Origin of the sequence: Kitasatospora sp. NPDC048286 (assembly GCF_043201735.1) — a bacterium.
In the GTDB taxonomy this organism is placed as follows: Bacteria; Actinomycetota; Actinomycetes; order Streptomycetales; family Streptomycetaceae; genus Kitasatospora.
In genome coordinates, this window is the sequence record NZ_JBICZE010000010.1 from 113,268 (window position 1) to 168,330 (window position 55,063).

The 55,063-nt window shown below is 72.8% G+C and carries 56 protein-coding genes (1 of these 56 running past the window's edge); 32 read left to right on the forward strand and 24 right to left on the reverse strand.

Features of this window, described 5'->3' with window-relative positions:
* Positions 1-317 precede the first annotated feature (317 nt).
* The 11 genes from ACGF13_RS24250 (at position 318) to ACGF13_RS24300 (ending at position 9,263) form a co-directional block, all read left to right on the forward strand.
* Positions 318-1,487 carry an ABC transporter substrate-binding protein gene (locus tag ACGF13_RS24250; RefSeq protein ID WP_392878404.1) on the forward strand — a complete coding sequence of 390 codons (1,170 nt, stop codon included), beginning with the start codon at positions 318-320 and terminating at the stop codon, positions 1,485-1,487.
* A gap of 43 nt (positions 1,488-1,530) precedes the next feature.
* The gene (locus ACGF13_RS24255; protein ID WP_392878406.1) at positions 1,531-2,511 is read left to right on the forward strand and encodes an ABC transporter permease; all 981 of its coding nucleotides are present in this window, start codon (positions 1,531-1,533) and stop codon (positions 2,509-2,511) included.
* Positions 2,499-3,344, forward strand: a complete 846-nt coding sequence (locus ACGF13_RS24260) for an ABC transporter permease (RefSeq protein ID WP_392878408.1) — start codon at positions 2,499-2,501, stop codon at positions 3,342-3,344. The genes ACGF13_RS24255 and ACGF13_RS24260 overlap by 13 nt, the downstream gene beginning before the upstream one ends.
* Positions 3,345-3,367: 23 nt before the next feature.
* Positions 3,368-4,453, forward strand: a complete 1,086-nt coding sequence (locus ACGF13_RS24265; RefSeq protein WP_392878410.1) for an ABC transporter ATP-binding protein — start codon at positions 3,368-3,370, stop codon at positions 4,451-4,453.
* Positions 4,454-4,525: 72 nt separating this feature from the next.
* Positions 4,526-5,242, forward strand: coding sequence for an HAD family hydrolase (locus ACGF13_RS24270; protein WP_392878412.1), 717 nt, complete (start codon positions 4,526-4,528; stop codon positions 5,240-5,242).
* Position 5,243: 1 nt separating this feature from the next.
* Entirely contained in the window at positions 5,244-5,567 is a 324-nt protein-coding gene (locus tag ACGF13_RS24275; RefSeq protein WP_392878414.1) for a DMT family transporter, read from the forward strand.
* 128 nt (positions 5,568-5,695) lie between these two features.
* Positions 5,696-6,187: a hypothetical protein gene (locus ACGF13_RS24280; protein WP_392878416.1), complete on the forward strand. Its 492-nt coding sequence runs from the start codon at positions 5,696-5,698 to the stop codon at positions 6,185-6,187.
* Positions 6,188-6,357: 170 nt separating this feature from the next.
* Complete coding sequence (locus ACGF13_RS24285; RefSeq protein ID WP_392878418.1) at positions 6,358-6,654, forward strand: hypothetical protein; 297 nt, start codon at positions 6,358-6,360, stop codon at positions 6,652-6,654.
* A complete protein-coding gene (locus tag ACGF13_RS24290) occupies positions 6,651-7,973 on the forward strand; it encodes a putative T7SS-secreted protein (RefSeq protein WP_392878420.1) in 1,323 nt (440 codons plus the stop codon). The genes ACGF13_RS24285 and ACGF13_RS24290 overlap by 4 nt, the downstream gene beginning before the upstream one ends.
* Entirely contained in the window at positions 7,966-8,637 is a 672-nt protein-coding gene (locus tag ACGF13_RS24295) for a hypothetical protein (protein WP_392878422.1), read from the forward strand. Before ACGF13_RS24290 ends, ACGF13_RS24295 begins: the two co-directional genes overlap by 8 nt.
* The gene (locus tag ACGF13_RS24300) at positions 8,634-9,263 is read left to right on the forward strand and encodes a hypothetical protein (protein WP_392878424.1); all 630 of its coding nucleotides are present in this window, start codon (positions 8,634-8,636) and stop codon (positions 9,261-9,263) included. The genes ACGF13_RS24295 and ACGF13_RS24300 overlap by 4 nt, the downstream gene beginning before the upstream one ends.
* Positions 9,264-9,362: 99 nt before the next feature.
* On the opposite strand, the gene ACGF13_RS24305 is transcribed toward ACGF13_RS24300, so the two are convergent.
* The 4 genes from ACGF13_RS24305 to ACGF13_RS24320 form a co-directional block, all read right to left on the reverse strand.
* The gene (locus ACGF13_RS24305) at positions 9,363-10,037 is read right to left on the reverse strand and encodes a phosphonatase-like hydrolase (RefSeq protein ID WP_392878426.1); all 675 of its coding nucleotides are present in this window, start codon (positions 10,035-10,037) and stop codon (positions 9,363-9,365) included.
* A gap of 11 nt (positions 10,038-10,048) precedes the next feature.
* Complete coding sequence (locus tag ACGF13_RS24310; protein WP_392878428.1) at positions 10,049-11,170, reverse strand: TIGR03364 family FAD-dependent oxidoreductase; 1,122 nt, start codon at positions 11,168-11,170, stop codon at positions 10,049-10,051.
* A gap of 275 nt (positions 11,171-11,445) precedes the next feature.
* Positions 11,446-12,114, reverse strand: a complete 669-nt coding sequence (locus ACGF13_RS24315) for a phosphatase PAP2 family protein (RefSeq protein WP_392878843.1) — start codon at positions 12,112-12,114, stop codon at positions 11,446-11,448.
* Entirely contained in the window at positions 12,114-12,782 is a 669-nt protein-coding gene (locus ACGF13_RS24320; RefSeq protein WP_392878430.1) for a DedA family protein, read from the reverse strand. Before ACGF13_RS24320 ends, ACGF13_RS24315 begins: the two co-directional genes overlap by 1 nt.
* Positions 12,783-12,897: 115 nt before the next feature.
* Here ACGF13_RS24320 and ACGF13_RS24325 point away from each other — a divergent pair, with 115 nt between their 5' ends.
* The 3 genes from ACGF13_RS24325 to ACGF13_RS24335 all read left to right on the forward strand — a co-directional run bounded on the left by ACGF13_RS24325 (position 12,898) and on the right by ACGF13_RS24335 (position 16,223).
* The gene (locus ACGF13_RS24325) at positions 12,898-13,326 is read left to right on the forward strand and encodes a BlaI/MecI/CopY family transcriptional regulator (protein ID WP_392878431.1); all 429 of its coding nucleotides are present in this window, start codon (positions 12,898-12,900) and stop codon (positions 13,324-13,326) included.
* Positions 13,323-14,594, forward strand: coding sequence for a M48 family metalloprotease (locus ACGF13_RS24330; protein WP_392878433.1), 1,272 nt, complete (start codon positions 13,323-13,325; stop codon positions 14,592-14,594). The genes ACGF13_RS24325 and ACGF13_RS24330 overlap by 4 nt, the downstream gene beginning before the upstream one ends.
* A 192-nt stretch (positions 14,595-14,786) precedes the next feature.
* Positions 14,787-16,223, forward strand: a complete 1,437-nt coding sequence (locus tag ACGF13_RS24335; protein ID WP_392878435.1) for a GAF domain-containing protein — start codon at positions 14,787-14,789, stop codon at positions 16,221-16,223.
* Between the two features lie 26 nt (positions 16,224-16,249).
* Here the strand turns inward: ACGF13_RS24335 and ACGF13_RS24340 are convergent, their stop codons facing one another.
* Positions 16,250-16,753: an SsgA family sporulation/cell division regulator gene (locus ACGF13_RS24340; protein WP_392878437.1), complete on the reverse strand. Its 504-nt coding sequence runs from the start codon at positions 16,751-16,753 to the stop codon at positions 16,250-16,252.
* A gap of 327 nt (positions 16,754-17,080) precedes the next feature.
* On the opposite strand from ACGF13_RS24340, the gene ACGF13_RS24345 reads away from it, so the two are divergent.
* From ACGF13_RS24345 to ACGF13_RS24360, 4 genes are all read left to right on the forward strand, one after another.
* Positions 17,081-18,370 carry a hypothetical protein gene (locus ACGF13_RS24345; RefSeq protein ID WP_392878439.1) on the forward strand — a complete coding sequence of 430 codons (1,290 nt, stop codon included), beginning with the start codon at positions 17,081-17,083 and terminating at the stop codon, positions 18,368-18,370.
* 172 nt (positions 18,371-18,542) lie between these two features.
* A complete protein-coding gene (locus tag ACGF13_RS24350; protein ID WP_392878845.1) occupies positions 18,543-19,856 on the forward strand; it encodes a TerD family protein in 1,314 nt (437 codons plus the stop codon).
* Positions 19,857-19,980: 124 nt separating this feature from the next.
* Positions 19,981-20,946 (forward strand): SGNH/GDSL hydrolase family protein, encoded by a 966-nt coding sequence (locus tag ACGF13_RS24355; protein ID WP_392878441.1) that lies wholly within the window; start codon positions 19,981-19,983, stop codon positions 20,944-20,946.
* A 58-nt stretch (positions 20,947-21,004) separates the two neighbouring features.
* Positions 21,005-21,493 carry a GNAT family N-acetyltransferase gene (locus ACGF13_RS24360; RefSeq protein ID WP_392878847.1) on the forward strand — a complete coding sequence of 163 codons (489 nt, stop codon included), beginning with the start codon at positions 21,005-21,007 and terminating at the stop codon, positions 21,491-21,493.
* Between the two features lie 6 nt (positions 21,494-21,499).
* Here the strand turns inward: ACGF13_RS24360 and ACGF13_RS24365 are convergent, their stop codons facing one another.
* The gene (locus ACGF13_RS24365; RefSeq protein ID WP_392878443.1) at positions 21,500-22,192 is read right to left on the reverse strand and encodes an RraA family protein; all 693 of its coding nucleotides are present in this window, start codon (positions 22,190-22,192) and stop codon (positions 21,500-21,502) included.
* 149 nt (positions 22,193-22,341) lie between these two features.
* On the opposite strand from ACGF13_RS24365, the gene ACGF13_RS24370 reads away from it, so the two are divergent.
* A complete protein-coding gene (locus tag ACGF13_RS24370; protein ID WP_392878445.1) occupies positions 22,342-22,935 on the forward strand; it encodes a Uma2 family endonuclease in 594 nt (197 codons plus the stop codon).
* A gap of 57 nt (positions 22,936-22,992) precedes the next feature.
* Here the strand turns inward: ACGF13_RS24370 and ACGF13_RS24375 are convergent, their stop codons facing one another.
* Both ACGF13_RS24375 and pruA read right to left on the reverse strand, forming a co-directional pair.
* On the reverse strand, positions 22,993-23,922 hold the full coding sequence (locus tag ACGF13_RS24375; protein WP_392878447.1) for a proline dehydrogenase family protein: 930 nt from the start codon (positions 23,920-23,922) through the stop codon (positions 22,993-22,995).
* Between the two features lie 212 nt (positions 23,923-24,134).
* Positions 24,135-25,763: an L-glutamate gamma-semialdehyde dehydrogenase gene (gene pruA / locus ACGF13_RS24380; RefSeq protein ID WP_392878449.1), complete on the reverse strand. Its 1,629-nt coding sequence runs from the start codon at positions 25,761-25,763 to the stop codon at positions 24,135-24,137.
* Between the two features lie 486 nt (positions 25,764-26,249).
* Here pruA and ACGF13_RS24385 point away from each other — a divergent pair, with 486 nt between their 5' ends.
* The gene (locus tag ACGF13_RS24385; RefSeq protein ID WP_392878451.1) at positions 26,250-27,851 is read left to right on the forward strand and encodes a PucR family transcriptional regulator; all 1,602 of its coding nucleotides are present in this window, start codon (positions 26,250-26,252) and stop codon (positions 27,849-27,851) included.
* A gap of 53 nt (positions 27,852-27,904) precedes the next feature.
* On the opposite strand, the gene ACGF13_RS24390 is transcribed toward ACGF13_RS24385, so the two are convergent.
* Both ACGF13_RS24390 and ACGF13_RS24395 read right to left on the reverse strand, forming a co-directional pair.
* Positions 27,905-29,395: an alkaline phosphatase PhoX gene (locus ACGF13_RS24390; RefSeq protein ID WP_392878453.1), complete on the reverse strand. Its 1,491-nt coding sequence runs from the start codon at positions 29,393-29,395 to the stop codon at positions 27,905-27,907.
* A 227-nt stretch (positions 29,396-29,622) separates the two neighbouring features.
* Positions 29,623-30,981: a hypothetical protein gene (locus ACGF13_RS24395; protein ID WP_392878455.1), complete on the reverse strand. Its 1,359-nt coding sequence runs from the start codon at positions 30,979-30,981 to the stop codon at positions 29,623-29,625.
* 136 nt (positions 30,982-31,117) lie between these two features.
* On the opposite strand from ACGF13_RS24395, the gene ACGF13_RS24400 reads away from it, so the two are divergent.
* Positions 31,118-31,591, forward strand: coding sequence for a VOC family protein (locus ACGF13_RS24400; protein ID WP_392878456.1), 474 nt, complete (start codon positions 31,118-31,120; stop codon positions 31,589-31,591).
* Positions 31,592-31,701: 110 nt separating this feature from the next.
* Here ACGF13_RS24400 and ACGF13_RS24405 read toward each other — a convergent pair whose 3' ends face one another.
* Entirely contained in the window at positions 31,702-33,351 is a 1,650-nt protein-coding gene (locus ACGF13_RS24405) for a hypothetical protein (protein WP_392878458.1), read from the reverse strand.
* 359 nt (positions 33,352-33,710) lie between these two features.
* Between ACGF13_RS24405 and ACGF13_RS24410 the strand changes: the two genes are divergently transcribed.
* Positions 33,711-35,045, forward strand: coding sequence for an MFS transporter (locus ACGF13_RS24410; RefSeq protein ID WP_392878460.1), 1,335 nt, complete (start codon positions 33,711-33,713; stop codon positions 35,043-35,045).
* A gap of 299 nt (positions 35,046-35,344) precedes the next feature.
* On the opposite strand, the gene ACGF13_RS24415 is transcribed toward ACGF13_RS24410, so the two are convergent.
* Positions 35,345-35,869: a GNAT family N-acetyltransferase gene (locus ACGF13_RS24415; RefSeq protein ID WP_392878849.1), complete on the reverse strand. Its 525-nt coding sequence runs from the start codon at positions 35,867-35,869 to the stop codon at positions 35,345-35,347.
* 2 nt (positions 35,870-35,871) lie between these two features.
* Positions 35,872-37,137, reverse strand: a complete 1,266-nt coding sequence (locus ACGF13_RS24420) for a helix-turn-helix domain-containing protein (RefSeq protein WP_392878462.1) — start codon at positions 37,135-37,137, stop codon at positions 35,872-35,874.
* Positions 37,138-37,366: 229 nt separating this feature from the next.
* Between ACGF13_RS24420 and amcB the strand changes: the two genes are divergently transcribed.
* The 6 genes from amcB to ACGF13_RS24450 all read left to right on the forward strand — a co-directional run bounded on the left by amcB (position 37,367) and on the right by ACGF13_RS24450 (position 41,689).
* A complete protein-coding gene (gene amcB / locus ACGF13_RS24425; RefSeq protein WP_392878464.1) occupies positions 37,367-38,509 on the forward strand; it encodes a cyclophane-forming radical SAM peptide maturase AmcB in 1,143 nt (380 codons plus the stop codon).
* Complete coding sequence (gene amcA, locus ACGF13_RS24430) at positions 38,506-38,685, forward strand: multiple cyclophane-containing RiPP AmcA (protein WP_392878466.1); 180 nt, start codon at positions 38,506-38,508, stop codon at positions 38,683-38,685. Before amcB ends, amcA begins: the two co-directional genes overlap by 4 nt.
* A gap of 74 nt (positions 38,686-38,759) precedes the next feature.
* A complete protein-coding gene (locus ACGF13_RS24435; RefSeq protein ID WP_392878468.1) occupies positions 38,760-39,446 on the forward strand; it encodes a pentapeptide repeat-containing protein in 687 nt (228 codons plus the stop codon).
* Positions 39,447-39,468: 22 nt separating this feature from the next.
* The gene (locus ACGF13_RS24440) at positions 39,469-40,185 is read left to right on the forward strand and encodes a hypothetical protein (RefSeq protein WP_392878470.1); all 717 of its coding nucleotides are present in this window, start codon (positions 39,469-39,471) and stop codon (positions 40,183-40,185) included.
* A 77-nt stretch (positions 40,186-40,262) separates the two neighbouring features.
* On the forward strand, positions 40,263-40,616 hold the full coding sequence (locus tag ACGF13_RS24445; protein WP_392878472.1) for a hypothetical protein: 354 nt from the start codon (positions 40,263-40,265) through the stop codon (positions 40,614-40,616).
* 218 nt (positions 40,617-40,834) lie between these two features.
* Positions 40,835-41,689, forward strand: a complete 855-nt coding sequence (locus ACGF13_RS24450) for a hypothetical protein (protein WP_392878473.1) — start codon at positions 40,835-40,837, stop codon at positions 41,687-41,689.
* A 201-nt stretch (positions 41,690-41,890) separates the two neighbouring features.
* Here the strand turns inward: ACGF13_RS24450 and ACGF13_RS24455 are convergent, their stop codons facing one another.
* Entirely contained in the window at positions 41,891-42,541 is a 651-nt protein-coding gene (locus tag ACGF13_RS24455) for a Uma2 family endonuclease (protein WP_392878476.1), read from the reverse strand.
* Positions 42,542-42,869: 328 nt separating this feature from the next.
* On the opposite strand from ACGF13_RS24455, the gene ACGF13_RS24460 reads away from it, so the two are divergent.
* Positions 42,870-43,331, forward strand: coding sequence for an NUDIX domain-containing protein (locus tag ACGF13_RS24460; protein ID WP_392878478.1), 462 nt, complete (start codon positions 42,870-42,872; stop codon positions 43,329-43,331).
* Positions 43,332-43,557: 226 nt separating this feature from the next.
* On the opposite strand, the gene ACGF13_RS24465 is transcribed toward ACGF13_RS24460, so the two are convergent.
* From ACGF13_RS24465 to ACGF13_RS24500, 8 genes are read right to left on the reverse strand one after another with little or no spacing between them, the layout of a single operon-like run.
* Entirely contained in the window at positions 43,558-43,956 is a 399-nt protein-coding gene (locus tag ACGF13_RS24465; protein WP_392878480.1) for a metal-sulfur cluster assembly factor, read from the reverse strand.
* A 22-nt stretch (positions 43,957-43,978) separates the two neighbouring features.
* Positions 43,979-44,431 (reverse strand): Fe-S cluster assembly sulfur transfer protein SufU, encoded by a 453-nt coding sequence (gene sufU, locus ACGF13_RS24470; protein WP_380455912.1) that lies wholly within the window; start codon positions 44,429-44,431, stop codon positions 43,979-43,981.
* Positions 44,432-44,451: 20 nt separating this feature from the next.
* A complete protein-coding gene (locus ACGF13_RS24475) occupies positions 44,452-45,711 on the reverse strand; it encodes a cysteine desulfurase (RefSeq protein WP_392878483.1) in 1,260 nt (419 codons plus the stop codon).
* Positions 45,708-46,472, reverse strand: a complete 765-nt coding sequence (gene sufC, locus ACGF13_RS24480) for a Fe-S cluster assembly ATPase SufC (protein WP_392878485.1) — start codon at positions 46,470-46,472, stop codon at positions 45,708-45,710. Before sufC ends, ACGF13_RS24475 begins: the two co-directional genes overlap by 4 nt.
* A gap of 6 nt (positions 46,473-46,478) precedes the next feature.
* Entirely contained in the window at positions 46,479-46,796 is a 318-nt protein-coding gene (locus ACGF13_RS24485) for a bifunctional 3-phenylpropionate/cinnamic acid dioxygenase ferredoxin subunit (RefSeq protein WP_063349526.1), read from the reverse strand.
* 5 nt (positions 46,797-46,801) lie between these two features.
* Positions 46,802-48,034 carry a Fe-S cluster assembly protein SufD gene (gene sufD / locus ACGF13_RS24490; protein WP_392878488.1) on the reverse strand — a complete coding sequence of 411 codons (1,233 nt, stop codon included), beginning with the start codon at positions 48,032-48,034 and terminating at the stop codon, positions 46,802-46,804.
* A 56-nt stretch (positions 48,035-48,090) separates the two neighbouring features.
* The gene (gene sufB / locus ACGF13_RS24495; protein WP_392878490.1) at positions 48,091-49,506 is read right to left on the reverse strand and encodes a Fe-S cluster assembly protein SufB; all 1,416 of its coding nucleotides are present in this window, start codon (positions 49,504-49,506) and stop codon (positions 48,091-48,093) included.
* A 9-nt stretch (positions 49,507-49,515) separates the two neighbouring features.
* Complete coding sequence (locus ACGF13_RS24500; RefSeq protein WP_392878493.1) at positions 49,516-50,358, reverse strand: helix-turn-helix transcriptional regulator; 843 nt, start codon at positions 50,356-50,358, stop codon at positions 49,516-49,518.
* A gap of 163 nt (positions 50,359-50,521) precedes the next feature.
* Between ACGF13_RS24500 and ACGF13_RS24505 the strand changes: the two genes are divergently transcribed.
* Both ACGF13_RS24505 and ACGF13_RS24510 read left to right on the forward strand, forming a co-directional pair.
* Positions 50,522-51,448 (forward strand): ABC transporter ATP-binding protein, encoded by a 927-nt coding sequence (locus ACGF13_RS24505; RefSeq protein WP_392878496.1) that lies wholly within the window; start codon positions 50,522-50,524, stop codon positions 51,446-51,448.
* A gap of 20 nt (positions 51,449-51,468) precedes the next feature.
* Complete coding sequence (locus ACGF13_RS24510) at positions 51,469-52,245, forward strand: ABC transporter permease (RefSeq protein ID WP_392878851.1); 777 nt, start codon at positions 51,469-51,471, stop codon at positions 52,243-52,245.
* 76 nt (positions 52,246-52,321) lie between these two features.
* Here ACGF13_RS24510 and ACGF13_RS24515 read toward each other — a convergent pair whose 3' ends face one another.
* Both ACGF13_RS24515 and ACGF13_RS24520 read right to left on the reverse strand, forming a co-directional pair.
* Positions 52,322-52,999, reverse strand: coding sequence for an LAETG motif-containing sortase-dependent surface protein (locus ACGF13_RS24515; protein WP_392878498.1), 678 nt, complete (start codon positions 52,997-52,999; stop codon positions 52,322-52,324).
* 321 nt (positions 53,000-53,320) lie between these two features.
* Positions 53,321-54,664 carry a choice-of-anchor A family protein gene (locus tag ACGF13_RS24520; protein WP_392878501.1) on the reverse strand — a complete coding sequence of 448 codons (1,344 nt, stop codon included), beginning with the start codon at positions 54,662-54,664 and terminating at the stop codon, positions 53,321-53,323.
* 253 nt (positions 54,665-54,917) lie between these two features.
* On the opposite strand from ACGF13_RS24520, the gene ACGF13_RS24525 reads away from it, so the two are divergent.
* Positions 54,918-55,063: the 5' portion of a heme A synthase gene (locus tag ACGF13_RS24525; RefSeq protein ID WP_392878504.1), read on the forward strand. It continues 826 nt past the right edge of the window; 146 of the gene's 972 nt are visible here — the first part of the coding sequence; it begins with the start codon at positions 54,918-54,920; the stop codon falls past the right edge of the window.

Genomic DNA, 55,063 nt, shown 5'->3' on the forward strand with positions numbered 1-55,063 from the left:
GGTGTCCTGCGCAGCCGTACCGGCGCGGACAGCCCGACCTTATCCCGCTGCGCCTTCGAAGCATCGCACCGAACGGTTCACGCTCCGATGGCCGGATTCCACCGTTCCCGCAGCCGACCCCGGTTCTGGCCCGTCCGTTCACCTTCCCGTCACCGGGCTCCGGCGTACTTACTGCTGTCAGCGAAGTTGGCTAGTCAACTCGGACGACGTCGATCGATCGCCCACCCGGCCGGTCCGCCGCCCTTCGCGAGACGCAAGCCCGCGGAACCCCCCGCGAACGCCCCTCGCAGTACGCCCCCTTAACAGGAGACTTCCCCGTGACCGTGCACCGCGCCCGCGCCGCCGCCTTCGCGGCCGTACTGACCGCCGCCGCGCTCTCCCTCACCGCCTGCGGCTCCGCCGGTTCGAGCGCCAAGTCCGGCGACGCCGCCAAGGGCGGTGCCAAGGACGCCAAGACGGCCACCTCGGTCGCCGACTTCGGCGGCATGGACGGCCTGGTCGCCGCCGCCAAGAAGGAGGGCAAGCTCCACGTCATCACGCTGCCCCGGGACTGGGCCAACTACGGCAAGATCATCGACAGCTTCAAGGCCAAGTACGGCCTCGAGGTCGAGGAGGAGAACCCGGACGGCTCCAGCCAGGACGAGATCAACGCGATCAACTCCCGCAAGGGCCAGGACCGCGCCCCCGACGTGGTCGACCTGGGCAGCGCCTTCGCCCTCCAGGCGGTCAAGGACGGCATCCTCGCCCCCTACAAGGTGTCCACCTTCGACAAGGTGCCGGACACCATGAAGGACGCGAACGGCGCCGCCGTCAACGACTACGGCGGCTACGTCTCCATCGGCTGCGACGCCAAGAAGATCGCCGTCTGCCCGACGACCTTCGCCGACCTGCTCAAGCCGGAGTACAAGGGCCAGGTCGCCCTCAACGGCAACCCGACCAAGTCCGGCTCCGCCTTCGGCGGCGTCTACGCGGCCGCGCTCGCCAACGGCGGCTCGCTGGACAACATCCAGCCCGGCATCGACTTCTTCGGCAAGCTGAAGCAGTCCGGCAACTTCAACCCGGTCGAGTCGACCCCGGCCACCATCGAGAAGGGCGAGACCCCGATCTCGATCGACTGGTCCTACCTGAACGCCGGCTACACCGACGAGTTCAAGGACAAGGGCGTCGACTGGAAGGTCTCCATCCCGGTCGACGGCTCCTACGCCCAGTTCTACAACCAGGCCGTCAACAAGTGGGCCCCGCACCCGGCGGCCGCCCGCCTGTGGCAGGAGTACCTGTTCAGCGCCGAGGGCCAGAACCTCTTCCTCGGCGGCTACGCCACCCCGTCGACCTTCGAGGCCCTGAAGAAGGACGGCACCCTGGACGCCGCCGCGGCCGCCAAGCTGCCGACGGTCGAGAAGCCGTTCACCACCTTCCCGACCGTCGACCAGATCAACGCGGCCAAGAAGATCGTCACCGAGAACTGGACCAAGGCCATCGCGGGCTGACACCCCGGCCACGTACCGTAATTCGGGCTGAGAAAAGGCACTCATGACCACGGCTCCCACCCCGGTGCCGACCACCCCCGCCGCCACCTCCCCCGGTGGCGGCGCGGGGGCGTCCGCCACCGCCACGACGTCCTCCCCCACCATCACCGCCCCCGCCCCGCGGCGCCGGCCGCTCGCCCGCCTCGGCGGAGCGTCCTGGCTGGCCGCCGTGCCGCTGCTGCTGTTCTTCCTGATCGGCTTCGGACTTCCCACCGTCGCCATCGTGATCGGCGCGTTCACCACCTCCAGCGACGCGGAGACCGGTGCGGGGCAGTTCACCTTCGACAACCTGACGGCCTCCGTCCAGGGCGGCTACCAGACGGCCATGCTGAGCAGCCTCAAGCTCTCCGCGCTGACCGCGCTGCTCGCCACCGCGCTCGGACTGCCGCTCGCCCAGGCCGTCGTCACCTCCCGGCGCGGCTGGCTGCGCCAGGCGGTGCTCACCGCCTCCGGTGTGCTCGCCAACTTCGGCGGCCTGCCGCTCGCCTTCGCCTTCGTCGCCACCCTCGGCAACGCCGGCGAGATCACCAAGCTGCTGCACCTCACCGACCACGGCTGGTCGCTGTACTCCTTCACCGGCCTGACGGTCGTGTACCTGTACTTCCTGATCCCGCTGATGGTGCTCACCATCACCCCGGCCCTGGACGGCCTGCGGACCCAGTGGCGCGAGGCCGCCCAGAACAACCGCGCCACCGGCCTGCAGTACTGGATCCACGTCGCCCTGCCGATCCTGGCCCCCTCCCTGCTCGGCGGCTTCGTGCTGCTCTTCGGCAGCGCCTTCGCCGCCTACGCGACGGCCGCCGCCATGGTCGGCGCGACCGTCCCGCTGGTCAGCCGCTCGATCGCGGACGCGCTCTCCGGCAACGTGCTGGTCGGCCAGGGCAACCTCGCCCTCGCCCTCAGCCTCAACATGATCGTCGTGGCCGTCCTGGTGATGGCCGTGTACCTCCCCCTCCAGCGCCGGAGCGCCCGATGGCTCAGCTGACCACCCCCGCCCGCCCCGGCCGACGCACCGTGCGCTGGTGGCGCGGCGCCGTGCTGGCGCTCGCCGGCGTCTACTTCGTCGTCCCGCTCGCGGCGTCCTTCTGGTTCTCCATCGACGACCCCAAGGGCATCTCCTTCGAGGCCTACACCGGGCTGCTCTCCGCCCCCGGCTTCCTGGACAGCCTCTGGCTGACCCTCGGCCTGGCCGTGGTCACCGTCGTGGTGCTGCTGCTCCTGCTCGTCCCGGCGCTGATCTCCGTGCGGCTCGGCTCGCCGAAGCTGCGCCCGGTCATCGACGTGCTCTGCACCCTGCCGCTGGTCGTCCCGCCGGTCGCGCTGACCGCCGGCCTGATCGGCGTGCTCCGCTGGGGCCCGGACTACCTGATGGACACCCCGTTCTTCCAGACCTTCGTGTTCATCCAGGACCCGGACTTCCCGCTGGTGCTGGTCATCGCGTACGTGCTGATGGCCCTGCCGCTCGCCTACCGCGCCCTGGACGCCGGCCTGCGCTCGATGGACGTGCGCACGCTGGTCGAGGCCGCCCGCAACTGCGGCGCGAGCTGGCCGCGCGCGGTGTTCACGGTCGTCCTGCCCAACCTGCGCGGCGCCCTGCTGAACGCCTCCTTCCTCACCCTGGCCCTGGTCCTCGGCGAGTTCACCACCGCGTCGATCCTCGGCTTCCAGCCCTTCCCTGTCTGGATCTACTCGGTCGGCAACAGCCAGGCCCACATGTCGGTCGCGGTCTCCATCCTGAGCCTGCTGCTCACCTGGCTGCTGCTGCTCCTGCTGGCCACCGCCGGGCGCGAGCGCCACGCCAAGACCGCCACCTCCTGAAACCCCCCCCGGAGTCACCAGTCATGACCACGGCCACCGCCATCGCCAACGGCGTCTCGCTCTCCCCCGGCAGCGCCACCGTCGAATTCCGCTCCCTGCGCCGCGCGTTCGGCACCACCACCGCCCTCGACGGCCTGGACCTGACCGTCCACCCGGGCGAGCTGCTCGCCCTGCTCGGCCCGTCCGGCTGCGGCAAGACCACCGCGCTGCGCATCCTCGCCGGCTTCGAGCAGCACGACTCCGGCGAGGTGCTGGTCGACGGCCGGGACATCACCGCGATCCCCGCGCACAAGCGCGACGCGGGCATGGTGTTCCAGTCCTACAGCCTCTTCCCGCACCTGACCGCGCTGGACAACGTCGCCTTCGGGCTGCGGATGCGCGGCACCGGCAAGGCCGAGCGCCGCAAGCGGGCCCAGGAACTGCTGGAGCTGGTCGGCCTGCCGCACCGCGCCGACCACTACCCGCACCAGATGTCCGGCGGCCAGCAGCAGCGCATCGCGCTCGCCCGCGCGCTCGCCCTCCAGCCGCGCGTCCTGCTGCTGGACGAGCCGCTGTCCGCGCTGGACGCCAAGGTCCGCCTCCAGCTGCGCGAGGAGATCCGCCGCCTCCAGCAGGAGCTGGGCATCACCACCCTGTTCGTCACCCACGACCAGGAGGAGGCCCTGTCGATGGCCGACCGGGTCGCGGTGCTGCGCGCCGGGAAGCTGGAGCAGTGCGCCACCCCGTCCGAGCTGTACGGCCGGCCGGCCACCGCCTTCGTCGCCGAGTTCGTCGGCACCATGAGCCGCATCCCGTGCACCCGCACCTCGGACGGCGTCGAGGTGCTCGGCCGCCGCCACGCGGTGGACGGCGAGATCCCGGCCGACGGGGAGCTCCAGGTGCTGGTCCGCCCGGAGAACGTCACCCTGACCCCGGCCGAGGACGGCCCCGCGCTGGTGGTCACCGCCTCCTTCCTGGGCGCCGTCACCCGGCTCACCGTCCGCCTGGACGACGGCACCGAGGTCAAGGCCGACCTGCCCACCGAGGCCGCCGCCGCGCTGCCGGCCGGTGCGCGGGCCGCGCTCACCCTGCCGGAGCGCCCGGTCCTGGTGGACCGCCGCGCGGCCTGAGAGCCTCGTACCTCCCCGCTCCGCCCGACGGAGCACCGCCGAACCACCGAAGAGCCACCCGAAGGTACCGCCATGCCTGACTCCGCCATGCCCGGATCCCCCGCCCTGGCCGATTCCCCCGCCCTGCCCGCCGCCGTCCTGTTCGACATGGACGGCACCCTGGTCGACACCGAGCAACTGTGGTGGCAGGCCGCCGCCGAGCTCGCCGACGAGCTGCACCGCCCGCTCACCGACCAGGACGCCCCCGAGGTGCTCGGCCAGGCCGTCGAGCACACCGCCGCCCACCTGCACAGGGTCAGCGGCACCGCCCTCGGCGTGGCCGAACTCGCCGCCCGGCTGGACGAGTCCTTCGCCGCCAAGGTCGCCGCCGAGACGGTGCCGCGCCCCGGCGCGCTCGCCCTGCTGGCCGCGCTGCGCGACGCCCGGGTGCCCACCGCGCTGGTCTCCGCCTCCCCCCGCGGGGTGGTGGACCTGGTGCTGTCCGCCATCGGCCGGGACTGGTTCGCCGTCACCCTGGCCGCCGGGGAGACGGCGCGCACCAAGCCCGCGCCCGACCCGTACCTCGCCGCCGCCGAGCGGCTGGGCCTGGACCCGGCCGACTGCCTCGCCGTCGAGGACACCCCGACCGGGGTCGCCTCCGCCACCGCGGCCGGCTGCGCGGTGCTCGCCGTGCCGTCCACCGCGGTGCCGATGCCGCAGGGCGAGCGGATCACCCTGCTCGCCAGCCTGGAGCAGGCCGACCTCGCCCTGCTCGGGAAGCTCGCCGGAGCCGGCGCGGTTCGACCCTGACATGCCCTATCTCCTGCTCGCCCTCGCCATCGCCAGCGAGGTCTGCGCCACCAGCTGCCTCAAGCTCACCGAGGGGTTCACCCGGCTCTGGCCGAGCCTCGGCGTCGGCATCGGCTACGCACTCTCCTTCCTGCTGCTCGGCCGCGCGCTCAAGCACATACCGGTCTCGGTCGCCTACGCGGTCTGGTCCGGGGCCGGCACCGCGGCGGTCGCCGGGATAGGCGTGGTCGCCTTCGGCGAGTCGCTCGGGCGGCTCCAGTGGCTGGGCATCGCGCTGGTGATCGTCGGGGTGGTGGTGCTCAACCTCAAGGGCGGCCACTCCTGACCGTCCCCGAGCACCACTGACGGTTCCTGACGGACCGTCAATTCCACCCAAGCCTTTCAACTCGCCTGTCGGGGCGGGAAGTCGGACGCGCCGACCTCCCGCCCCGAGGGCTTCGCTACGGTGTCCCCATGACGGACCCCCGGCCCCACCACTACCGCTTCGTCCACCGCGAGCTCGCCCGCCAGGTGCTGGAGTTCGGCCCGCGCGTGGCCACCCCGACCCCGGACGGCGGCAGCCTGCTGCCCGTCGTCACCCAGATCTGGGACGACCTCGGCGCGTCCCTGTCGCCCGAGGACCGCCTGCCCGGCCACGGCCTCGACTGCCGCCACCTGTCGGTCGACGGCCACCACATGCTGCTGGTCACCCTGCCCACCCCGGTCGGCGCCACCGAGGCCCACTTCGTCGCCGCCGTCCAGCCCAAGGGCGCCAGGGCCGTACGCTACGTGACCCTCGAGCACGCGCTCAGCCCCCTCGACGGCAGCCCCGGCACCGTCCTCGGCGAGTGGACCGCCGAGAGCCACCTCAACCACGGCTCCGGGCCCTCCCCCGTCGCCGAGTTGTTCGTGGCGGCCGTGGTGCAGCTCGTCGGCCAGAAGAAGCGCGGCTTCTGGCGCCGCTGAGCCCCCGTCGCGGATGTCCGCCCCAGGGCCGGGCCGCCGGCGTCAAGAAGGCGTCGACGGCCCGTAAAAGTCCCGTGATGACGGCCCCCGGTGCCGGTTCCCGCGATCACCGGCGCGTCCCCGAGGACTATGCTCGCCCGGTTCGACAAGCGACGCATCGGGGGGCGACAGTGTCCGACTTCAAGGTCAGTACCGAATTCCTCGCCAAGTTGGCCCAGGACCTCAGAGGCTGCGGCGACGAACTGGAGCAGGGGCTCAAGGCGTTCGAGGCGGCCGGCCACACCGGCACCGGCTACGACTTCCTGGACGACGCCTGCGGCCACTTCAAGGACAAGTGGCAGTTCGGTCTGAAGAAGGTCCGCGAGTGCGTCAAGGTCCTGGACGAGGGCCTCGCGCAGGTGCAGAAGAACTACGACGGCACCGAGCAGAGCATCGTCAAGGTCCTCGCCCCGGCGGGGCAGTCGTGAGCGCCCCCGCGCCGGTGGCGCCCGACTGGTCCGGTCTCGGCTTCGACCCCACCCCCGGCGACTCCGGCGCCGTCACCGCGCTCAGCAACGGCCTGCGCCGGGTGGGCCAGCACCTGAGCGGCGTGCACACCACGCTCGCCCAGCTCTCCGCCGACCAGGGCGAGTGGACGGGCGAGGCCGCCAAGCAGTTCGCCCAGCAGTTCGGCAAGCTGCCCGGCTACCTCCAGGACGCCTCCGAGTCGATCACCGCCGCCTACACGGCGCTCGACGTCTGGTACAAGGCGCTGACCGAACACCAGCCCAGGGCGGCCGAGTTGGCCGCCTCCGCGGTCGCCGCCAAGAAGAAGAAGGACGAGGCGGACCGCACCCACAGCGCCGCGGCCACCGCCCCCGACCTCCAGCTGGCCGGGCGGTACTTCCCCGACGACGCGAGCCTCGCCGCCGCCGAGCAGCGCTACAACACGGCGAAGGGCCACCTGGACTCGGCCGCCGAGCTGCTCACCAGCGCCACCAACGAGCTGGCCGGCCTGCAGAAGCAGGCCCACGAGCTGGCCGGCACCCACGAGGCGGACGCCAGGAAGACCGCCGAGGCCGTCCGCAAGGCCGCCGACAGCAAGGCCCCGCCGGAGCCGGGCTGGCTCAGCAAGGTCGGCGACTGGTTCGGCAAGCACGGCGGGGACCTGTTGACGGTCGCCTCGGGCATCTGCGGCGTCACGGCCATCTTCTGCCCCGCGTTCGCGCTGCCCGCCATCCTGCTGAGCGCCGCCGCGGCGGGCTGGCACGCGCAGCAGTACGGCATCAAGGGACTGCTGCCGACCAGCATGGCGAACCTCGGCAACGACCTCACCCTGGCCGGCGACCTTCTCGGGGCGCTCCCCGGAGGTGCCCTCGTCAAGGGCGGGGTCACCGCGTTCCGGGGTGCCCGCGCCGCCGAGGGCGGGGTCAAGGCCGTGAGCGCCACGGCCAAGGAGGTCCGCACCGCCGCCCGGGCGATCGACCCGGCCAACCCGGTCTTCACCAACCTGGTCGAGAAGCCCGCCGTCAAGCTCGGGCTCTCCAAGGCCGCCGCGATGAACGTCTCCGACGGCGTGCAGGCGACCGGCGGGCTCGCGCTGACGGCCCCCACCGCGATAGGCCTCACCACGGACGACCCGAGCCCGGGACTGGGCGCCGCGATCAACTACACCACGGGCGGCGGCACCGCGCTCAACGGTGCCGGAGGCGTCATCGGCGGCAGCGGCAAGGGCCGCATCCTGCCCGCGCTGCTCGGCGGCGGCAGCGCGATCGTCACCGGAGTCTGGGGAGTGGGACATGACTGACACGACCGCCCCGTCCCTCTGGCTGTCCCTGCCCGAGGGCTTCACCGACATCGACCTCGCCGAGGACCCGGGCGACCGGATGTGCCGGATCGTGGACGGACTCGACGCGCTCACCGACGCCGGTCCGGAGCAGAAGCTCGGCATCGCCGTCTCCGCCGAGCTCGCCCTCCAGGCGCAGCTGCGCGAGGGCGCGGTCCACATCTCCAACTGCCTGGTGCAGACCGAGGAGGGCGCGATCGTCCAGGGCGTGTTCAGCCTGTTCCTGCGCGAGCAGGAGCAGGGCGCCCCGGGCGGCTACCCCCAGCGCGCCGCCCGGGAGCTCGCGGCCGCCTGGCCGGACGCCGACGTCGCCGTCCTCGACTTCCCGCTCGGCCGGGCCGCCGTGACCGTCCGCGACCTGTCCGTCCCCGTGCCCGGGACGGCCTACGGCCTGCCGGAATCGGGCGTCGCCCGGGTCCGCCAGCTGGAGGCCCTGTTCGCGCACCCGTGGAGCCCCCACGTGCTCGCCGTCGTCTTCACCACCCAGCACCCGGACTACTGGGACGGCTGGTCGGTCCTGGTGGGCGCCGCCATCGGCGGGATCTCCTTCCACCCACCACGCGACGACACCCGCGACGCCCTGCCGCCCGAGCGGCAGGACAACATCCGGAAGGCCTTCGGATGACACTCGACCAGTCGGCCGAGGAGGGGCGCAGCGGGCTCCGCCGGTTCGGCGGGGCCCTGGGCCTCGTCGCCGTCACCACCGCCGTGCTCCTCGGCGTCATGGCGTTGAACGTCTACGTCAACGCGTACCTCGCCGCTGTGGTGGGGCTCGTCTACCCGCTGGTCGTGCTGTACGCGTTCGCCGTGCGCCGCGACGCCGACAGCAACCCCCGGTTCCGGAAGAACATGGTCGCCTGGGGACTGGGCATCTCCGCCGTCGGCTTCGTCGCGTACCTGGCGGGCGCCGAGGCCTGGGCGAACCTGATCCTCGGCTCGGGGCGGACGGTGCAGGCCGTGGTGACCGACTCGGAGGTGACCAACGTGCTGCACGACTCCGGTCGGGCGTACAGCCTGGTCGCGTCGGGGTCGGCCGACGCGGTGCCGGGCGGCCCCCTCAAGGAGGACTCCCACCGGTTCAAGCGCGGTGACGTGGTCACCGTCCGGATGGACCCGGCCGGGCGGGTCGCCCCCAAGCTCCCCGGCGAGGCCGACTCCCCCGGCTACCTGCTGCTGTTCCTCGGCTGCAACGTCCTGATCGACGGCACCGTGCTCTGGTCCGTGCGCAGGCCCGGGGCGTCGTTGGCCTGAGCCGACCGCTCACCACCCCTGCCGCCCGTCCCGGCGGACCGCGGCGGGCGGGCGTCGCACGCTTTCGTCACGACACCCGCCCGCCGCGGGAACGCCCGGTCAGCCCAGCAGCGCGGGCAGTTCGGCGATCGAGCCGAGGACGTGGGTCGCGCCGTCGGCCCGCAGGCGGGCCTCGTCGTGGGCGCCGGTGAGGACGCCGGCGACGACCGGGGCGCCGGCCCGGGTGCCGGTCAGCATGTCGTAGCCGGTGTCGCCGGCGACGGCGATCTGGCGGACCGAGTCGGTGCCGGTGCGCAGCAGCGCGGTGAGCACCATGTCGGGGTACGGGCGGCCGCGGCCGGCGTCGGCCGGGCAGAGCGTCAGGTCGGCGACGGACTGCCAGCCGAGGGCGCCCAGGATGCGGTCCTGGGTGGTCCGGGAGAAGCCGGTGGTGAGGACCACCTTGCGGCCCTGGCCGCGCAGTTCGGCGATGGCCTCGGCGGCGCCGGGCAGCGGGGCGCAGTGGCCGGCGTCGACCAGGTCGTCGTAGGCGGCCTCGAAGGCGGTGTTGGCCAGCCGGGCCTTCTCCTCCTCGCCGAACAGGTGGCGGAAGACGGAGATCTTGGACTCGCCCATGGTGGCCCGGACGTGTGCCAGCATCGGGTCGAACTCCGGGCTGCCGGCCTCGACGCCGAGCTTCGCGGCGGCCGCGGTGAAGGCCTGCTCGACCAGGCCGTCGTCGGCCACGGTGGTGCCGGCCATGTCGAGGACGACCAGGCGGATGTCGTTGGTCATGACAGCGTTCCTTACAGGTTGGCGAGTTCGGCGGTGGTCTCGGCGATGGCGGGCGAGCAGGTCATGCCGCGGCCGCCGGGGCCGGTGACCAGCCAGACGCCGTCGCGCACGCGCTCGCGGTGGACCACCCGGCTGGAGTCGACGCACTGGGCGTACACCCCGGCCCAGCGGCGGCGGATCCGCGGCATCGGACGGCCGAGCAGCTCCTCGACGACGCCGACCAGGTGGTCGTACGGGTCCTCGACGACGTCGAAGCCGAACGGCTGGTCGTACTCGTGGGTGTCGCCGATGGTCAGGCCGCCGTCGCGGCGCTGGACCATCAGCAGCTGCATCTTGTGCTCGGCGGCGACCGGCGGCTGCGGCTGGGTCTCGCGCAGCCGGTCCAGGGCGGTGCCGGCGAAGGCGGGGTAGTAGCGGAAACTGTCGCCGTCGGCGACGGAGGTGGTCAGGGTCTCGCCGAGCGGGTCGGTCTGCATCATCTGGAGCCGCACCCGGCGGACCGGCAGGGCGGGGGCGAGTTCGCGGACCAGGCCGCCGAGCCAGGCGCCGGTGCAGAGGATCACCAGGTCGCCGGTGTGGACGTCGCCGTGGTCGTCGCGGACGGCGTTCTCGCCGACCACCTCGCGCACCTCGCGTCCGGGCAGGAAGGTGTACCGGCCGGTGGACTCCAGGTACCCGCGCAGCGCGCGCTGGGCGGTGCGGGGCTCGACGGCGGCGTCGCGCTCGCACCACAGGGCGCCGAGCAGCTTGCCGCGCAGGGCCGGGTTGACGGCGCGGGTCTCGTCCGGGTCGAGCAGCTTGTAGCCGCGGGCGGCGGCGTCCGGCAGGGTCAGGGCCTGCTCGGCGACGGCGAGTTCGGCCTCGGTGCGGATGGCCGTGAGCGAGCCGTTGGCCCGGAAGCCGAGGTCGGGGACGCGGGAGCCGATGGACTCCCACAGTTCGCGGGCCCGCAGCGCGGTGTCCAGCTCCTCGCCCTGTGCCCGGCCGCTGACCCAGACCAGGCCGAAGTTGCGCACCGAGGCACCGCGCGCCTCGGTCTCGCGCTCCAGGTGGATGACCTCGTGGCCGCGCTCGACGGCCTGCCAGGCGTGCATGCTGCCGAGCACGCCTGCTCCTACGACGATGACTCTCATGCGTCCAGGCTGGTGCGCCCAGGTGTCCCAGGGGCGTCGACCCGCCGTCCCGCAGATGAACCACCTGGGAAGTTGTACAGACAACCCGCGCTGGGTCGGTGGGAGCTACGACCGCACCACCCGCGCCCGGACACGAATGAGCCGGGCGGGCCCCCCGGAGGAGGCTCCACGCCCGGCTCACCTGCCCCACCCGTCGTCCGAGGCCGGACAAGGGGCGAGAAAGAACTACGGAACGGCGGCGGCCCGGCGGCCGACCACGGCCCGGATCACCCGGATCAGCGCCCCTGCGCCCGGTACCCGGAGTAGCCGCGGGCGACCACCGGCAGCTCCCCCGCGCCGAGCAGCGGGCGCAGCGCGCCCGCCCGCATCCGGTCCACCAGCGGCCCGCAGCGTCCGGCGAGCGGCGCCAGCAGCACCGCGACCAGCAGCCCGACCAGCGCGCCGACCGCCACGTCGTGCGGATAGTGCACGCCGACCCAGACCCGGGAGGCGGCCATCAGCACCGCGAACAGGCCGGCCACCCAGCCGAGCCGCCGGTTGACGAACCAGAGCGAGGCCGCGGCGGCGAAGGCGATCACCGAGTGGTTGCTCGGGAAGGACCAGTCCCCGGTGCCCGGGCAGGTCTCCAGCGCGACGCTGCCGGGGATCTGCGCGCACGGCCGGAGTTCCTCGACCGCGCCCTTGAACACCGAGTTGACGCCGTACGCGACGACCACGATCAGCGGCGAGGCGAGCACCCTGGCCATCACGGCCGAGTCCGCGCCGCGCGCCCGCCACCAGGCGTAGACCATGAAGACCGCGAACAGTCCGAGGCCGAGCGCCGACCAGACCTTGATCAGCTCGTCCAGCCAGTGCGGCGCCGACTGCGCCCAGCCGTTGACCCGGCTGTACAGGCCGCCGTCGATTCCGCTGCCGTCGTACACGGCGAGCGCCCGGGAGGACATCACGCGTCACCTCCGTGACGTCGCGCCTTACGGGCGCGGAACAGTTCGAGAACAATGGGGAGCACGGAGACAACTACTACCAGACCGATGATCGGCAGCAGGTACTGGTCGATACCGGGGATGGACGAGCCCAGCCCGTAGCCGGCGAACACCACGCCGACCGTCCAGATCGCGCCGCCGGCCACCTGCCAGAAGGTGAACGAGCGGACCGGCACCTCGAGTACGCCGCAGAGCGGATTCAGCACCGTACGGACCACCGGGATGAACCGGGCGAGCACGATCGCCTTGCCGTGGCCGTACTTGGCCAGCAGCTCTTCGGCCCGCGCCACGCCCTCCAGCAGGCTCCTGCGCCTGGTCCTGGCGAGCAGCGCCCGGCCGCCGCGCCGGCCGATCAGGTAGCCGACCTGCGCCCCGCCGAGCGCGCCGACCAGGGCGGCGGGCAGCACCTGCCACAGCTCCAGCTGCGGCCCCTGGGTGGCGCCGGGCACGCAGAGCAGTCCGGCGGTGAACAGCAGCGAGTCGCCCGGCAGGAAGAAGCCCACCAGCAGGCCGGTCTCGGCGAACAGCACCACGGCGATGCCGAGCGCGCCGAAGGCGGCGAGAAGTGAGGACGCGTCCAGCGGGTTCACCGCGAGGTGAACGGCCGGATCGGCGAGGAACTGGAGCAAGGCCGACGGACCTCCCGTACGTTGGAGGGCGGTTCGCACCGGAACCCGCCCTGATCGTCTACAGTCGCGTAGACGGTCTACATGACTGTAGACGAAACTTGGAGGAAGCGCCGCCATGCCCGACGTACCGTCCGCCCGCCGGCCCGCCGGGGAGCTGGAGGCCGAGGTGCTGGCCGCCCTCTGGTCCACCCGGCAGCCGATGACGCCGCAGGACGTCCAGGCCGCGCTCGGCGGGGACCTCGCCCGCACCACCGTCGCGACGATCCTGGCCCGGCTGTTCGACAAGGGGACGGTCGAGCGCACCCGGGCCGGCCGCGCCTACGCCTACGTTCCGACCGTCCAGGACACCGCGGGGCTCGCCGCCCGCCGGATGCACACCGAGCTCGGCCGCGAGGCCGACCGCTCCACCGTACTGGCCCGCTTCGTCTCCGACCTCTCCGCCGAGGACGAGCAGCTGCTGCGCGACCTGCTCGGCGACGGCGCCCCGGACGCCCCGGAGGCGGATCCGACGGGGCCGGGCGCACCGGGAGCGGCCGGCCGATGATGCTCGCCGTCTGGGTCCCGCTGCTGCTGCCCTTCCTGGCCGCCCCGCTGGCCCGCCGCCTCGCCGAGGCGCTGCCGCCGCGGGCCGCCGCCTGGATGCTGGCCGGCAGCGCCGCCGTCCTGGCCGGCGGCACCCTCTGCTCGCTCGGCCTGCTGGCCGTCGACGGGCTGCTCCAGCTCCCACCGGTCGCCGCCCTCGGCCACCTCTCACTGCCCTGGCTCACCGCGGCCTCGCCCGACGCGCCGTTCGCGGCCGTGCTGGCCGCCCTGGCGCTCCTCGCGCTCGGCGCGCTGGCGGTGCGCACCGCACGCCGGCAACTGCGGGAGCTGCGCATCGCCAGGGCCGCGCTCCCGGCCCACGACGCGCCCCGCACGGAACCCTCCGGCGGCACCGACGGCAGCCTCGCCGACCGCGCCGGCGCCGTGGGTGTCGGGGGTGCCCTCGGTGCCGTGGGTTCCGCGGCTGCCGACGATCACCGTACGGACCGGACCGGCGCCCACCACCCGCTCCGCGAGCGCTCCTCCGTCCAGCATCCGGACATGCGCCCCCCACACGCCTCCGTGCGCCGGTCACGCCTCCCGGCCTGGCCGGCCGCCCTGCCACGGCCCGCCGCACTGCTCCGGACGGCCACCCGCCTGCGGCCCGCCGCACTGTTCCGGACCGCCGACCACCCGCTCACCGTCCTGGACGACGAGTGCGCCGACGCCTTCGCCCTGCCCGGCCGCCTGGGCCGCCCCGGCCGACCGGGCGAGCCCGGCCGGATCGTGGTCACCTCCGGCATGCTGCGCGCCCTCAGCGCCCCCGAGCGCTCCGCCCTGCTCGCCCACGAACGGGCCCACCTGACCGCCCGCCACCACGTCTTCCTCGCCCTCGCCGAGCACGCCGCCGGCATCCACCCGGCCCTGCGCCCGCTGCGCGCACCCCTCGGGTACCACCTGGAGCGCTGGGCCGACGAGGTGGCCGCGGCCCGGGTCGGCGACCGCGCGGTGACCGCCCGCGCGGTCGGCCGGGCCGCCCTGGCCGCGAGCCGTTCCCCCTGGCCGGGCCGCCCCCGGCTGGTCGCCGCCGCCCACTCGGGACCGGTCCCGCGCCGGGTCGCCGCCCTGCTCCAGCCCCGCCCGGCCGGCGCCCCCGGCACCTGGCTGCGGGCCGCCGCCGTGGCCCTGGCCGCCTGCCTGGTGCTGAGCACCGGCGCCACCCTGGAGGCCACCGCCGACCTGCACCACACCGTGGAGGCGGCCCAGCAGGGCACCGGCGCGCGGCACTGATCCCGCCCGGCCCCCGGGCCCCGCCGCCGAACGCCCGCCGGGCGCCGCCGGGGCCCGGGGGCCGGCCACGGTTCCGTACCGCCCGGTAGGCGGAGTTGCCGGACCCCGTCCCCAGCGGCCCACCGCCCCCGTACGCTTTCGTCAGCGCGTCGGCCCCGGCGCGTCCTCGAACGGTGGCGAGGAGCGAAGCGCGTGCGGCAGACCGGACGGCAGTCCCGACGACCAGAGCGCCGCACCCCGCCGACCACGACGGAACTGGCCAAGGTCCACGACCGCACCCTCGCCGACGCCGCCGCCCGGGAACTGGCCGCCCCCGCCCTCACCGCGCAGCCCGCGGGCCCGGGCCTGCTCGAACCCCGGCCCGAGATCGGCGACTCCTGGGCCCGGCTGCGACGCCTCGGCCTCGACCCCGACAGCGGCGCCGCCGCCGTCCTGCTCGGCCCCGGCGAGATAGAACAGCGCCGCCGCACCAGCGGGCTCGACACCGTCCTGCCGGTGCTGCGCGAGACCCTGCTGGAGGTGGGCGGCGCGGCCCCGCTGCTGGTGGCCGTCGCCGACGCCGAGGGCCACGTGCTCTGGCAGGAGGGCGAGCGCGGCCTGCGCCGCAGCGCCGACCGGATCGGCTTCATCACCGGCGCCCGCTGGACCGAGGAGCGCGTCGGCACCAACGGCATCGCGGCCGCCCTGCGCATCCGGCGCCCGACGCACGTCCACTCCGCCGAGCACTACCTGCGCAGCCACCACGCCTGGACCTGCGTCGCCGCGCCGCTGCGCGACCCCGGCACCGGGCAGCTGGTCGGCGCCGTCAACCTGAGCGTCCCGGCGCACAGCGTCCGCCCGTACCTGCTCCAGCTCACCGCCACCGCCGCCCGGCTCGCCGAGACCGAGCTGCGCGCCCGACGGCTGGAGGCGCTGCACGAGCTGCGCGCCCTGGCCGCCCCGCTGCTCGCCCGGGTCGGCGGCCCGGCGCTGGTGGTGGACGCGGCCGGCTGGACCGCCGCCGCGGCCGGGCTGCCGCCGGTCGGCCGGCTGCGGGTGCCCAGCGGGGGCTGGACCCCGGCCGCCGTGCACTGGGTGCCGGGCCTGGGCGAGTGCGTGCTGGAGCCGCTCGCCGACGGCTGGCTGGTGCGCCCGGTGCGGTCACCCGAGGACGGCGGCTCCGGCGCGGTGACCGCCGAACAGGCCGAGGGTGCCCACCTCCGGCTCGACCTGCGGCGCCCGGACCGCCCGGAACTGTCCGTCCGGAGCGCGGCCGACAGCTGGTCGCACCCGCTCAGCCCGCGCCACGCCGAACTGCTGCTCCTGCTCGCCACCGGACGCGAGGGCAGCACCGCCGCCCAGCTCGCGGAGGCGCTGTTCGACGACGCCCGCCGGACGGTGACGGTCCGCGCCGAGCTGTCCCGGCTGCGCCGCTACCTGGGCGGGCTGCTGGCCCACCGGCCGTACCGGTTCGCGGAGTCGGTGCTGGTCACCGTGGACGGGCCGGACGACCCGTACGACCTGCTGCCCGCCTCCTCGGCCCCGGCCGTCCGGCGGCTGCGGGCCGCGCTGGCCGCGGGGACGGCCCGGCTGCCCGGTACGCCGTCCCTCCCGCCGCCGCGCGCCGCCGGTCCGGCGGGGCGTCGCTGACGCCGCGGCACCGGCCTCGGTCGGCCTCAGCCGTCCGCGAGCAGGGCGGCCAGGTCGGCGTCGGTGGGGCCGCAGACCCGCTCCTGACGCTCGGAGACCAGCGCGTAGGTGCGGTCCAGCCAGGCCTGCACCCGGGGCCTGGGAGCCTCCAGCAGCGCGCTGCCGTGCGGGGACTCGAGCGCCAGGTGCAGCGTCGCCCCGTGGCACGGGCAGTACGCCGGCCACAGCTTGACGTCGCCCTGACCGCTCAGCGCGCGCAGGCCGTCGCGCAGCAGTTCGCGGGAGAACACCCAGTCGGCCTCGTCGGGCCGCCCCAGGTGGAAGGTCAGCAGCACCTCGTACGGGCGCGCGGCGTCGAACCGGAACCGGGTGAGCACCTCGCCGACCACCTCCTCGCCCAGCGAGATTCGCAGGATCAGCACCTCCTCCTCCACCGCCGCCGGAGCGGCGGTGGAGCCGTCCCCATCGCCGCCCGTGGGGGTGGCGGCGAGGGGTGCACTGGAGGCTGCGGACAGCGGGTCGGGCGGCATGACGGTCTCTCCGGGGCGGCTTGGGATGCCCTCAGCGTGCGTCACACCCGGCGCACCGGGCAAGGGTTGCAAGGGGGTTGCAACGCCCCCCGTCCGGCGCGGCCACCCCTTACCGCGCTTGTCGGACGGAGTGTCAACTTCCGCGTATCGAACGGGTGTCCACGAAGTGGATGGGAACCGACCGGGGTGCGGTCGCCCGCTGGTACGCTCTCCCCCTCCCCGCGCGGGCCCGCGCGGAACCGGTCCTCGGCGGCCGGAGCCGGGCCCGGCGGCGACGCGTGGGAGAATACGGCGACGCGACGGCGGCTTCGGGGAGGGAGGGGTCCGGTGGCTGTGCGCGAGGACACCGCGCGAGACGTGCAGCACGAGCCCGCACGGCACGGCCGGCACGGGCGGCCGCGCCCGTTCGGCGGGCTGTTCCGACTGCCCACCCTGCGCTTCTCCGGCGCCGCGATGGCGATGTCCACCGTGGTCGGCATCAGCATCGCCACCACCCTGCTGCTGAACGAGCAGCAGGGGATCGGCCGCCGGGCCGGCGTCGCCCGGGTCGGCACCACCCCGCCGCCCACGCCGGGCACCACCGACCAGACCGAGGCGGCCTCCGCGCAGACCCCGACCGACGGCCCGTCACCCGGCTCCTCCTCCGGCCGCCCCGTCGGCGGCCGGCCCTCACCGAACCCCTCCTCGCGCCTCTCGGCGCACCCCACGGGGCCCGCGCCGGTCGCCGCCTCCCCGTCCGTGCCCCACGGCGGGAGCCCCGGCGCGCCCCAGACCGGCGGCCAGGCCTCGGCCGGGCAGGACGCGCCGGCCTCCGGCACCCAGCTCGCCGGCACCGAGGCCCGCGTCCAGGCCGACCCCTCGCCCTCCCCTTCCCTCTCCGTCCCCCCGGTCCCGAACGCCAAGCAGCCCGGCTACGCCCCGGGTCCGGCTCCCGCCCCGGGCGCCGGGCAGCCCGACCAGGGCGCGGCCGCCACCGGCCCGGCGCCGAACCTCCCCGGGCTGCGGCCGACCGCGCCCACCCGCCCCGTGCCGCCGCCGCTCGCTCCCCTCCCGGCCGCCGGGGAGGCCCCGGCCGACACGGTCGACGGCAACGGCAACGGCCCGGCCGGCCCCCGGCCCTCCGCGGACACCGACCAGGCGCTGACCGGCGCCGCCCGGCTCTCCCCGCTCGGCCGCGACGGCCTGCGCCACCGGCTCACCCTCGCGGTGGCCGAGCCGGTCACCGCGTTCCAGGCCGAGTTCCGGCTCGCCCCGGGCGAGTCGGCCCCCGGCAACGGCACCGCCTGGACCGACCTGCCGGGCGCCGTGGTGACCGCCCAGCAGGAGCGCGGCACCCTCGTCTACCGCTTCACCACCCCGCCGGGCACCGACGTCCGGCCCGGCACCTACACCTTCGGCGTCCTCGGTGCCCGGCCGGCCGCCGACCCGTCCGCCGGGGTGCGCAGGGCGGCCCCGGTGGAGGGCTGGAGCGTCTCCGCCTTCGCGCTCGACCACCCCCGCGCGGTGGCCGCGCTCGGCACCTTCGGCCCGGTGCAGCCGCTGCCCGCACCGGCCTCCGGGACGACCCCCGGGGCGGGTACCGGGGTGGCCACCGCCCCTGCCGCCACGGCACGCTGACCTGCCGAAGGCCGCCCCGTAACGGTCGTTCGACGATCCGGCAGCAGGCCGTTCCGGACGGGCGCATCCCCGTACCCCCGTTCGTTACTGTGGGCAGCACCCGGCCCGGCGCCCCCGACGGCCCCGGCCGGGCCGCCGATCCGCACCCGAGGAGGAGTCCGTGTCCACCGTCCTGACCCAAGGCGGCAACGCACCGCTGACCGCCGCGCGAGTGACCGTCGAGGTCACCGCGCCCAAGGCGCTGGACGTCTCCGGCCTGCTGCTGACCGATGCCGGAAAGGTCCGCTCGGACGACGACTTCGTCTTCTTCAACGCCCCGAACGGCCCCGGCGTCAGCCACCGCCCGGCCACCGCCGGCTCCCCCGACGCGATCACCGTCGACACCCGGGCCGTCCCGGCCGGCATCACCAAGATCGTGGTGACCGCGAGCCCCGCCGACCAGGTCTCCACCTTCGCCGGGATGGAGCCCACCGCCACCGTCCGCGACGCCGACACCGGCGAGGCGCTGGTCACCTTCACCCCGCCCCGGCTGGGCCTGGAGACCGCGCTCATCGTGGTCGAGGTCTACCTGCGGGGCGGCGTCTGGAAGGTGCGCGCGGTCGGCCAGGGCTACGCCGACGGCCTGGCGGGCATCGCGACCGACTTCGGCGTCACCGTCGAGGACTCCCCGGCTCCGGCCCCGGCCCCGGCCCCGGTTTCGGCCCCGGCGCCCGCCACCCCGGCCCCGGCGCCCGCCGCTCCGGTCGCGCCTCCGGTCTCGGTGGACCGGACCGTCCAGCTCCCGGCCCCGCCGGCCGCCCCGCCGATGCCGCCCGTACCGCCGACCGCCCCGGTCGACCCGCGGATCGCACTCGCCACCGGCCAGACCGCCGCTCCGGCTCCGGCTCCGGCTCCGGCTCCGGCTCCGGCCAAGATCACCCTGGACAAGGGCCGGGTCAACCTGGTCAAGGGCAGCTCGGTCTCCCTGGTCAAGAACGGCCGCCCGTTCCTCTCCTCCGTCCGGATGGCGCTCGGCTGGAAGTCCGCCGCCCGCGGCCGCGCCGTCGACCTGGATGCCTCCTGCCTCGCCTTCGACGCCCGGCACAAGCGGCTGGAGACGGCCTGGTTCATGAAGCTGAACATCTTCAACGGCGCGATCTCCCACTCCGGCGACAACCTGGTCGGCGGCGAGGGCGGCGACGACGAGGTGATCACCGTCCACCTGGAGGGCCTGCCGGCCGAGGTCCACGGGCTGGTCTTCGTGGTGAACTCCTTCTCCGGGCAGAAGTTCACCGACGTGCGCGACGCCTACTGCCGGCTGCTGGACGCCCGCACGGAGGAGGAGCTGGTCCGCTTCGACCTCACCCACTCCGAGCCCCACACCGGTGTGATGATGTGCAAGCTGGTCCGCCGCCCTGGCGGTGAGTGGGAGATGACGGCGCTCGGCGAGTACGTCGACGGCAAGACCGCGCGGGCGATGATCGAGCCCGCCGCCGCGGCGCTCTGACCCCCGGCGTCACCGCGACGCCCGCGGATTCACCCCTCTGAGGCATCAAGTCGTCCACACGGCGACTCGATTGACTCTCAGGGGGGTGAACCGCACTCTCCCCCGCACCCCGAGGAGGAGAGCCGTGCCAAGCTTCCTGTCCCGCCTCGCCGTCGCCGGCACCGCCACCGTGCTCGCCGCCGGGCTGACCACCCCGACCACCGCCCAGGCCGCCGCCCGGCCGGGCGACCGCGCCGCCGCACTGCGGTGGACGGCCCTCGGCGACTCCTACACCGCCGGGGTCATCGAGGCCACCGGCGACGAGACGGACCCGCGCGACGGCTGCGCCCGTACCGTCGAGTCCCACCCCGAGATCGTCCGCCGCGACCTGGGCTCCCTGGTCGACCTGCGCAACGTCAGCTGCAGCGGCGCCACCACCGACGGTGTCGACGCGACCGCCCAGGCCCCGCTCGGCCGCCCGCTCCCGCCGCTCGGCACCGACCCGAACGGCCCCTACCCGGCCGTCCCGCCGCAGATCGACGCCGTCGACGCGGCCACCGACCTGGTCACCGTCGGGGTCGGCGGCAACGACCTCGGCTTCGCCGAGATCCTCAAGAGCTGCATCGAACTCGGCGCCGTCCGGCTCGGCCAGGGCACCCCCTGCAAGGACAAGTTCGACGCGAGCCTGCCCGACCGCTTCGACCGGCTGCGGAACGGCTACGACCGGATGCTGACCGCGCTGCACGCCAAGGCGCCGTCCGCCAAGGTCCTCGCCGTCGGCTACCCGCACCTCGTCCCCGAGAACGCCGCGCTCTGCCAGTACGGCAACCTCCTGCAGTTCGGCACCTTCACCGCCGGCGACCTCGGCTGGGCCCGCACCGCGCTCCTGGAGCCGCTCAACGCGCTGATCGCCGGGAGCGCCGCCGCCCACGGCGACACCTTCGTGGACCTCTACCCCGCCAGCGCCGGCCACAGCGTCTGCGACGCCGACCACTGGCTGGACGGCGTGCTGACCAGCGTCCTCCCCCTCGAGTACGCCGTGGTGCACCCCAACGCGACCGGCCAGGCGCACACCGCCGCCCTGGTCGAGAAGGCCGTCCTCGGTGGCTGACCCGGCCGGAAAACCGTTCGCCCGCCCGCCCGTCGGGGGCCATCCTGGTCCGATGCCCATCGAGATCCGCGAGGCCGCCCCCGAGGACTGGCCGGCCGTCTGGCCGTTCTTCCACACCGTCATCGCCGCCGGCGAGACGTTCCCCTACCCGCTGGACATGGACTCCGAGCTGGGCCGGGAGTGGTGGATGCTCACCGCCCCGAACCGCACCGTGGTCGCGGTGGACGAGGACGGGCGCGTCCTCGGCACCGCCAACATGAACCGCAACCGCCCCGGCAACGGCTCGCACGTCGCCAGCGCGAGCTACCTGGTCGACCCGGCCCACCACGGCAGGGGGATCGGGCGGGCGCTGGTCGAGTACTCCCTCGACTGGGCCCGCCGGAGCGGCTTCCGCGCCATGCAGTTCAACGCGGTCGTCGCCAACAACCACCACGCCGTGCGGCTCTACGAGTCACTCGGCTTCACGATCGTCGGCACCGTCCCCGAGGCCTTCCACCACCCGGTGGACGGCTACGTCGGCCTGCACGTCATGCACCGGCCGCTGTAGGGCCCGTCACTCCTCGATCGCCCCGCCGACCCGCCGCAGGTGCCGGCGGAAGCTGTACGCCGGGTCGGCGGCGCGCCGCTCCAGGTACTCGTCGAAGCCGGTCTGCCGGCGCAGCGTGTCCCCGGAGACGATCCGCGCGGCCTGCTCGCGCTCGGTCCGGGCGATCGCGCCGGCCGTCTCCAGCACCTGCGCGACCCGGTCGGCGGGCACGAACAGCACCCCGTCCGGGTCGGCGAACACCACGTCCTCGGCGCTCACCGGGTGCGGCCCGAACTTCGCCGTCAGCAGCGCCTGCGGCTCCCGGGCGTCCAGCCGCACCGGGCCCAGCGGCAGCGCCCCGTAACTGAACACGGGCAGCCCGATCTCCCGCAGCTCGGCGGTGTCCCGGTGCAGCCCCCACACCACGATCCCGGCCACCCCGGAGGCCCGCGCCTCCAGCACCGCGAGGTCCCCGATGCAGGCCTCGTCGGTGCGCCCGCCGTTGTCGACCACCAGCACGTCCCCGTCCCGGGCCGACCCGTACGCCTCCAGGAACACGTCCACGCTCCCGTAGTGCCGCACCGGCAGCGCCCGCCCCGCCACCCGGGCCCCGGCCACCACCGGCGCCACCCCGGCCGGAGCCACCCGCAGCCCCACTCCGAGCCGCACACAGGCGTCCGCCACCAACGGCGTGGACAGCTCCGCGAAAGCCTTCAGCATCCCCAACTCCTCCGCTCGAAAAGCCAGTTCACCAGCAGGGGAATCCTAGGCGAGACGTCAAACTCACACCATCGAGCGAAACTCCGCCGCATACGGCGCGGCCCGGCCGGGCCGCGAATAGCGTGACGGCCATCTGAAGGAGGAGCATCATGAGTGCTGTGGCGCATGAGCAACCGATCACGGGCTCCCCATCGCAGGCCGACATCCTGCTGGAGAGCTTCCTGAGCCTGCACTCCCCCGAAGGCTTCCGAGCCGAGCTCATCGAGGGAGAGATCATCGTGGCACCACCGCCGGACGGCGATCACGAGGACCACATCAACCACCTGCTCAAGCAGGTGATCAGGCTTTCCAAGACCGACATGAGCGTCTCCGGCGGCAAGGGCCTGCGCCTCGTGAGCGGAGGTCTCTGTCCGAAGAACCACGTCATCCCCGACGCCACGTTCGCCCCCGAGGAGCTCCGTCTCTTCCGCGGCGCACCGTCCTGGATGGAACCGGACGGCGTCGCCATGGTGGCGGAGGTGACGTCCGCCAAGCCGGATCTGGACCGGATCACCAAGCGGCACTGCTACGCCCGGGCCGGCATCCCGCTCTACCTCCTCATCGACCGGGAGAAGTCCCAGGTCAGCCTCTTCGCCAAACCGCACCGCGAGGAGTACACGGAGGTCCACCTGGCCGCCTTCGGCGAACCGCTCGCCCTCCCCGCGCCGTTCGGGTTCGACCTCGACACCAAACCCTTCCTCTGACGCGGACGGCCCGCACCCCCCGTCAGGGGTGCGGGCCGTGGCCTGGGACGCCGGAGGTCAGCCGCGGGTGGCCATGGCGCGCAGGAAGAAGGTCAGGTTGGCGGGGCGCTCCGCGAGGCGGCGCATGAAGTAGCCGTACCACTCCTGGCCGTACGGGAGGTAGACGCGCATCGTGTTGCCCTCGCCGGCGAGGCGCAGCTGCTCCTCGGGGCGGATGCCGAACAGCATCTGGTACTCGAAGGAGTCCCGCTTGCGGCCGTTCCACTGGGCCAGCTGGCCGGCGATCTTGATCATGTTGGGGTCGTGCGAGGCGATCATCGGGTAGCCCTCGCCCGCCATCAGGACCTTCAGGGCGCGGACGTACGCGAGGTCGACCTCGTGCTTGCCCTGGAAGGCGACCGACTCGGGCTCCTTGTAGGCGCCCTTGCACAGGCGCACGCGGGAGCCGGCGCCGGAGAAGTCACGGCAGTCGGCCTCGGTGCGGCGCAGGTAGGCCTGGAGCACGACGCCCAGCCAGGGGAAGTCCGCCCGCAGCTCGCGCGCGATGGCGAGGGTGGAGTCGGTGGTGGTGTGGTCCTCCATGTCGAGGGTCACCGTGGTGCCCGCGTCGGCGGCGGCCTCGCAGATGCGGCGGGCGTTCTCCAGCGCGATCTTCTCGCCGTCCACCGGGAGGAACTGGCCGACGGCCGACAGCTTGACCGACACCTCGGCGCCGGCCGCGAGGCCGGTCTCCTTGAGGGCCTTGAGCAGGTGCTCGTAGGCGACGGCGGTGTCGGCGGCCTGGGCGGCGTCCTTGGTGTCCTCGCCGAGGTGGTCCAGGGTGACCTTGCGGCCGGTGGCGATCAGGTCGTCGGTGGCGGTGACCGCGTCGTCGAGGACGTCGCCGGCGACGAAGCGCTCGACTATCGCGTGGGTCGGGGGGAACTTCTCGACCACGGTGCGGACCTGCGGGGACCGGGAGGCCGCGAGAAGGGCGGAACGGAGCATCGTGACTCCTGGTGCTGGTGTTTCCAAGGGTGGCAGAAGGGCCGGGACGGCGGCATCCGGGGCGCCGCGCGCAGCGCGTCCCAAGAAGGGTGGCGGCGGGCGACGGGTGGGAGGGGCCGCCGCCCCGGCGGGCGACGCCCGGCTGCGGGACCGGGCGTCGCGGGTGACCGGTGGCTACTGGGCGAGCCGTGCGATCGGTGGTGCGGGGCTGGTCAGCCCATGTGCGGGTAGCGGTAGTCCGTCGGCGGGACGAAGGTCTCCTTGACCGAGCGGGTGGAGGTCCAGCGCGCCAGGTTCTGCTTGGCGCCCGCCTTGTCGTTGGTGCCGGAGGCCCGGCCGCCGCCGAAGGGCTGCTGGCCGACGACGGCGCCGGTCGGCTTGTCGTTGATGTAGAAGTTGCCGGCCGCGAAGCGCAGCTTGTGCATCGCGTCCTGGGCCGCGGCGCGGTCCTGGGAGATGATCGAGCCGGTCAGGCCGTACGGCGACACCGACTCCATCTGGGCCAGCATCTCCTCGTACTTCTCGTCCTCGTAGACGTACACGGCGAGGATCGGGCCGAAGTACTCGTCCTTGAAGTACTCGCTCGACGGGTCCTGGCAGACCAGGACGGTCGGGCGGACGAAGTAGCCCACCGAGTCGTCGTAGGTGCCGCCGGCGAGGACCTCGACCTGCGGGTCGGCCTGGGCGCGGTCGATGGCGGCCTTGTTCTTGGCGAAGGAGCGCTCGTCGATGACGGCCGACATGAAGTTGGCCAGGTCGCTGACGTCGCCCATGGTGAGGCCGTCGACCTCGGCGGCGAACTCGTCCTTGAGGCCGGCCCAGATCGACGCCGGGACGTAGGCCCGCGACAGCGCCGAGCACTTCTGGCCCTGGAACTCGAAGGCGCCGCGGGTCATCGCGGTCTTCAGGACCTTCGGGTCGGCGGACGGGTGGGCGACCAGGAAGTCCTTGCCGCCGGTCTCGCCGACGATCCGCGGGTAGGTGCGGTAGCCGGCGATGTTGTTGCCGACCTCGCGCCACAGGTGCTGGAAGGTGGCGGTGGAGCCGGTGAAGTGGATGCCGGCGAGCGCCGGGTGCTTGAGCGCGACCTCGGAGACGGCCAGGCCGTCGCCGGTCACCATGTTGATGACGCCCTTGGGCAGGCCGGCCTCCTCCAGCAGCTGCATCAGCAGGTGCGCGGAGAACTGCTGGGTCGGGGACGGCTTCCACAGCACCACGTTGCCCATCAGCGCGGGCGCGGTCGGCAGGTTGCCGGCGATCGCGGTGAAGTTGAACGGGGTGATCGCGTAGACGAAGCCCTCCAGCGGGCGGTGGTCGCTGCGGTTCCACACGCCGTCCGAGGAGATCGGCTGCTCGGCCATGATCTGGCGGGCGAAGTGCACGTTGAAGCGCAGGAAGTCGACCAGCTCGCAGGGGGTGTCGATCTCGGCCTGCTGGGCGGTCTTGGACTGGCCGAGCATGGTGGCGGCGGCCAGGGTCTCGCGCCAGGGGCCGGCCAGCAGGTCGGCGGCCTTGAGGAAGATCGCGGCGCGGGAGTCGAAGGAGAGCGCCTGCCAGGCCGGAGCGGCGGCCAGGGCAGTGTCGATGGCGTCCTGCGCGTCGGCCTGGGTGGCGTTGCGCAGGGTGCCGAGCCGAGCCGCGTGGTTGTGCGGCTGGACGACGTGGATCTCGGTGCCGCCGCCCATCCGGCGCTCACCGTTGATCGTCATGGTCAGCTGGACCGGCTCCTGGCCGCCCAGCTCCTTCAGCTTGGCCTCCAGCCGGGCCCGTTCCGGGCTCCCGGGGGCGTAGCTGTGGACCGGCTCGTTCACCGGCGCGGGGACCTGGGTCACAGCGTCCATAGAGCGCACGCTCTCCTTCGTTCAGTGCGGGGGATCGGCCGGCGCGGGTTGCACACCGACCACAGCACGAACGCTATTCCTGGCCACCGGGCCACATGATTGGCCGGGCGGCTAAATTCCCCCGTACGGCGTTGTCCGGACCGACGAATCGGGTCACGCCGCGGTCACGAACCGCCCTCGGCCGCCCCACTGTTCACACCCCCTCGCACCACCCCGGCCCACCTCGCGCCCCCGGGCTCACGCCCCCGGCTCGCCCGACCGGCTCACGCTCCGGCGCCGGCCTTCTGGGCGTTCACCACCTCGCCCCGGCCGCGACCGCCTCCACCACCGGCCGCCTGGCTCCCCGAGCTGCGCGACGAGGTTCTCGGTGTAGCGCCGCTCGGCGTCCGGCAGCGCGAGGGCACAGTCGTCCTCGATGTCGAAACTCTGTCCGTCCGGCTAAAATCGACCACAAAACGTTGTCCGAGCGGATGAAGGAGGACCGACGTGACCACCTCCGGCCTGCCGCTCCGTCAACTCCTGATGTCCCTCGGCGAACCGCTGGTCGAGCTGCAGGCCGCCCCACAGGGGCTGGACGTCCCGGTGCGCGACGTCGCCATCCTCGACCCGGAGGACCCCCCGACCGCCGCCCCCGGCGAACTCGTGCTCGCGATCGGCGCCCGCGGCCGCGCCGCCCTGCCCGCCCTGCGCGCGGCCGGCCGGTCCGGGGCCGCCGCCGTCGCGGTCAAACTGGACGGCCCCGGCCAGGCCGACGCGCTGCGCGAGGCCGCCACCGACGCGGGCGTCGCCCTGCTCTCGGTGCGCCGGGAGACGCGCTGGGAACACCTCGACTCGCTGGCCCGGGCGATCATCGCCGGCCCGGACGCCCCGGACGCCGCCGGCGCCCCCGAGCCCAACGCGGGCGACCTCTTCTCCCTCGCCCAGACCGTCGCCGTGCTCACCAACGGCATCGTCTCGATCGAGGACACCTCGAGCCGGGTGCTGGCCTACTCCCGCTCCTCGGACTCCGACGAGGTCGACGACCTGCGCCGGCTGTCCATCCTCGGCTGGCAGGGCCCCGAGCCGTACCTGTCCAAGCTCCGCGAGTGGGGCATCTTCCAGCACCTGCGCAGCTCGGACACCCCGATCGCGGTCGAGCCGCACCCCGAGCTGGGCCTGCGCCGCCGCCTCGCGGTCGGCATCCGGGCCGGGGCGCAGCCGCTCGGCACCATCTGGGTCCAGGAGGGCTCCCGGTCGCTGGCCCCGCTGGCCGAGCAGGCCCTGGTCGGCGCCGCCCGGGTCGCGGCCGCCCAGCTGGTGCGCCGCCGCCGGGAGCTGTCCGCCGACGTCCGGCTCACCCAGACCCTGCTGACCGGTCTGCTGGAGGGTTCCACCGGCCCCCAGTCGCTCGCCACCCACCTCGGGCTGGACCTGCGCCGCCCGGCCACCGTGCTGGCCTACAGCGCGCACACCACCGACGCGCTGCACCGCTCCGACGTCACCGGCCTGATCTCGGTGCACACCGCCGCCCGGCACCGCGCCGCGCTGCTCGCCCCGATCGACTCCCGGGTGTACGTGCTGCTGCCCGAGCTGCCCCCCGGGCTGCCGATGACCACCGTGCGCGACTGGGCCTCCGAGGTAGTGACCGCCGCCCGTGAACACCTGGGGGTCCCGCTGCGCGCCGCGATCGGCTCGACCGTCGACGGCCTGGCCCAGGTCCCCGACTCCCGGGCCCAGGCGGACCGCATCCTCGACGCGATGGGCCGCGGCGGAGTGGACCTCGACGTCGCGGCGCTGATCGACGTCCAGGCGGAGGTGCTGGTCAGCGAGATGCTCGCGCTGCTCCAGGAGCGCACCGGCCTGCGCGACCCACGACTGACCGCGCTCACCGAGTACGACCGCCGGCACGGCACCCGGCTCGCCGAGTCCGTACTGGCCTGGCTGGACGCGCTCGGCGAGGTGCGGGTGGCCGCGGACGCCCTGCACATCCACCCCAACACCCTGCGTTACCGGGTGCGCCGCGCCGAACAGTTGACCGGCATCGACCTCGCCCAGCCGCAGCAGCGCCTGCTGGCGATGCTGCAACTGCGACTGCCCGCGGACGAGTAGTCCGCGGGCAGTCCACCGGTCAGCCGGTTCCGTCGGTCACACCTGACCGCTCATCACTCGCCGTAGCCCTGGCCGCGCTTGTGCTCGTTCAGCCGGCGCCACGGGCCGCTGACGGCCAGCTGGATGCCCGGGGTCTGGATGTTGGCGAACAGGGTCTTGCCGTCGTCCGAGAAGGTCACCCCGGTGAACTCGCTGAACTCGGGCTTCTCGGCGGTGCCGATGTTCAGCTCGTTGCGGGCGATCGGGAAGACCAGGCCGTCCTCGGTGGCGCCGAACAGGTGCGAGACGCCCTCGCCGTCCTCGGCGATCACGATGCCGCCGTACGGCGAGACGGTGATGTTGTCCGGGCCGTCGAAGTTGTCGTGGTCGCCCCAGACATCGCTGTTGACGCCCAGCAGCACCTTCAGGGTGATGGTGCGGCGGTTCGGGTTGTAGAACCAGACCTGGCCGTCGTGCTGGAGCGGGCTCTCCGAGCGGGCGAAGCTGGAGACGAAGTAGAAGCCGCCGTCACCCCACCACATGCCCTCCAGCTTGCGGGCGCGGGTGACCTCGCCCTCCTTGAACTGCTTGCGCACCGAGACGGTCTTGGCGTCGCGGTCCTGGACCTTGACCCAGTCCACGCCGTAGGTGGTGCCGACCTTGGTGGCGCGGGAGAGGTCGTCGATGAACTTGCCCTGCGCGTCGAAGACCTTGAAGGCCTCCAGCACACCGGCGTCGTCGGCGAGCTTGCGCAGCTTGTAGCGGCCGTGCTTGAAGTCGGCCGGCGGGGTCCAGCGGAACAGCAGGCCGTTCGGGTTCGAGGCGTCCTCGGTCAGGTAGACGTGGCCCTTCTTCGGGTCCACCACGACGGCCTCGTGCGCGTAGCGGCCGAAGGCCTTCACCGGCTGCGGGTCACGGTTGTAGTCGTCGTCGAACGGGTCGACCTCGAAGATGTACCCGTGGTCCTTGGTGAAGCCGTTCTTGCCGGCCTTGTCCTCGGTCTCCTCGCCGGACAGCCAGGTGCCCCACGGGGTCACGCCACCGGCGCAGTTGGTGGCGGTGCCGGCGATGCCGACCCACTGCTCGACCGAGCCGTCCCGCTTGGCGTGCACGACGGTGCAGCCGCCTGCCGCGCCCGGGTCGTAGACGTGGCCCTCGATCAGCGGCACCGGGTGCGGCCAGTTGGCGCGGGCACCGGCCAGCTCGTGGTTGACGACCATCAGGTTGCCGCCGTGCTCGTCCTCGAAGGCGGAGGTGCCGTCGTGGTTGCTCGGGGTGAACTCGCCGGTGCGCAGCTTGGTGACGCCGGCCCGGTTGAGGACCTTGTACGAGAAGCCCTTCGGCAGGGAGAGCAGGCCGGCCGGGTCCTGGACCAGCGGACCGTAGCCGACGGCGGTGCCGGCGGCCGAGTTGGTCCCGGCGGCCGCGGCGACCGGCGCCTCGCCGCCGACCGGCGCGGCGATCGCGCCCGGGGCGCTGGCCAGCGCCTCGGCGCTGCCGGCGATCAGCACGCCGGCCCCGACGAGGGTGGAACGGTTGACGAAGTCCCGGCGGGACAGCGACATGGCAGCAACTCCTGAGGATGAGCGGGGGCGTCGGTGCGGGATGCCGACGCCCAGCAGGCTCCGCCGGACGGGTGAACCCGACATGACGCCCACCTCACAGCCAGGCGGCCATTTGCCGACCGATGACTGTCACATGACCTCGGCTTTACACATGTCCCCGTCAGACAGTCAGACAGTCAGACCCGGAACGCCGCGGACCCACCCGGCCACACCCGCCCGACACCCCGTCAGCGCCGCGCCGTCCGCCACTGCTCCCAGGCCGACAGCCACAGCTGCTCGGCCAGCCGCTGCTCCTCCCAGACCCCCGCCCCGCCGCCGCCCGGCCGCTCCCGCCACAGCTGCGCCCACGCCCGCTGCGCCGGCAGGCTCGCCACCTCGCTCGCGAACACCGTGTACCGGACGACCTCCTCGACGGCCGCCTCGCCCTCCGCCGTGCCGACGAGCCAATGCGTCTGCTGGGAAAGCCGGTTGAGGTGGTTCACCATCGAGGTCACCGCCGCCGCGGCCTCCTCCCGGGTCTCGGTGGCCAGCCGCATCTGCTGGCGCACCGCCGCCTCCCAGCGCACCGCGCCGACCTCCCCGCGCAGCCCGCGCGGCAGCCTCGGCGTGCGCCCGACCCGCACCTGCGCCTCGATCGCGGCGGACTCGGCGACACTCTGCTCGATCAGCGCCCGGTGCGCCTCCATCCCGACCACCGGCGGCAGTTCGCGCTCCTCGACCGGAACGTGGCGGGCCCGCCGGGCGGCCAGGTCGCGCAGCAGCTCGGTGCGGCCGCGCAGGCAGCGCTCGAAGTCGCCGATCGACCCGAGCTCCAACGCCCCGGGGGCCACCCCGCGCCCGCACACCGTGACGGTCAGCCCGCCGACCCGCAGCCGCCCCGCCCACACCGGCTCCGGCCCGGCCGCCGCCGGGGCGCCGGGCTCCGGCACCGGCCGGTCCTCGTGCACCTCCACCGCGCAGGGCTCGCCGTCCACCGTGATCCATGCGCGCAACGCCCGCACCCGGCCCGGACCGTCGCCCTCGTCGACACCCAACTGCTCGTAGACGCGGTCCCGTTCGTCCTCGACCAGGTCCTCCAGCTCGGGCAGCTGCTCACCCCGGTCGGCGCCGGGCCGGTAGGTGCGCACGGTCACGTACGGGCCGGCCGCCGAACGCCAGTCACCGCACTGGACCTCGACCCAGCACAGCTCGCCGCCGGAGGTCTCGAAGGCGGCCAGCGCCTCACCGGCCGACGTCCCACCCGTCGGTGTCCCGTCCGCCGGTGTCCTGTCCACCGGCGTCCCGCCGGCCGGTGTCCTGTCCACCGGCGTCCCGCCGGCCACGCCGTACACCGGGAAGTCGGCCGCCGCCAGGGTCCTGCGGGAGAACTCCTCCTGAACGGCGAACCGGTCGGCGTGCTGCTCCGCCGGCTGATCCCCGGGCTGATCCGCGGACCGCCCGGCCGACCGGTCCGGTGCCCGGCCCGCGGGCCCACCGGCGAAACGGTCCTCCCGGACCGGCCGGTCCGGAGCCGGGGCGGCCCCCGGGGAGCCGGTGTTCCGCTTCTGGTGCCCGCCGCCGCTCTCCCGCACCATCCTGTGTCGCACCCCCGAGTCCTCGCGCCCGCACCGCTGACGCCACCTTACGTGGCCGCAGCTGCCGGGTCATCAGCTCCGCCCCCGGGCCGGGGTGGTGGCCGTGTCAGGAGCCCCGTTGTCAGCCGCCCTCCCTAACCTGGGCGGCATGACAGCACAGAACGACGCAGCACAGGACCGGACCGGACAGGGCACCTTCCCCGCCCGGATCAGCATCGTCACCCTCGGGGTGACCGACCTCGACCGCAGCGCCCGCTTCTACGAGGCGCTCGGCTGGAAGCGCTCCGCCGCCTCCAGCCCGGAGATCGTGTGGTTCCGCACCGCCGACTCCGCGCTCGGCCTCTTCCCCACCGAGGAGCTGGCCGCCGACGCGGGCCTGCCCGTCACCGGCGAGCCCTCCTTCCGCGGCGTCACCCTCGCGGTGAACCTGGAGTCCCCCGCGCTGGTGGACGCCGCGCTGCGGACGGCGGTGGAGGCCGGCGCCGTGGTGGTCAAGCCGCCGGTCCCGACCGACTGGGGCGGCTACTCCGGCTACTTCGAGGACCCGGACGGCCACCTCTGGGAGCTGGCCCACAATCCGTTCTTCCCCTTCACCGAGGACGGCTCGCTGGACCTTCCCTGACCGGGGCCCTCGGAGCACACCGTGGGGCCCCGGCACCCGGAGCGCACCAGGAGGCGTCGGCTCCCGGAACACCCCGAGAAGCCCCGGCTACCGAAGCACACCGTGAGGCCTCAGTTCCTGGAGCGCGCCTTGAAGGCCGCCTTGCGCGCCTCCTTGGCCAGCGCCCGGTCCGGGTGCAGCTCCCCGATGGCCTCCAGGACGTCCGCCGTGTACGGGTGGTCGACCCGCCACAGCTCGCCGAACCACCCGGCCGGATCGCCGTTCACCGGCAGGTCGGTGATCAGTTCGCGCAGCAGCTCGGCGTCCCCGCCGTTGTCCAGCAGCTGGGCGGCGAAGGTGTCGACCACCGTCCACAGCGCCATCGCCCGGTCCGGCACCGGCACGTCCGTCGCCCCCTGCGCGGTCAGCCAGGCCCGTGCCGCACCGCCCAGCTCCGGGTCGTCCATGACCTCCCGGACGGCCGGCGCCGCGTCCGGCCCGAGCAGGTTGAGCGCCGAGACGCAGAGCATCCGGCGCAGCGGGCCGTAGCCGTCGGCGCCGCGCGCCGCCGCGAGCAGTTCGCGCGCCGCCGCCACCGGCTCGCGGTCGGCGGTCCACACCCGCAGCTCCTCCTCGGGGAGCACGTTGGCCGACTCGCACACCCCGCGCAGCAGCTCGGCCGCGTCCCCCTTGGCGAGGTCGCCGACCAGCGGCGCGTCGTAGCCGTCCTCCAGCAGCCACTGCCGGATGCCGTACTGGCCGAGCGGGGTCAGCCGGACCAGCCCGAACCGGGCCGACTCCTCCTCGTCCAGCGGCTCCTCGCCGACCACGGCGGGCTCCTCCCCGTCCTCCTCGTCGAACAGCTCGGGGTCGATCGGGCGGTACTCCAGCAGGCCGAGCTCGGCGAGGTCGCCCAGCATCGGGTCCAGCGCGACCATCACGTCGGTGATGTCACCGAGCAGCTCCTCGCTCGGCTCCTCGCCCTCCGGGACCACCAGCAGCGCGGCCAGCACGCCCAGCGGCACGGTCTCGTTGCCCGGCTCGGCGAAGGCGGTGGTCTCGTAGAGCACCTGCAGGGCCTCGTCCAGCAGTTCGGCGGCCTCGTCGCGGGCCTCCTCGACCTCGGAGAGCGCGTCCTCGTCCTCCTCGACCTCCCCGGCGGGCTCGGCGCCCTCGCCCGCCCCGCCGAGCCCGGTCGGCTCGCCCTCGGCCTCCTCCGGGACGGAGTCCGCCTCGACGGCCAGCTCCCGGACGATCCCGGCGGCGGTCAGCCACAGCTCCAGGACGGTCTCCGGGTCGCCCTGCTCGGCGGGCTCCAGGTCCGGGCCGGGGACGGCGACGTGCTCACCCTCCGCGGTCGTGCCGAGTTCCACCAGGTCCAGGTCGCAGGCCAGCGACCAGGCCCGCAGCGCCTCGACCTCGGCCTCCTCGGGCACCTCGCCCTCGGCCGGGGCCAGGCCCAGCAGCCGGGCCGCGGGCGCGCGGTCCTCCTCGACCAGGTCCCCGAACTCGTCCACCGCCCGGTGCGGGGCGGCCCAGCGGGCCAGCGCCAGCGCGTACCCGAACATCGGTACGGCCTTCGCCTGCTCGGCCAGTTCGCGCTCGGCGGGCAGCTTCACCGGCGGGACCAGGACGGCCGCGTCGTCCAGGTCCTCGTCGTCCAGCCCGTGCGCGGCGAACGCCCCGTAGAGGTCCTGCAGCTCCAGGTCGGCCGGCAGCACGGCCTCGGTGCTGCCCTCACCCGCCGGAGCCCCGGTGTTCTTGCGACGTCGTCCGGCCATCGTTGTGCGCTCTCCCTCAGCCAGCGGTCAGCCAAACAGCGCCGCGTACCGATCCACCACCTCAGCGTATAGGTCGGGCACCCCCGATGCCCGGCCGTGTGGGGCGCGTCCAGGGGCGCGCGCCGTGGGCGTACGCCTACCCTTTATCCTTCGGTCTGGTACCGCGCACACCCCGCGCGTGCCACCGGGGCAACGAAGCCCACCGCCCTCCGCCCGACCCCGGGCCGGAGGGGCCCTCTTCAGCTCACCTCGCCCCACCAGGGAGCCCTCACCCGCGGCCACCACCACAGCGCCTCCGGACGGGCGCGCCGGCACACCCCGCCGACCCCGGTGGTGCCCGGCCACAGGAGACCCCTGCCATGGCGGACCTCTCCCCCGCCGGCTCCGGCCTGCGCACCGCGCAGCTCGACGGACGCCGACTGTCGGAGGCCCTGCTTCCCCTGGAGCTCGCGCCTCGCGCCCAGCTCCAGCTCGCCACGATCAGCCGCTGGAACGCGCTGCGCGGCGTCCGCGTCGGCCTGGTGGCCGCCGCCCTGCTGCTGATGCTGATCGGCGCCAACCTCGCGACCCCGATCTACTCGCTGCTCCAGCAACGGCTGAACCTCACCGCGCTCGACACCACGGTCCTCTTCGCGGTCTACGTGTTCGCGCTGATCCCGGTGCTCGCCGTCGTCGGCCACTGGTCCGACCACCTCGGCCGACGCGCCCTGATCCTGCCCGCCGTCGCGCTGTCCGCCATGGGCGACGTCGTGTTCGCCACCGCCGGCAGCTTCTGGCAGCTCGCCGCCGGCCGCGCCGTCCAGGGCATCGCGGTCGGCCTGGCCACCGGCGCCGCCGGAGCCGCCCTCGGCGACCTGCTGCCCGACCGCCCGACCCTCGCCGCCAAGATCACCCTGGCCTGCTCGGCGGGCGGCGTCGCGCTCGGCCCGGTCGTCGGCGCCCTGCTGGCCGGCGGCTCCGACCCGCTGCTGACGCCCTTCCTGCTGCACGCCATCGCCCTGGTGGCGCTCTGCGTGCCGCTCGCCCTCCTCCACCCCCGGATGCCCGGCCGCAACCGCCCGCCGGCGTCGCCGCCCCGGATCACCACCCCGGCCCACCTGCGCCCGCAGCGCCTGCGCCTGCCGCGCACCGGCCGCCGGGAGTTCCTGCTCGCCGCCACGGCCGGATTCGTCTCCTACGCGGTCTTCGGCGTCTACCTCAGCCTCGCTCCGGCCTTCGCCGCCAACCTGCTGCACACCGACTCCAAGCTGGTCGGCGCGATCGTGGCCGCCCTCCTGCTCGGCTCCTCGGCCGCCACCCAGCTGGTCGTCCCGCCCACCTCGGACCGCGTGGTCACCGCCCTCGGCATGACCGGCCTGGCCACCGGCCTCGGCCTGGTCGTCGCCGCCGGGTACACCGGCACCCCCGCGCTCCTCTTCATCGGCAGCGTCCTCGGCGGCATCTCCCAGGGCGTGGCCTACCGCTCCCTGTTCACCGGCGCCGTCGCCGCGATGAACCCCGAACGCCGGGGCTCCGAGCTCAGCTCCCTCTGGGTCATCGTCTACCTCGGCAGCTCCGGCCCGATCATCGCCCTCGGCGCCCTGGTCCAGCGCTACGGCCTCCTCCCCGCCATCAGCGGCTTCACCGCCCTCGCCGCCGCCCTCTGCGCCGCCCTGGCCCTCGCCATCGCCCGCAAGCCCAAGCCGACGGCCTGACCCCACCCCACGAAAAACTGCCCGGGACTTCCGAAGAAGTCCCGGGCAGCGTCGTTCGTCCATCCGCGGCGCCCACCCATCCCCACTTCGCCCGCCGCCGGGTGAACACCCGCGCGCGATCTGCTTCGCTGAACAGGTTCACCGCCGTTCCCCACCATCCACCCCCCACCCGCCTACCGGCGGGTGCCCGCCCCGGGCCTGGCCGCGCGCCGCCCGGCCGGGCGGCGCGCGGCACAGAAGAAGCAGGGCGACTGACGGTCAAACATCCGCGTGTACTCCCAGACGCCGCCGACCCAGGCTCAGCGGATCGGGCGGATCATCGCGGTCAGCCGGGGCGAGTCCGGAGAGGGCTGTTGAGCGTTGAACGCCTGGTAGCCCCAGGTCTCGTAGAGCCGCTGGACTTTTCCGTCCCCGGCGAGCGGGTTGACCAGAAGGGTGACACGGCACTCAACGCGGCGGCGCAGCAGGCCGTCGTGGATCCGGCGGGCGGCCCCCGTGCCGCGCCAGCGGGTCCGGACGCCGATTTCCTTGATGGCCAGAGCCGGGGCCTCGGTGTAGCCGTCAGGAAGGGGCTCGGTCATCCGCTTCCAGTATCGGTCGCCCGCCTCGATCGTGTTGCCATAGGCGTAACCGACCGGTACCTCGCCGTCGTAGCCGAGGACGATCTCGAAGCCGGGCTCGGTGGCATGCCGGTCGAGGCGTTCGGCGAACACGTCGACGCGGTAGTTCGGCAGGTGCAGCAGGGGGGCCCGCACATCGGCGTACACGTCCAGCAGGTCCTGCCGGGCCTCGGGGGGCAGGGTGGTGTGGTGGCGGAGTTCAATGGTCACGCGGTGGTCCTCCAGCTGTTGTCGGCGTATGCCGTCCAGGTGCGGTCCGGGTCACTGCCGTCGGCCAGCTTGTGCAGCGAGGTGCCGAAGGCTGCCAACATGCGGGTGACGCGGGGGTGTGCGAAGTCCTCGGCCGGGACGGACATGGCGGTGACGACCGCGGGCTCAAGATCGCCCTGCCCCAGCTGGGCGCGGGCAAGCCGGACGGTGGTGATCGCTCGGGACCTCTGCATGGTGTCGCGCCGCTGGGCGATGCTGCGGTGCGCGTGCGCTTCCGCATCCTCCCAGTTCCCGGCCGCGAGGTGAGCGGCAAGGGCGAGCGAGTCGAGTTCGGACTGGTCGTAGAAGGCGGTGATCCACACCGGTCGGGAGACGTCGAGGTCGGCTCGATTGAGGGCGTCCTGTGCGTGTCCGATGGACCGGCGGACTGCGTTGGAGTCCCCGGTCAGGCCATGGATCGCCGCGTGGCGGGCGTGTCCGAGAGAGGCGAACAGCGGGTCGCGTCGGGCGATCGGTAGGCTGCGGGCGACCTCATTGGCGGCGAGCGCGTCGCCTGCCTGCCCGAGGTGCCGGTACAGGCTGCCCGCGTGGGACCAGATGCGGAACTGGATGCCGGAGTCGCCGGACATCGCAGCGAGGGTGGCAGCCTTTTGATGGTGCTCGAGGGCTGCGTCGAAGCGACGGCCATCGATCGCGGCCCACATCGCCGAGGACATGAACGATGCCGCGCACGCGTACAGCTGGGCACGAACCCGCTGGGTCGCGGTGCCGTTCTTCTGCAGGTCGAGGGCTTCATCGGCGAGCACGGTCGCCCTGGTCTCGATGCTGAGCCGACCGCCGTGGCGGTGGTCGCTGGCGATGACCTCGGCGAAGCGGGCCTGCAGTCTCCGCACGTCATCGACGCCGATCCGGCCACTCGATGCCACGGCAGGGGGGCTCGTGAGCACGGTCACGGCCGCACCTCCGGCCGCCGCTATGAAGTCGCGTCGCCTCACGTCGTCCTCCGGTGTGGTGCGGGCCCGCCCGGTCGGGACGAAGCCCAGGTCTTCGGGCGTACATGCGAATACTGCCCTGAGTGCGAGGCGGATCTTCAACGGCGGCCACCGGGTCGCACCGGTCAGCCAGTTGTGCACCGTGCGCTCTGACACGGAGCCGAGCTTCCCCGTGAGGGCCCTGATCTCGGCGTTCACTTCGCGCGCCAACTCGGCCTTGGTCATGCGGCGTTCGGACATCCGAAGGCGGAGCGGGACATTGGCCAACATGAGGTCAACGTAGTCGTGTTGTCACGTGCTGTGCATGGGGTCAGGTAATGGGACGGTCAAGTTTTCCGGCTGGAATGGGACCAGAGCCCCAGCAACTTTGCCTCACCGACCGGCCTGTGACTGTCGTTCACTGATTGCACACCGCCCGCCCCGTGCGGCCCCGGCGCAGGATCCCGCCCCGTGAACGGCCCTGCGCCGGCTCAGTCTCCACCCTTGGAGGAGCAGCATGTTGCACTCCCCGGCCCGGTATCGGCGCCGCATCGCCCGTCGTCCGAGAACGGTCGTTGTCCAGGCTGACTCTTTCTGCAACCTGGACTGCACCTACTGCTACCTGCCCGACCGCAAGCGGCGGGCACCGATGTCGGTCGCGATCGCCGAGGCGGTGGCCCGCTCCGTCGCCGAGTTCGCCGATACGACGTCACCGGAGCCGGTTGAGGTGGTCTGGCACGCCGGTGAGCCGCTGGCCGTCGGCCGCTCGCGACTCGCGGAGTTGTTGGCCCCGTTCGAGCCGTTGCGACAGGCTGGGTTGGTCGAGCACTCGGTGCAGACCAACGCCGTACTGATCACACCGGCCTGGTGCGACTTCCTCACCGCGTACGGGTTCCGCGTCGGGGTGAGCATCGACGGCCCTTCCGCCCTCAACCGTCGGCGCGTGGACTGGACCGGACGTCCTGCCTTCGAGCGGATCATGAAGGGCATCGGGTGTCTGCGCGAGTACGGCGTACGGTTCTCGGCGATCGCGGTCGTCACCGCGGAGAGCATCGACGCCCCGGAGGGCCTGCTCGACTTCGCGGCCGACCTCGGCTGCCACACGGTAGGTCTGAACATGGAGGAAAGGGAAGGCGTCAACACCGACCGGGCGGTCCCGACGCCCGAGCAGGCCCGCGAGTTCTGGCGCCGCACCATCGCCTGGTCACGTTGCAACCGCGACCTGACCATCCGCGAGATCGACCGACTCGGCGGCTATCTGCGGGATCTCCGCGACGGACACCGAACCGCCCGGGACCGTGTGTTGATCGACCCGATCCCGACCATCGCCTCCAACGGCGACGTCGTCCTACTGTCGCCCGAACTCGCCGGGATCACCGATCCGGCCTACGAGGACTTCCGGGCCGGCAACGTCCTGGAGCGGGGCATCGGCTCGATGCTGGACCACGCCCACCGCCTGCGCTATGTGCGCGAGTTCCTGACCGGCTTGGACGCGTGCGAGGCCACCTGCGACGTCTTCGACTTCTGCCGAGGGGCCCAGGCCGGCAATCGCTACTTCGAGAACAGCCGCCTGGACACCACGGAGACGAACTACTGCCGCGTGTCCCGACAGGCCCTGGTCACTGCCCTGTCCGATACCGTCCAAAAGGAGAAAGCCACATGACCCTGCTCGAACTGCTGGCCGCCAGCAACACCGCCGTCGTCGCCGACCTCACCGGCGTCGTCACCGTGACCGACCCCACCGCCGGGCCGTTCGACAACCGGCCCACCTGGGACAACAACGGACCGAAGTTCGACAACCGGCCCACCTGGGACAACTGGTCGAACAAGGGCAAGTAGCGCCACCCCCGAACCTCCCGGGCCCGCACCAGCGGTGCGGGCCCGGCCCGACCCTCGAGAGAGCGGAGCCCCTCATGGACAGCGTCACCTTCGGCCGTGTCACCGTGACCCTGCCCCACCTGAACGAGCCCGGCCTGTACCTGTCCAACGTCAGCACCCTCGACTCCGCCCGGGGCATCGTCCAGGACTTCCAGTACGGTGACGCCGACCTGCGGGACCTGGATCTGGCCGAGACCCGCCTCGTCACCGGCCGCGTCTCCAACCTGCGGGTCGACCGCATGCAGCTCGACCAAGTCCGCCTCGAATCCGTCGAGTTCGACACCTGCGACCTCGCCGCCGCCCGCATCACCGACAGCAAGCTCTCCCGGGTCGTCTTCCGCAACTGCAAGATCATGGGCGCCGGGCTCATCGGCGGGACCCTGGACAACGTCCTCTTCGACAACTGCAAGCTCGACTACGCGACCTTCGAGCGGATCCGCGCCACCGGCGCGGTCGTCTTCTCCAAGTGCGCGCTCACTGAGGCGTCGTTCACGGGTTGCGACCTCGGCGGCGCGGTCCTCGACACCTGCAACCTGCGGCTGACCGAGTTCGGCCGGGGCAAGTACCAGGGCCTCGACCTGCGGGGCAACGACCTCACCACGCTGCGGGGCGTCGCCAACCTCGGCAAGGTCCTCATCGACCGCACCCAGCAGGCCGAACTCGCCGAAGCCCTGGTCACCGAGCTGGACGTGACCTTCGCCGACAACCTCGACGACCGGTAGACCCAGCCCGGGAGGAATCCGCGTGACTCTCGCCATCGCCCACACCGATCCAGCCGCCCTCATCGCCAGGTGTGACAGCACCGGCGTCCGCACCGCTCGCGGCGAGCCCGACTACGAGGACGGGGCCGTTCTCCCGGCCGGCCCCTGGCAGCCCCTCACCGCCGTGCTGGCGGCAGGACTCCGCCCGACCGAGCGGAGCGTCGACAGCACGCTCGTGGAACTGGTGAAGCTGCCCGACGGCCCACCACCGGCCACCCTCGCCACCCTCGCCGAGCAACTCGGCGACCCCGACGCCGTCCACCTCGGCCAAGCCAGGAGCCCGGCCAAGGCCCTCACCACCACCCCGAATCACAAGGGCGGCCGCCGCATCGGCCTGCACATCGACAATTGGGACAGGCTCCAATACCAGGTCAAGCACACCGGTCGCCGACGCCTGTGCTTCAACCTCGGCCCCGGATCCCGCTACCTCCTGCTCGGCGGCCTCGACATCCGCGCCGTCTGCCGCGATCTCCACGCCGACCCCGAGGACCGCTATCCGCACACCGACGACCTGCGGGCCTACGCCGCCCTCGGGTTGCCCCTGCGCGTCTTCCGGCTGCGGATCGACCCCGGCGAGGGCTACATCGCCCCCACCGAACTACTGCCCCACGACGGCTCCACCGAGGACCAGCCCCAACCGTCCACCGCCGCGTTCTGGCTCGGCCACTGGCCACGCGGCGTCCTGGCCTCGCTGATCTGACACCGACCCGTGCGAGCGTTCCGCTGCCCGTGATGGTGGCAGCGCCGCGTCCGATCCCATTCACGTAGGAGAACTCCATGGCTGCTGCGCCACCGCAAAGCCCCCGTCCGATCACGCCTCGGCAGCCGACCGGCCCGACCTTCGACCAGGAGCTGTGCGGGCTCGTGCTCGACACCGCGCCCCGTCTGTTCGCCGTCGTCCAGGTGTACAGCGAGGGCCTCCCGGACGTCGACGGGTGGATCGTGGCCTGGGGGGTCGCCGACCACAGCGGGCGAGCGCACGTGATCAGCATCGACGGGCAGGCGCGCATGACCCTCACGTCTCCTGATCGGGCCTTGCGCCATTTCACCAGGCGACCGGGGATCACCGCACGGCTGGTCTGGCTCGCACAGCCGAGCGCAGCAGAAGTGGATCGGACCGAATCCGCCTGACCTTGACCTGCTGGCGCGAGCGGGCCGTGATGGAGGCGGCGGGTTCGAGTCTTGGGGGCGACCCAACCGGGTGGGCCCGCACTGGTCACGCACTGAATGTCGCGAACGTCTCACATTGCGTCAAGTGCCGTGGTACGTTCCGTAGTCCAACCAAAAACAGGGCGACCCCGGCGGTGCTGGAACACCCCGGGGTCCGGCACCAGGAGTCCAACCTCCCAATGCGCGTCCATCGTAGCGCCCACGTGCGCGACTTCACCGTGCTACCCAACCGCGTGCTGCAGTACCGGCGGCTCTCCTACACCGCCCGCGGCCTACTCGCGGACCTCCTCTCCCGCCCCGACGGCTGGCGTGAGGACGGCCGACACATGGCCGACACCAGCCCCCAAGGGCGCGGCGCCGTCCGCAAGGCCCTGAAGGAGCTGACCGAGGCGGGCTACTACCGCGTCGAGAAGATCCGCATGCCGGACGGCACGATCCGCACCGAGACCCACGTCTACGACACCCCGCAGCTCGCGCGGCCGAGTGCCACCCCTCCGGCGTCCGGTGGAGCGAGCACCGGTCGCGCAGTCGGCTCTGTAGTAAAGAACCGGCAGCAAGAACCCACCCTCCCACCACCTCCGGATTCCGAAGAGGTCCGCGAAGCGGTCGCCACCCTGTTCCGGGTGATCCGGCCCGAGCCGCGTCTGCGCCTCGGCGAGGCCGAGGCCCGGGAGTTGGCTCCCCTCGTCGCACAGTGGCTGCAGCGCGGCGCGACCCACGCCGACCTCGCCCACGCCCTGCTGCCGGGCCTGCCCGTCCCGATGCACTCGGCGGCCTCAGTGCTCCGCTACCGCCTGGAGCACAAGATGCCTCCCGCCCAGCCCACCACGCGGCCACCGGCCCGGTACGCCGAGTGCGCCACGTGCCACGACCCCGTGCCCCGACCGGGCATCTGCCGCCCGTGCGCCGGCCTGACGGCCCGAACCCCCACGGCCGGCCAGGGCGCGGACGTGGCGGCCGCAGGTGCCGCCCGAGTCCGAACCGCCCTGCGCTCCGCACTGGCCGGCAGTCGGCCCGCACAACTCGCCGCCTGAGACACGCTGTCCCCACCGGTCCGAAGGGGCTACACAATCAGCGCCGCGTGCCGCCCACCTCGGACCGCATGGTCACCGCCTCGGCATGACCGGCCTGGCCACCGGCCTCGGCCTGGTCGTCGCCGCCCGGTACACCGACCGGCACCCCCGCGCTCCTCTTCATCGGCAGCGTCGTTCGTCGTCCGGCGGATCTCAGACGCTTCAGGACTTCCAGGCCCCGGTCACGATCTCGACGCCGAACGGCTCCGGCAGCCGGACGGACTCGCCGAACTTCCACTCCCCGAGCACCTCGTACGTCCCCTCGCCCCGGTCCGGCTCCCCAAACAACGTGACACCGGACTGCCGCGGGTCCCGGTCCACCAACAGGTAGTACGGCACCCCGCCCCGGGCGTACCCGTTCCACTTGGTGGACCTGCCCGGCCTTCCGAACGCCGGGCGGCGGTCGTCACGGGCGTTGGACGAGGAGGTCACCTCGACCACGAGACCGATCTCGTGCGCGTGAAGGTGCAACACCTCTTCGGCACGCTTCGCCGCATCGGTGTCCCGGTCCACGATCACCATGTCGGGGATGTAGCCATCGCCGATCTCGACCAAGTCCAGGTTGACCGCCTGAACCGCCCTCCACCGGAATCCCGCATCAGCGAGCCGGGCGGCCAGGAACGCTTCCTGGATGTCCGAGAGAATCCCTCCATGGGCGTAGACCGGCGCCGGTGACACGACGAACTCCCCTCCGACGACCTCGACCCGCGTGCCGTCGTCGGGCAGTCGCAGGTGGTCGGCCAGCTCTCCGCGGACCCACATGGCGTACGCCGAGTCGGGCAACGTCCAGTGTCCGATCGCTTCCACAGCCATCACGTCGCTCCTTCCGAGGTCGCGGCACCAGCCTGGCCGCCTGGTCGCAGATATACCACTGCCGCGCAAACGTTTCCCTCGAAGGAGAGGTTTGCACAGCAGCAAGTTGACGGCATGGTCTGCGGACGATGGCGCGCGACTGACCGGGCCGGCGCATCAGGCTTCTCACGCCGGGTGGCGGCTGGAGCCATCCGGGTCGAGGCGGAGAACGACCTGCCGGTCCCAGCGCGTCCTTCATCACCGGTCAGTCGTTGCACGTCAACGGCGGCGGGCTCCTCCACTGACCCACCCCACACCACCGAGACCATCGCGACAGGAAGAGACCACCATGCAGCACCGCGTCCGCGCCATCCTCCTCACCCCGAACAACACCACGCTGCTGATCAAGCGCATCCGCCCCGGCATCGACCCGTACTGGGTGATCGTCGGCGGCAAGATCGAGCCGACCGATGCCAGCCCCGAAGAGGCCCTGCTGCGGGAGGTCCGCGAGGAAATCGCGGGCGAGGCGGAGATCGTCGGCCTCCTCCACACCATCGAGACGGACGACGAACGTCAGGACTTCTACCTCGCCACCATCGAGAAGTGGAGCTTCGAGAACCGCACCGGCCCCGAGTTCAGCCAAGAAGGCCGAGGCGAGTACATCCTCGAAGAGATTCCCCTCACCGCCGGATCCCTCGACACGATCAACCTGCTCCCCCAAGAGATCGATGCGGTCCTCCGCGAGGTGGTCGGACGAGGGAATCGGACCGGTGGCTTCATCAGTGCACCGACCTACTGCCCGGAGCCCTGAGCGGCTGTCGCCGCGCGCCGCCGGGCCGGGCGGCGCGCGGCGAAGGCAGGGGCGGGCACCCGCCGGCAGGCGGGTGGGGGGTGGACGGTGGGGAACGGCGGCGAACCCGCGCAGCAAAGGGGATGCCGCGCGGGTGTTCCCCGCGACGGGCGAAAGGGACCCGGACACACCACTGCCGCGCGACCCCGTGGGTGTCGCGCGGCAGCAGGTTGACGTCAGAAAGACCTCAGACGTTGAAGCCGAGCGCGCGGAGCTGCTCGCGGCCGTCGTCGGTGATCTTGTCGGGGCCCCACGGCGGCATCCAGACCCAGTTGATGCGCAGGTCCTGCACCAGGCCGTCGGTGGCGGTCTTGGCCTGGTCCTCGATGACGTCGGTCAGCGGGCAGGCCGCCGAGGTGAGCGTCATGTCGATGGTGGCCACGTCGGACTCGTCGATGTGGATGCCGTAGATCAGGCCCAGGTTGACGACGTCGATGCCCAGTTCGGGGTCGACGACGTCCATCAGGGCCTCGGTCAGGTCCTCGACCGAGACCGTGCCGGCGGTGGTGCCGACGATGACGCCGGGCTGCTGCTCCTCCGCAGCGGAGGCCTCGGTGCCGGCGGTGGTGGTGCTCTCGTCACTCATGGTCTTGTCCTCCTCTACGGGTTCAGTCGTTCACGGCGGGGTTCTGGGCGAGCGCCTGGGCGGTGGCGTCCTTCCAGGCCATCCAGCTGAGCAGGGCGCACTTGACCCGGGCCGGGTACTTGGAGACACCGGCGAACGCGACCGCGTCCTCCAGCACCTCCTCGTCGCCCTCGCCCTGCCCCTTGCTCTGCATCAGCTCCAGGAAGGCCTCCTGGACCGCCTGCGCCTCGCCCACGGTCTTGCCGACCACCAGGTCGTTGAGCACCGAGGCGCTCGCCTGGCTGATCGAACAGCCCTGCGACTCGTACGAGACGTCGGCCACGGTGGCGCCGTCGAGCTTCACCCGCAGGGTGATCTCGTCGCCGCACGTCGGGTTGACGTGGTGCACCTCGGCGTCACCGTCCCGCAGCCCCTTGCCGTGCGGGTTGCGGTAGTGGTCCAGGATGATGTCCTGGTACATCGAGTCGAGCTTCATGGTCGTCCTGCCCCGTCCCGTCAGCCGAAGAAGTTCCGGACGTGGTGCAGGCCGTCGATCAGCGCGTCGACCTCGCCCGGCGTCGAGTACAGATAGAACGACGCCCGCGTGGTCGCCGGAATTCCGTACCGCAGGCAGACCGGCCGCGCGCAGTGGTGGCCGACGCGCACGGCGATGCCCTGCTCGTCCAGCACCTGGCCCACGTCGTGCGGGTGGATGTCGCCGAGGGTGAAGGAGATCGCCGCGCCGCGGTCCACGGCCGTGCGCGGGCCGATGATCCGCAGCTCCGGGACCTCCAGCAGCCGCTCGACGGCGTACTCGGTGATCGCGTGCTCGTGCGCCGCGATCTTCTCCATGCCGATGTCCTGGAGGTAGTCGATGGCCGCGCCGAGTCCGACCGCCTGGGCGATCGGCGGGGTGCCGGCCTCGAACTTGTGGGGCGCCGGGGCGTAGGTGGACGAGCCCATGGTGACGGTCTCGATCATCTCGCCGCCGCCGAGGAACGGCGGGAGGTCCTCCAGCAGCTCGTGCCGGCCCCAGAGCACGCCGATGCCGGTCGGGGCCAGCATCTTGTGGCCGGTGAAGGCGACGAAGTCGGCCTCCAGCGCCTGGACGTCCAGCACCATGTGCGGCGCGGCCTGCGAGGCGTCGATGACGACCAGCGCGCCGACCGACTGGGCCTTGCGGACGATCGTCTCGACCGGGTTGACCGTGCCCAGCAGGTTGGAGACCAGGGTGAAGGAGACCACCTTGGTCTTCTCGGTGATCAGCTCGTCGATGTTGGACAGGTCGAGCCGGCCCTCGTCGGTCAGCCCGAACCACTTGAGCTTCGCACCGGTGCGCTGCGACAGCAGCTGCCACGGGACGATGTTGGAGTGGTGCTCCATCTCCGTGATGACGATCTCGGATTCGGCGTCCACCCGGTAGGGCTCGTCGGCCCAGCCGAGCATGTTGGCGACGAGGTTGAGCGACTCCGAGGCGTTCTTGGTGAAGATCACCTCGTTGCGGCTCGGCGCGTTGACGAACGCCGCGACCTTGTCCCGGGCGCCCTCGTACAGCGCCGTGGCCTCCTCGGCGAGCACGTGCACGCCGCGGTGGACGTTGGCGTTGTGCCGCTCGTAGTAGGCGGTCAGGGCTTCCAGCACCTGGCGCGGCTTCTGCGAGGTGGCCGCGTTGTCCAGGTAGACGAGCGGCTTGTCGTCGTGCAGCACCCGCTGGAGGACCGGGAAGTCCTTGCGGATGGCGTCGGTGTCGAGCAGTCCCGTGAACGGATGGGTCACTCGGACGCGCCCCCCTTCACATACGCCTCGTAGCCCTCTTCCTCCAGCTTGTCGGCCAGCTCGGCGCCGCCGGACTCGACGATGCGGCCGCCCGCGAAGACGTGGACGTGGTCGGGCTTGATGTACCGCAGGATGCGGGTGTAGTGGGTCACCAGCAGGGTGCCGACCTCGCCGGTCGAGCGGACCCGGTTGATGCCCTCGGAGACGATCCGCAGCGCGTCGACGTCCAGGCCGGAGTCGGTCTCGTCGAGGATCGCGATCTTCGGCTTGAGGAGCTCCAGCTGGAGGATCTCGTGGCGCTTCTTCTCACCGCCGGAGAAGCCCTCGTTGACGTTGCGCTCGGCGAAGGCCGGGTCCATCTGGAGGGCGGCCATCGCCTCCTTGACCTCCTTCACCCACAGCCGCAGCTTGGGGGCCTCGCCGCGGACGGCGGTGGCGGCGGTGCGCAGGAAGTTGCTGACCGAGACGCCGGGGACCTCGACCGGGTACTGCATGGCCAGGAAGACGCCGGCCTTGGCGCGCTCGTCGACGGACATCTCCAGGACGTCCTCGCCGTCCAGCAGCACCGAGCCGCCGGTGACGGTGTACTTGGGGTGGCCGGCCAGCGAGTAGGCCAGGGTGGACTTGCCGGAGCCGTTCGGGCCCATGATGGCGTGGGTCTCGCCCTGCTTGACGGTCAGGTCCACGCCCTTCAGGATCTCGCGCGGGCCGTTCTCGGCGTCCACGGAGACGTGCAGGTCGCGGATTTCAAGGGTTGCCATGTGTACTCAGGACTCCTGGTTGACGGAGACGAGCACATCGTCCCCTTCGATCTTTACGGGGTAGACAGCGACCGGCTTGGTGGCGGGCAGGCCGGAGGGCTTGCCGGTGCGCAGGTCGAAGCTGGAGCCGTGCAGCCAGCACTCGATCATGCAGTCCTCGACCTCGCCCTCGGAGAGCGAGACGTTCGCGTGCGAGCAGGTGTCGTTGATCGCGAACACCCCCTCGTCGGTGCGGACGACGGAGACCGGCACGCCGTTGAGGTCCACGCGCTTGGGAACGTCCTCCTGGAGGTCGCTCAGCGCGCAGGCACGGAGGAAGGTCATCGTGCTCAGACCGCCGATTCCAGCTCGGCGTCGATCTTCTCCATGAGCTGCTCCTGGACCTCGGCCACGCCGATCTGCTGGAGCAGCTCGGCGAAGAAGCCGCGGACCACCAGGCGGCGGGCCTCGTCGGCCGGGATGCCGCGGGCCATCAGGTAGAACAGCTGCTCGTCGTCGAAGCGGCCGGTCGCCGAGGCGTGGCCGGCGCCGACGATCTCGCCGGTCTCGATCTCCAGGTTCGGGATGGAGTCGACCCGGGCGCCGTCGGTGAGCACCAGGTTCCGGTTGAGCTCGTAGGTGTCGGTGCCGAGCGCGGCGGCGCGGATCAGCACGTCGCCGACCCAGACCGCGTGGGCGTCCTGGCCCTGGAGCGCGCCCTTGTACGCCACGTTCGACCGGCAGTGCGGCGTGTCGTGGTCGATGACCAGGCGGTGCTCCAGGTGCTGGCCGGCGTCGGCGAAGTACAGGCCGAACAGCTCGGCCTCGCCGCCGGGGCCGGCGTAGTTGACCCGCGGGTGCAGGCGGACCAGGTCGCCGCCGAAGGTGACGACCACGGACTTGAAGGTGGCGTCCCGGCCGACCAGCGCGTTGTGCTGGGCGACGTGGACGGCGTCGCGCTCCCAGTCCTGCACGGAGACGAAGGTGAGCTTGGCGCCCTCGCCGACCAGCAGCTCGACGTTGGCGGCCCGGGTGCCGGTGCCCTCGTGGTTGAGCACCACGACGGCCTCGGCGAACGGCTTGACGTCGATCACCACGTGGGCGAAGCGGACCCCGCCCTCGGCGTGCACGTCGATCTTGACCGGCTCGGTCAGCACCGCGTCCTTGGGGACGGTGACCACCAGGGCCTGCTCGAAGGCGCTGAACGCCTGAGCGGCGACCCGGTCGACCGGCGTGCCGGCCTTGCCCAGGCGGGCGTCGTCCCGGCCGACGGTCTCGGCGGTGACGCCGTCCGGCAGCGCGAGCTCGACCTTGTCCTCGCCCTTCTCCGCGGCGGCGGCGGTGCCGTCGTGCAGCCCGCCGAGGCGGTGCAGCGGGGTGAACCGCCAGTCCTCCTCGCGGCCGGTGGGCGCCGGGAAGTCGTTCACGTCGAAGGACGGCTTGACCGCGACGCGCGCGTCGATCGGCTGCTGGACCGCGGTGCGGCCGGTGCCGGGGCCGGCGAGCTGCGCGCCGGCGCCGGCGGTGCCGACCTCGATCGAACCGGCGGTGGTCGCCCCGGTGGTGTTCTGAACGTCAGCCATGGCTGTCGTGGTGCTCTCTTCCTCGAAAAGTCGGTGGGCGGTAGGCGGCCGGCAGGTCAGCCGACCGAGCCCTCCATCTGCAGCTCGATCAGCCGGTTGAGCTCCAGCGCGTACTCCATCGGCAGCTCGCGCGCGATCGGCTCGACGAAGCCGCGGACGATCATCGCCATCGCCTCGAACTCGGTCAGGCCGCGGCTCATCAGGTAGAAGAGCTGGTCCTCGCTGACCTTGGAGACGGTCGCCTCGTGGCCCATGGACACGTCGTCCTCGCGGACGTCCACGTACGGGTAGGTGTCCGAGCGGGAGATGGTGTCGACCAGCAGCGCGTCGCACAGCACGTTGGACTTGGCGCCGTGCGAGCCCTCGCCGATCTCGATCAGGCCGCGGTAGGAGGTCCGGCCGCCGCCGCGCGCCACCGACTTGGAGACGATGTTGGAGGAGGTGTTCGGCGCCATGTGCACCATCTTGGCGCCGGCGTCCTGGTGCTGGCCCTCGCCCGCGAAGGCGATCGACAGGGTCTCGCCCTTGGCGTGCTCGCCCATCAGGTAGACGGCCGGGTACTTCATGGTGACCTTGGAGCCGATGTTGCCGTCGATCCACTCCATGGTCGCGCCCTCGTACGCCACGGCGCGCTTGGTGACCAGGTTGTAGACGTTGTTCGACCAGTTCTGGATGGTCGTGTAGCGGCAGCGGCCGCCCTTCTTGACGATGATCTCCACGACCGCCGAGTGCAGCGAGTCGGAGGAGTAGATCGGGGCGGTGCAGCCCTCGACGTAGTGGACGTAGGCGTCCTCGTCGACGATGATCAGCGTCCGCTCGAACTGGCCCATGTTCTCGGTGTTGATCCGGAAGTAGGCCTGCAGCGGGATGTCCACGCGCACGCCCTTCGGCACGTAGATGAACGAGCCGCCGGACCACACCGCGGTGTTCAGCGCGGCGAACTTGTTGTCGCCGGCCGGGATCACGGTGCCGAAGTACTCCTTGAACAGCTCCGGGTGCTCGCGCAGCGCGGTGTCGGTGTCCAGGAAGATGACGCCCTGCTCCTCCAGGTCCTCGCGGATCTGGTGGTAGACGACCTCGGACTCGTACTGGGCGGCGACGCCGGCGACCAGGCGCTGCTTCTCCGCCTCCGGGATGCCGAGCTTGTCGTAGGTGGCCTTGATGTCCGCCGGCAGGTCCTCCCAGGACTCGGCCTGCTTCTCGGTGGAGCGGACGAAGTACTTGATGTTGTCGAAGTCGATGCCGGTGAGGTCGGAGCCCCAGGTCGGCATGGGCTTCTTGCCGAACAGCTTCAGGCCCTTGAGACGCAGGTTGAGCATCCACTCGGACTCGTTCTTCTTCGCGGAGATGTCGCGGACGACCTCCTCGCTGAGCCCGCGCTTGGCCGCGGCACCGGCGGTGTCCGGGTCGGCCCAGCCGTACTCGTAATTGCCCAGGCCGTCGAGCTCCGGGTGCGAAACGGTGTCAGTCATGCGAGCTTCCTAACGCGCGGACGCAGAATCTTCGGTGGACGTACCGGCAGTCGGCGCTGCATCGGAGCCGCGGCCCGAGGGCACCCGGGCGGACGACGATGCGGCACCGGATGCCGGCACATAGGTGGTGCAGACCCCGTCGCCGTGGGCGATCGTGGCCAGCCGTTGCACATGGGTGCCCAGGAGCCGGGAGAAGACCTCGGTCTCCGCCTCGCAGAGCTGCGGGAACTGCTCGGCGATGTGCGCGACCGGGCAGTGGTGCTGGCAGAGCTGGGCACCCGCCGGGGCCTGGGCCGCGGCCGACGGGACACGCCGCACCGTGGCAGCGTACCCGTCCGCGCTCAGCGCCTGGGCCAGCGCCTCGGTGCGCTCCCCGGCGGCGGCCAGACGCAGGGCCTCCAGGTACTTCTCGGCCTGCTTGCCGAAGCGGGCGCGGGCGAAGGCGGCGACCGCCTCCTCGCCCGCCTTGCCGCCGCCCACCGAGTCCGCGATCCAGCGCAGCGCGTCGGCGGCGAGCTGGTCGTACGCCTGGTAGAAGGCGTCCCGGCCGGCGTCGGTGAGCACGAAGACCTTGGCCGGGCGGCCCCGGCCGCGGCTTCCGTAGACCCGCTGTTCACGGGACTCGACCAGGCCGGTGGCGGCCAGCCCGTCGAGGTGGCGGCGGACGGCGGCGGCGGTGAGGCCGAGCCGGTTCGCCAGGTCGGCGGCGGAGGAGGGGCCGTGGTCCAGGATCGACCGCGCGACCCGGTCCCGGGTGGCCCGGTGGCCCTCCAGCAGCACCTCGGCCGCCGTCACGGGCACGTCACAGGAGGAGGCCGACTCGGCCTCCTGCTGCTGGGCGTGCTCGCGCATGTTTTTCACAACACCAGTGTTGCGTAATTCCTTCCGCCGGGACAAGCCGTGATCCATGCCTCACCGGTGTCATCGATCACGCAGGCAAGCCTTACCTGGCCTGGGAAAACGATCACCGAGCCGCCGGGCGGCCCGCGCGTCAGGCCCTCTTACACTCGCCGGTATGCACTCCGAACCCGCGGTCCAGATCGCCGGGCTGGTCAAACGCTACGACGACAAGCTCGCGGTGGACGGCCTCGACCTCACCATCCCGGCCGGCGCGATCACCGCCGTCCTCGGCCCCAACGGCGCCGGCAAGACCACCACCATCGAGACCTGCGAGGGCTACCGCCGCCCCGACGCCGGCACCGTCCGCGTCCTCGGCCTCGACCCGGTCACCCAGAACGCCGCGCTGCGGCCCCGGATCGGCGTCATGCTGCAGTCCGGCGGCGTGTACGCGGGCGCGCGCGCCGTCGAGATGCTGCGGCACACCGCCAAGCTGCACGCCCACCCGCTGGACGTGGACGCCCTGGTCGAGCGCCTCGGCCTCGGCTCCTGCGGCCGCACCACCTACCGGCGGCTGTCCGGCGGCCAGCAGCAGCGGCTCGCCCTGGCGATGGCCGTGGTCGGCCGCCCCGAGCTGGTCTTCCTGGACGAGCCCACCGCGGGCCTGGACCCGCAGGCCCGCCGGGCCACCTGGGACCTGGTGCGCGACCTGCGCCGGGACGGCGTCACCGTGGTCGTCACCACGCACCACATGGACGAGGCCGAGCAGCTCGCCGACCGGGTCGCCGTCGTCGACCGCGGCAAGGTCATCGCCGACGGCACCACCGAGGAGCTGTGCCGCGGCGGCGCCGAGAACGCGCTGCGCTTCGACGGCCCGCCCGGCCTCGACCTCGGCCCGCTGCTCAAGGAGCTGCCCGAGGGCGCCACCGCCACCGAGACCACCCCCGGCAGCTACCGGATCGAGGCGCCCGTCGACCCCCGGCTGGTGGCCACCGTCACCGGCTGGTGCGCGGCCTCCGGCATCCTGCCCGAACGGCTGTCCGTCCAGCGCCGCAGCCTGGAGGACGTCTTCCTCGACCTGACCGGACGGGAGCTGCGCTCGTGAGCGAACGAAGCGAGGGAACCATGGGCGCCGTCACGACGGACTACTCCCCCCAGCCGGGCCCCGCGCCCGTCGGCCGGATGCTGCTCGCCCAGACGGCGTTCGAGACCAGGATGCTGCTGCGCAACGGCGAGCAGCTGCTGCTCACCGTGGTCATCCCGACCGTGCTGCTGGTGCTGTTCTCCGCCGTGGACATCGTCGCGGTCGAGGGCCCCGGCAAGCGGGTCGACTTCCTGGCCCCCGGCCTGCTCGCACTGGCCGTGATGTCCACCGCCTTCACCGGCCAGGCCATCGCCACCGGCTTCGAGCGCCGCTACGGCGTGCTGAAGCGGCTCGGCGCGAGCCCGCTGCCGCGCTGGGCGCTGCTGACCGCCAAGACCGGCTGCGTCCTGGTGACGGAGGCGCTGCAGGTGGCGCTGCTGTCGGTGATCGCGCTGGCCCTCGGCTGGTCCCCGCACGGCGATCCGCTGACGGTCGCCGCGCTGCTGGTGCTCGGCACCGCCGCCTTCTCCGGCCTCGGCCTGCTGATGGCCGGCACCCTGAAGGCCGAGGCCACCCTGGCCGGCGCCAACCTGGTGTTCATCCTGCTGCTGCTCGCCGGCGGGGTGATCGTGCCGTTGAGCAGGTTCCCCGACGCCGTGCGGTCGGTGCTGGAGCTGCTGCCGATCTCGGCGCTCTCGGACGGCCTGCGGTCGGTGCTCCAGGACGGCGCCGGGGTGCCGTGGTCGGACCTCGGCATCCTGGCCGGCTGGTCGGTGCTCGGCCTGGCCGCCGCCGCCCGCTTCTTCCGCTGGGAGTGAGCCGGCACCCGACCGACGCGCGACGCCCCCGGCCTCACCCGGCCGGGGGCGTCGCGGCTTTTCGGCCTACGGAGCGTCAGCTCTCGTTGCCGCCACGGCGCTTGCGGGCGAGCAGGACGAGCGCGCCGCCGAGCAGCAGCACGCCGCCGCCGGCCGCCGCGATCATCGGGGTGGCGTCACTGCTACCGGTCTGGGCGAGCGCCGGCGCGCTGGTGGTGGGCGCCGGGACGGGGGTCCTGCTCGGGGTGGGCGTGGCCGACGGGCTCGGGCTGGCCGGGGGCGTGACCGGCGGGGTCGGGGTCACGGTCGGCGTGGGGGTCGGCGTCGGCGTGGGGGTGGGCGTGGGGGTCGGGGTGGGCGTGGGGGTCGGAGTCGGCGTGTGGCACGGCTCGATGGTCTTGGTCTCGTTGATGTTCCAGCCCTTCTCGTTCGGGTTCTCCGTGGTGGTGACCACCAGGTTCGCCTTGATCGGGGCATCGTGGTCCTTCACCGGGAAGGTGCCGTGGAACTCCTTCGGGAAGATCTTGCCGTCCAGGACCTTCTCACCGTCGATGGTGAGACTGACGGTGTTCTTCACGGTCTCGTTGCCGCTGTAGTTGATCAGATCGACCACGACCTTGTCGCAGGTCACCGTCCACGTCGGCACGTGTGCCGAGGCGTTGGACGCCAGCGCCAGTGGCAGTAGAAAACCGGCCGCAGCCGTCCCGGCGAGTGCCGTGGCGCCGATCGCGAAGTGCCGCTGCTGTCGCACCATTACCTTGTTCCCCTCCGAACGGTCCTGTGCAGCAGGCGTGTTGAGTGTTTCGCGGTGGCCCGCTACGACTGTCCGGGGGACTCTACCGGCACTTCCGCACCCTGCCACACCCCGCCGTACGACCGGATTTCGACTGTCCGTCCGTCTTCCGATGTGCACGACCAGCCCATCACAGCCGCCACCTCGCGGAACACGGATTCGGCAAAGCCGAATGAACTTGGTCACTTTCAAGACAGAACGGCGCCCCCGGTGATCGAGTCGAGTCACCGAGGGTGCCGTTTCGGTCAGTTGACGAACTCACGTCGGCCGGCTCGGCCGGTTTCAGGCCTTCCGGGCCGCCTTGCGCCGGGCGGCCACCACGATCGCCCCGCCGGCCGCGAGCACGACCGCACCGCCGACGGCCAGCGGCAGCACCGGACCGGAGCCGGTGTGCGCCAGGTCGCCGCCCGCGTCCGGCCGGGCGGACGGACTGCCCGAGGCCGCCGGAACGGCCGTCGAACCGCCGGCCGACGCACTGGCCGAGCCGCTCGCCCCGGGCGTGCCGGTCACCGGGGCGGACGGGCCGCCCGAGGGGCTCGCCGAACCGCTCGGGGAGCCCGACGCGCTCGGAGTGGCCGACGGCGAACCGCTCGGCACGGTCGGCGGCACCGTCGGCGTGCCGGACGGCGTCGGGACGGTGGTGCCCGGCAGGCAGCCGGTGAAGGGGTAGTGGTGCGTCTCGGCACCGGAGGTGCCGGTCAGCGAGGCGGCGATGACCGAACCGTTGATCGGCGCACCACCCGTCCCGGGCCCGCCGTTGACGCCCGGGGTGTTCAGCGAGACGGCGGCGTTGGGCGCCAGCACCGTCCCGGCCCAGGCGGCGTCGCCCTTCTTGGTCACCTTGGTCGCGGTCGGGAAGTTCCAGAGCAGCTTGGAGCGGATCGCCCCGCCCGACGCGCTCTGGCTCTTGTCGTCCAGCACGAAGGCCGACTTGCCCTGGTCCCAGAGGAGGAAACCGCTCGTCCCGGCCGCCGCCATGTCGTACGAACCGCCGGTCACGTTGATCACGGTCACCGCCCCGACCGGCACCTTGACGTACACCTCCTTGGCGCCCTGCAGCTTCGCCGCGTCGATGGTGAAGCTGTTGTACTTCGCGTCCCCGCCGGTGAACGTCAGCTTGGCGCCCTCGGCCTGGACGGTGGCGCCGGCGGTCTGCGGGACGGCGGCCAGCGAGGTGGAGGCGGCGCGCAGCTTGGCGAACTCGGCCTTGAAGTCGATCGGCGAGGGCCCCTGGGCGACGGTGCCCTGGTGGGCCTGGACCACCGAGCCGTCGGCCTTGGAGCCGTAGACGCCGTTGCCCTTCATGACCTGGGTGTTGTGGCCGGTGATCTTGCCCGCCACGACCAGGGCGTTCTTGCCCGGCAGGGCGTCGACCTCGGCCGGGGTGAGTTCCTGGCCGACCGAGAAGCCGCCGGTGAAGTCGGCGTTGCCGCCGACCGCGACCGCGCCCTCGGCGTCGGGGGTGTGGGTGTCGTTGCCCTCGATGAACTCGCCGTAGAGGTTGGCGACCCCGAGGCTGCGGCACTCCTGGTCGGCGCCGACGGCCTGGGCGGCCGGGGCGACGAGGCCGGCCAGTGCGAGGGAGCCACCGACGGCGAGCGCGGCGGCGGAAGTGGATATGCGCATGTACAGGATCTCCGCTTACGTGCGGGAGGAGTGGGGAATGGCCCGAAAAAGGTATGGACCAATCCGCACTCTTTCGGCCAAACGGGTGATTGGTCAAGACCAATTCACTCCTTGACCGAACCACCCTGGTTTGTCCGCGTGTCGCTCCCCCGCGTGTCGGCGGCCGCCCACCGCCGCACCGCCCGCACCCGGCCGCCACCACCGCCCGCGCCCCGCCCCAAGATCGCCTGTAAGGCCGCCTACGATTGACCCCGTGCCTAACCCCTTCTCCCTGCTCGCCGAGCGCTGGCAGCCATCCGCCGAGATGGTCCGGCGCGCCACGTTCGCCGCGCTGGTGATGAGCGTGGTGATCGTCGTCACCGGCGGCGCCGTCCGCCTCACCGCCTCCGGCCTCGGCTG

What these genes read in the sequence shown, in the direction of transcription:
- ACGF13_RS24295 (WP_392878422.1), top strand. Translation starts at nt 7,966, where the DNA reads ATGACTGACACGACCGCCCCGTCCCTCTGGCTGTCCCTGCCCGAGGGC.
- amcA (WP_392878466.1), top strand. Translation starts at nt 38,506, where the DNA reads ATGACCCTGCTCGAACTGCTGGCCGCCAGCAACACCGCCGTCGTCGCC.
- ACGF13_RS24260 (WP_392878408.1), top strand. Translation starts at nt 2,499, where the DNA reads ATGGCTCAGCTGACCACCCCCGCCCGCCCCGGCCGACGCACCGTGCGC.
- sufU (WP_380455912.1), bottom strand. Translation starts at nt 44,431, where the DNA reads ATGAAGCTCGACTCGATGTACCAGGACATCATCCTGGACCACTACCGC.
- ACGF13_RS24280 (WP_392878416.1), top strand. Translation starts at nt 5,696, where the DNA reads ATGACGGACCCCCGGCCCCACCACTACCGCTTCGTCCACCGCGAGCTC.
- ACGF13_RS24390 (WP_392878453.1), bottom strand. Translation starts at nt 29,395, where the DNA reads ATGTCGCTGTCCCGCCGGGACTTCGTCAACCGTTCCACCCTCGTCGGG.
- ACGF13_RS24435 (WP_392878468.1), top strand. Translation starts at nt 38,760, where the DNA reads ATGGACAGCGTCACCTTCGGCCGTGTCACCGTGACCCTGCCCCACCTG.
- ACGF13_RS24310 (WP_392878428.1), bottom strand. Translation starts at nt 11,170, where the DNA reads ATGAGAGTCATCGTCGTAGGAGCAGGCGTGCTCGGCAGCATGCACGCC.
- ACGF13_RS24515 (WP_392878498.1), bottom strand. Translation starts at nt 52,999, where the DNA reads ATGGTGCGACAGCAGCGGCACTTCGCGATCGGCGCCACGGCACTCGCC.
- ACGF13_RS24305 (WP_392878426.1), bottom strand. Translation starts at nt 10,037, where the DNA reads ATGACCAACGACATCCGCCTGGTCGTCCTCGACATGGCCGGCACCACC.
- ACGF13_RS24255 (WP_392878406.1), top strand. Translation starts at nt 1,531, where the DNA reads ATGACCACGGCTCCCACCCCGGTGCCGACCACCCCCGCCGCCACCTCC.
- ACGF13_RS24420 (WP_392878462.1), bottom strand. Translation starts at nt 37,137, where the DNA reads ATGTTGGCCAATGTCCCGCTCCGCCTTCGGATGTCCGAACGCCGCATG.
- ACGF13_RS24275 (WP_392878414.1), top strand. Translation starts at nt 5,244, where the DNA reads ATGCCCTATCTCCTGCTCGCCCTCGCCATCGCCAGCGAGGTCTGCGCC.
- ACGF13_RS24455 (WP_392878476.1), bottom strand. Translation starts at nt 42,541, where the DNA reads ATGGCTGTGGAAGCGATCGGACACTGGACGTTGCCCGACTCGGCGTAC.
- ACGF13_RS24365 (WP_392878443.1), bottom strand. Translation starts at nt 22,192, where the DNA reads ATGCTGAAGGCTTTCGCGGAGCTGTCCACGCCGTTGGTGGCGGACGCC.
- ACGF13_RS24450 (WP_392878473.1), top strand. Translation starts at nt 40,835, where the DNA reads ATGCGCGTCCATCGTAGCGCCCACGTGCGCGACTTCACCGTGCTACCC.
- ACGF13_RS24510 (WP_392878851.1), top strand. Translation starts at nt 51,469, where the DNA reads ATGGGCGCCGTCACGACGGACTACTCCCCCCAGCCGGGCCCCGCGCCC.
- ACGF13_RS24400 (WP_392878456.1), top strand. Translation starts at nt 31,118, where the DNA reads ATGACAGCACAGAACGACGCAGCACAGGACCGGACCGGACAGGGCACC.
- ACGF13_RS24485 (WP_063349526.1), bottom strand. Translation starts at nt 46,796, where the DNA reads ATGACCTTCCTCCGTGCCTGCGCGCTGAGCGACCTCCAGGAGGACGTT.
- ACGF13_RS24405 (WP_392878458.1), bottom strand. Translation starts at nt 33,351, where the DNA reads ATGGCCGGACGACGTCGCAAGAACACCGGGGCTCCGGCGGGTGAGGGC.
- sufB (WP_392878490.1), bottom strand. Translation starts at nt 49,506, where the DNA reads ATGACTGACACCGTTTCGCACCCGGAGCTCGACGGCCTGGGCAATTAC.
- ACGF13_RS24375 (WP_392878447.1), bottom strand. Translation starts at nt 23,922, where the DNA reads ATGCTCCGTTCCGCCCTTCTCGCGGCCTCCCGGTCCCCGCAGGTCCGC.
- ACGF13_RS24410 (WP_392878460.1), top strand. Translation starts at nt 33,711, where the DNA reads ATGGCGGACCTCTCCCCCGCCGGCTCCGGCCTGCGCACCGCGCAGCTC.
- ACGF13_RS24370 (WP_392878445.1), top strand. Translation starts at nt 22,342, where the DNA reads ATGAGTGCTGTGGCGCATGAGCAACCGATCACGGGCTCCCCATCGCAG.
- ACGF13_RS24500 (WP_392878493.1), bottom strand. Translation starts at nt 50,358, where the DNA reads ATGCGCGAGCACGCCCAGCAGCAGGAGGCCGAGTCGGCCTCCTCCTGT.
- sufD (WP_392878488.1), bottom strand. Translation starts at nt 48,034, where the DNA reads ATGGCTGACGTTCAGAACACCACCGGGGCGACCACCGCCGGTTCGATC.
- ACGF13_RS24300 (WP_392878424.1), top strand. Translation starts at nt 8,634, where the DNA reads ATGACACTCGACCAGTCGGCCGAGGAGGGGCGCAGCGGGCTCCGCCGG.
- ACGF13_RS24340 (WP_392878437.1), bottom strand. Translation starts at nt 16,753, where the DNA reads ATGCCGCCCGACCCGCTGTCCGCAGCCTCCAGTGCACCCCTCGCCGCC.
- sufC (WP_392878485.1), bottom strand. Translation starts at nt 46,472, where the DNA reads ATGGCAACCCTTGAAATCCGCGACCTGCACGTCTCCGTGGACGCCGAG.
- ACGF13_RS24265 (WP_392878410.1), top strand. Translation starts at nt 3,368, where the DNA reads ATGACCACGGCCACCGCCATCGCCAACGGCGTCTCGCTCTCCCCCGGC.
- ACGF13_RS24465 (WP_392878480.1), bottom strand. Translation starts at nt 43,956, where the DNA reads ATGAGTGACGAGAGCACCACCACCGCCGGCACCGAGGCCTCCGCTGCG.
- pruA (WP_392878449.1), bottom strand. Translation starts at nt 25,763, where the DNA reads ATGGACGCTGTGACCCAGGTCCCCGCGCCGGTGAACGAGCCGGTCCAC.
- ACGF13_RS24445 (WP_392878472.1), top strand. Translation starts at nt 40,263, where the DNA reads ATGGCTGCTGCGCCACCGCAAAGCCCCCGTCCGATCACGCCTCGGCAG.
- ACGF13_RS24315 (WP_392878843.1), bottom strand. Translation starts at nt 12,114, where the DNA reads ATGTCCTCCCGGGCGCTCGCCGTGTACGACGGCAGCGGAATCGACGGC.
- ACGF13_RS24520 (WP_392878501.1), bottom strand. Translation starts at nt 54,664, where the DNA reads ATGCGCATATCCACTTCCGCCGCCGCGCTCGCCGTCGGTGGCTCCCTC.
- ACGF13_RS24330 (WP_392878433.1), top strand. Translation starts at nt 13,323, where the DNA reads ATGATGCTCGCCGTCTGGGTCCCGCTGCTGCTGCCCTTCCTGGCCGCC.
- ACGF13_RS24325 (WP_392878431.1), top strand. Translation starts at nt 12,898, where the DNA reads ATGCCCGACGTACCGTCCGCCCGCCGGCCCGCCGGGGAGCTGGAGGCC.
- ACGF13_RS24505 (WP_392878496.1), top strand. Translation starts at nt 50,522, where the DNA reads ATGCACTCCGAACCCGCGGTCCAGATCGCCGGGCTGGTCAAACGCTAC.
- ACGF13_RS24270 (WP_392878412.1), top strand. Translation starts at nt 4,526, where the DNA reads ATGCCTGACTCCGCCATGCCCGGATCCCCCGCCCTGGCCGATTCCCCC.
- ACGF13_RS24460 (WP_392878478.1), top strand. Translation starts at nt 42,870, where the DNA reads ATGCAGCACCGCGTCCGCGCCATCCTCCTCACCCCGAACAACACCACG.